The sequence below is a fragment of the Pseudomonas sp. NFACC13-1 genome (genome assembly GCF_900104425.1).
Classification (GTDB): Bacteria; Pseudomonadota; Gammaproteobacteria; order Pseudomonadales; family Pseudomonadaceae; genus Aquipseudomonas; species Aquipseudomonas fluorescens_AA.
In genome coordinates, this window is record NZ_FMXV01000002.1 from 1 (window position 1) to 56837 (window position 56837).

54 protein-coding genes (1 of these 54 running past the window's edge) are annotated in these 56837 nt (G+C 63.0%); 23 read left to right on the top strand and 31 right to left on the bottom strand.

Features of this window, described 5'->3' with window-relative positions; translation table 11 throughout:
* From BLQ55_RS02495 to BLQ55_RS02535, 9 genes are all read right to left on the bottom strand, one after another.
* On the bottom strand, window positions 1-243 hold a 243-nt coding region (locus BLQ55_RS02495), incomplete at its 3' end, for a helix-turn-helix domain-containing protein (protein WP_139271909.1).
* A gap of 277 nt (window positions 244-520) precedes the next feature.
* Window positions 521-1513, bottom strand: coding sequence for a GTP 3',8-cyclase MoaA (moaA, locus tag BLQ55_RS02500; RefSeq protein ID WP_092252137.1), 993 nt, complete (start codon window positions 1511-1513; stop codon window positions 521-523).
* A 25-nt stretch (window positions 1514-1538) separates the two neighbouring features.
* Window positions 1539-2492 carry a peptidylprolyl isomerase gene (locus tag BLQ55_RS02505; protein ID WP_092252139.1) on the bottom strand — a complete coding sequence of 318 codons (954 nt, stop codon included), beginning with the start codon at window positions 2490-2492 and terminating at the stop codon, window positions 1539-1541.
* A gap of 10 nt (window positions 2493-2502) precedes the next feature.
* Window positions 2503-3183 (bottom strand): respiratory nitrate reductase subunit gamma, encoded by a 681-nt coding sequence (narI, locus tag BLQ55_RS02510; RefSeq protein ID WP_092252141.1) that lies wholly within the window; start codon window positions 3181-3183, stop codon window positions 2503-2505.
* Entirely contained in the window at window positions 3176-3931 is a 756-nt protein-coding gene (gene narJ / locus BLQ55_RS02515) for a nitrate reductase molybdenum cofactor assembly chaperone (RefSeq protein WP_092252143.1), read from the bottom strand. Before narJ ends, narI begins: the two co-directional genes overlap by 8 nt.
* A gap of 2 nt (window positions 3932-3933) precedes the next feature.
* Window positions 3934-5472 carry a nitrate reductase subunit beta gene (gene narH / locus BLQ55_RS02520; protein WP_060742099.1) on the bottom strand — a complete coding sequence of 513 codons (1539 nt, stop codon included), beginning with the start codon at window positions 5470-5472 and terminating at the stop codon, window positions 3934-3936.
* Between the two features lies 1 nt (window position 5473).
* A complete protein-coding gene (locus BLQ55_RS02525) occupies window positions 5474-9247 on the bottom strand; it encodes a nitrate reductase subunit alpha (protein WP_092252145.1) in 3774 nt (1257 codons plus the stop codon).
* A 64-nt stretch (window positions 9248-9311) separates the two neighbouring features.
* On the bottom strand, window positions 9312-10709 hold the full coding sequence (locus BLQ55_RS02530) for a NarK family nitrate/nitrite MFS transporter (RefSeq protein WP_092252147.1): 1398 nt from the start codon (window positions 10707-10709) through the stop codon (window positions 9312-9314).
* Window positions 10687-11988 (bottom strand): MFS transporter, encoded by a 1302-nt coding sequence (locus tag BLQ55_RS02535; RefSeq protein WP_371128515.1) that lies wholly within the window; start codon window positions 11986-11988, stop codon window positions 10687-10689. Before BLQ55_RS02535 ends, BLQ55_RS02530 begins: the two co-directional genes overlap by 23 nt.
* A gap of 309 nt (window positions 11989-12297) precedes the next feature.
* Between BLQ55_RS02535 and BLQ55_RS02540 the strand changes: the two genes are divergently transcribed.
* The 3 genes from BLQ55_RS02540 (at window position 12298) to BLQ55_RS02550 (ending at window position 15634) form a co-directional block, all read left to right on the top strand.
* Complete coding sequence (locus tag BLQ55_RS02540; protein WP_092252151.1) at window positions 12298-14097, top strand: HAMP domain-containing protein; 1800 nt, start codon at window positions 12298-12300, stop codon at window positions 14095-14097.
* Entirely contained in the window at window positions 14094-14741 is a 648-nt protein-coding gene (gene narL, locus BLQ55_RS02545) for a two-component system response regulator NarL (protein ID WP_057451904.1), read from the top strand. The genes BLQ55_RS02540 and narL overlap by 4 nt, the downstream gene beginning before the upstream one ends.
* A 215-nt stretch (window positions 14742-14956) precedes the next feature.
* The gene (locus BLQ55_RS02550; RefSeq protein ID WP_092252153.1) at window positions 14957-15634 is read left to right on the top strand and encodes a Crp/Fnr family transcriptional regulator; all 678 of its coding nucleotides are present in this window, start codon (window positions 14957-14959) and stop codon (window positions 15632-15634) included.
* Window positions 15635-15798: 164 nt separating this feature from the next.
* On the opposite strand, the gene BLQ55_RS02555 is transcribed toward BLQ55_RS02550, so the two are convergent.
* The 8 genes from BLQ55_RS02555 to norR form a co-directional block, all read right to left on the bottom strand.
* Window positions 15799-16188, bottom strand: coding sequence for a putative zinc-binding protein (locus tag BLQ55_RS02555; RefSeq protein WP_092252155.1), 390 nt, complete (start codon window positions 16186-16188; stop codon window positions 15799-15801).
* A complete protein-coding gene (locus tag BLQ55_RS02560) occupies window positions 16188-16658 on the bottom strand; it encodes a ubiquinone anaerobic biosynthesis accessory factor UbiT (RefSeq protein ID WP_092252157.1) in 471 nt (156 codons plus the stop codon). Before BLQ55_RS02560 ends, BLQ55_RS02555 begins: the two co-directional genes overlap by 1 nt.
* Window positions 16652-17542, bottom strand: a complete 891-nt coding sequence (locus BLQ55_RS02565; protein WP_092252159.1) for a U32 family peptidase — start codon at window positions 17540-17542, stop codon at window positions 16652-16654. Before BLQ55_RS02565 ends, BLQ55_RS02560 begins: the two co-directional genes overlap by 7 nt.
* Before the next feature lie 10 nt (window positions 17543-17552).
* Window positions 17553-18548: a ubiquinone anaerobic biosynthesis protein UbiU gene (locus BLQ55_RS02570; protein WP_092252161.1), complete on the bottom strand. Its 996-nt coding sequence runs from the start codon at window positions 18546-18548 to the stop codon at window positions 17553-17555.
* An 81-nt stretch (window positions 18549-18629) separates the two neighbouring features.
* Entirely contained in the window at window positions 18630-19865 is a 1236-nt protein-coding gene (gene glp / locus BLQ55_RS02575; RefSeq protein ID WP_092252660.1) for a molybdopterin molybdotransferase MoeA, read from the bottom strand.
* Window positions 19862-20416 carry a molybdenum cofactor biosynthesis protein B gene (gene moaB, locus BLQ55_RS02580; RefSeq protein WP_092252163.1) on the bottom strand — a complete coding sequence of 185 codons (555 nt, stop codon included), beginning with the start codon at window positions 20414-20416 and terminating at the stop codon, window positions 19862-19864. The genes glp and moaB overlap by 4 nt, the downstream gene beginning before the upstream one ends.
* 222 nt (window positions 20417-20638) lie before the next feature.
* Window positions 20639-21286, bottom strand: a complete 648-nt coding sequence (pdxH, locus tag BLQ55_RS02585; protein ID WP_092252165.1) for a pyridoxamine 5'-phosphate oxidase — start codon at window positions 21284-21286, stop codon at window positions 20639-20641.
* A 206-nt stretch (window positions 21287-21492) separates the two neighbouring features.
* On the bottom strand, window positions 21493-23025 hold the full coding sequence (gene norR / locus BLQ55_RS02590; RefSeq protein ID WP_092252167.1) for a nitric oxide reductase transcriptional regulator NorR: 1533 nt from the start codon (window positions 23023-23025) through the stop codon (window positions 21493-21495).
* Between the two features lie 158 nt (window positions 23026-23183).
* On the opposite strand from norR, the gene ytfE reads away from it, so the two are divergent.
* Window positions 23184-23858, top strand: coding sequence for an iron-sulfur cluster repair protein YtfE (gene ytfE / locus BLQ55_RS02595; RefSeq protein WP_092252169.1), 675 nt, complete (start codon window positions 23184-23186; stop codon window positions 23856-23858).
* Window positions 23859-24036: 178 nt separating this feature from the next.
* Here ytfE and BLQ55_RS02600 read toward each other — a convergent pair whose 3' ends face one another.
* Both BLQ55_RS02600 and BLQ55_RS02605 read right to left on the bottom strand, forming a co-directional pair.
* Entirely contained in the window at window positions 24037-24477 is a 441-nt protein-coding gene (locus BLQ55_RS02600) for a hypothetical protein (RefSeq protein ID WP_092252171.1), read from the bottom strand.
* Window positions 24478-24499: 22 nt separating this feature from the next.
* Window positions 24500-25690 (bottom strand): NnrS family protein, encoded by a 1191-nt coding sequence (locus tag BLQ55_RS02605; protein ID WP_092252173.1) that lies wholly within the window; start codon window positions 25688-25690, stop codon window positions 24500-24502.
* Window positions 25691-26230: 540 nt separating this feature from the next.
* Here BLQ55_RS02605 and BLQ55_RS02615 point away from each other — a divergent pair.
* Window positions 26231-26914, top strand: coding sequence for a Crp/Fnr family transcriptional regulator (locus BLQ55_RS02615; protein WP_092252177.1), 684 nt, complete (start codon window positions 26231-26233; stop codon window positions 26912-26914).
* Window positions 26911-27111 carry a protein DnrP gene (locus BLQ55_RS02620; protein ID WP_092252179.1) on the top strand — a complete coding sequence of 67 codons (201 nt, stop codon included), beginning with the start codon at window positions 26911-26913 and terminating at the stop codon, window positions 27109-27111. The genes BLQ55_RS02615 and BLQ55_RS02620 overlap by 4 nt, the downstream gene beginning before the upstream one ends.
* Window positions 27112-27115: 4 nt before the next feature.
* Here BLQ55_RS02620 and BLQ55_RS02625 read toward each other — a convergent pair whose 3' ends face one another.
* From BLQ55_RS02625 to BLQ55_RS02650, 6 genes are all read right to left on the bottom strand, one after another.
* On the bottom strand, window positions 27116-28954 hold the full coding sequence (locus tag BLQ55_RS02625) for a nitric oxide reductase activation protein NorD (RefSeq protein WP_092252181.1): 1839 nt from the start codon (window positions 28952-28954) through the stop codon (window positions 27116-27118).
* Window positions 28955-29041: 87 nt separating this feature from the next.
* Window positions 29042-30469, bottom strand: coding sequence for a cbb3-type cytochrome c oxidase subunit I (locus BLQ55_RS02630; RefSeq protein ID WP_092252183.1), 1428 nt, complete (start codon window positions 30467-30469; stop codon window positions 29042-29044).
* A 3-nt stretch (window positions 30470-30472) separates the two neighbouring features.
* Complete coding sequence (locus BLQ55_RS02635) at window positions 30473-30913, bottom strand: c-type cytochrome (RefSeq protein ID WP_003202495.1); 441 nt, start codon at window positions 30911-30913, stop codon at window positions 30473-30475.
* 291 nt (window positions 30914-31204) lie between these two features.
* The gene (locus tag BLQ55_RS02640; RefSeq protein WP_092252185.1) at window positions 31205-31459 is read right to left on the bottom strand and encodes a cytochrome C oxidase subunit IV family protein; all 255 of its coding nucleotides are present in this window, start codon (window positions 31457-31459) and stop codon (window positions 31205-31207) included.
* Between the two features lie 12 nt (window positions 31460-31471).
* Window positions 31472-32056: a cytochrome c oxidase subunit 3 family protein gene (locus BLQ55_RS02645; RefSeq protein ID WP_092252187.1), complete on the bottom strand. Its 585-nt coding sequence runs from the start codon at window positions 32054-32056 to the stop codon at window positions 31472-31474.
* Window positions 32040-32843 carry a CbbQ/NirQ/NorQ/GpvN family protein gene (locus BLQ55_RS02650; RefSeq protein ID WP_092252662.1) on the bottom strand — a complete coding sequence of 268 codons (804 nt, stop codon included), beginning with the start codon at window positions 32841-32843 and terminating at the stop codon, window positions 32040-32042. The genes BLQ55_RS02645 and BLQ55_RS02650 overlap by 17 nt, the downstream gene beginning before the upstream one ends.
* A 310-nt stretch (window positions 32844-33153) precedes the next feature.
* Between BLQ55_RS02650 and nirS the strand changes: the two genes are divergently transcribed.
* The 11 genes from nirS to BLQ55_RS02705 all read left to right on the top strand — a co-directional run bounded on the left by nirS (window position 33154) and on the right by BLQ55_RS02705 (window position 42244).
* Window positions 33154-34722 (top strand): nitrite reductase, encoded by a 1569-nt coding sequence (nirS, locus tag BLQ55_RS02655; RefSeq protein WP_256326528.1) that lies wholly within the window; start codon window positions 33154-33156, stop codon window positions 34720-34722.
* A gap of 24 nt (window positions 34723-34746) precedes the next feature.
* Entirely contained in the window at window positions 34747-35058 is a 312-nt protein-coding gene (locus BLQ55_RS02660) for a c-type cytochrome (protein ID WP_092252191.1), read from the top strand.
* Window positions 35059-35245: 187 nt separating this feature from the next.
* Window positions 35246-35575, top strand: a complete 330-nt coding sequence (locus tag BLQ55_RS02665; protein ID WP_092252193.1) for a c-type cytochrome — start codon at window positions 35246-35248, stop codon at window positions 35573-35575.
* Window positions 35572-36750: a cytochrome D1 domain-containing protein gene (locus BLQ55_RS02670; protein ID WP_092252195.1), complete on the top strand. Its 1179-nt coding sequence runs from the start codon at window positions 35572-35574 to the stop codon at window positions 36748-36750. The genes BLQ55_RS02665 and BLQ55_RS02670 overlap by 4 nt, the downstream gene beginning before the upstream one ends.
* Before the next feature lie 2 nt (window positions 36751-36752).
* Window positions 36753-37211: an Lrp/AsnC family transcriptional regulator gene (locus tag BLQ55_RS02675; RefSeq protein ID WP_092252197.1), complete on the top strand. Its 459-nt coding sequence runs from the start codon at window positions 36753-36755 to the stop codon at window positions 37209-37211.
* Window positions 37208-37720 carry a siroheme decarboxylase subunit beta gene (locus BLQ55_RS02680; protein WP_092252199.1) on the top strand — a complete coding sequence of 171 codons (513 nt, stop codon included), beginning with the start codon at window positions 37208-37210 and terminating at the stop codon, window positions 37718-37720. Before BLQ55_RS02675 ends, BLQ55_RS02680 begins: the two co-directional genes overlap by 4 nt.
* Window positions 37713-38156 carry an Lrp/AsnC family transcriptional regulator gene (locus BLQ55_RS02685; RefSeq protein WP_092252201.1) on the top strand — a complete coding sequence of 148 codons (444 nt, stop codon included), beginning with the start codon at window positions 37713-37715 and terminating at the stop codon, window positions 38154-38156. The genes BLQ55_RS02680 and BLQ55_RS02685 overlap by 8 nt, the downstream gene beginning before the upstream one ends.
* Window positions 38131-38667: a siroheme decarboxylase subunit beta gene (locus BLQ55_RS02690; RefSeq protein ID WP_092252203.1), complete on the top strand. Its 537-nt coding sequence runs from the start codon at window positions 38131-38133 to the stop codon at window positions 38665-38667. Before BLQ55_RS02685 ends, BLQ55_RS02690 begins: the two co-directional genes overlap by 26 nt.
* Window positions 38668-38695: 28 nt before the next feature.
* Window positions 38696-39877: a heme d1 biosynthesis radical SAM protein NirJ gene (gene nirJ, locus BLQ55_RS02695; protein ID WP_092252205.1), complete on the top strand. Its 1182-nt coding sequence runs from the start codon at window positions 38696-38698 to the stop codon at window positions 39875-39877.
* 37 nt (window positions 39878-39914) lie between these two features.
* Window positions 39915-40757 (top strand): uroporphyrinogen-III C-methyltransferase, encoded by an 843-nt coding sequence (gene cobA / locus BLQ55_RS02700; protein WP_092252207.1) that lies wholly within the window; start codon window positions 39915-39917, stop codon window positions 40755-40757.
* Window positions 40754-42244, top strand: a complete 1491-nt coding sequence (locus BLQ55_RS02705; RefSeq protein WP_092252209.1) for a nitrite reductase — start codon at window positions 40754-40756, stop codon at window positions 42242-42244. Before cobA ends, BLQ55_RS02705 begins: the two co-directional genes overlap by 4 nt.
* A 254-nt stretch (window positions 42245-42498) precedes the next feature.
* On the opposite strand, the gene BLQ55_RS02710 is transcribed toward BLQ55_RS02705, so the two are convergent.
* From BLQ55_RS02710 to BLQ55_RS02720, 3 genes are all read right to left on the bottom strand, one after another.
* Window positions 42499-43683 carry a porin gene (locus BLQ55_RS02710; protein WP_092198455.1) on the bottom strand — a complete coding sequence of 395 codons (1185 nt, stop codon included), beginning with the start codon at window positions 43681-43683 and terminating at the stop codon, window positions 42499-42501.
* Between the two features lie 390 nt (window positions 43684-44073).
* Window positions 44074-45348 carry a glucarate dehydratase family protein gene (locus BLQ55_RS02715; RefSeq protein WP_092252211.1) on the bottom strand — a complete coding sequence of 425 codons (1275 nt, stop codon included), beginning with the start codon at window positions 45346-45348 and terminating at the stop codon, window positions 44074-44076.
* The gene (locus BLQ55_RS02720; RefSeq protein WP_256326511.1) at window positions 45345-46742 is read right to left on the bottom strand and encodes an MFS transporter; all 1398 of its coding nucleotides are present in this window, start codon (window positions 46740-46742) and stop codon (window positions 45345-45347) included. Before BLQ55_RS02720 ends, BLQ55_RS02715 begins: the two co-directional genes overlap by 4 nt.
* A gap of 108 nt (window positions 46743-46850) precedes the next feature.
* Between BLQ55_RS02720 and BLQ55_RS02725 the strand changes: the two genes are divergently transcribed.
* Both BLQ55_RS02725 and BLQ55_RS02730 read left to right on the top strand, forming a co-directional pair.
* Window positions 46851-47747, top strand: a complete 897-nt coding sequence (locus tag BLQ55_RS02725; protein ID WP_060742062.1) for a LysR family transcriptional regulator — start codon at window positions 46851-46853, stop codon at window positions 47745-47747.
* A 199-nt stretch (window positions 47748-47946) separates the two neighbouring features.
* Window positions 47947-48381, top strand: a complete 435-nt coding sequence (locus tag BLQ55_RS02730; RefSeq protein WP_092252215.1) for a nuclear transport factor 2 family protein — start codon at window positions 47947-47949, stop codon at window positions 48379-48381.
* 97 nt (window positions 48382-48478) lie between these two features.
* Here the strand turns inward: BLQ55_RS02730 and BLQ55_RS02735 are convergent, their stop codons facing one another.
* Window positions 48479-49402, bottom strand: a complete 924-nt coding sequence (locus BLQ55_RS02735; RefSeq protein ID WP_092252217.1) for a LysR family transcriptional regulator — start codon at window positions 49400-49402, stop codon at window positions 48479-48481.
* A 128-nt stretch (window positions 49403-49530) separates the two neighbouring features.
* On the opposite strand from BLQ55_RS02735, the gene BLQ55_RS02740 reads away from it, so the two are divergent.
* Together BLQ55_RS02740 and BLQ55_RS02745 are read left to right on the top strand one after the other, a co-directional pair.
* Complete coding sequence (locus tag BLQ55_RS02740) at window positions 49531-49737, top strand: tautomerase family protein (RefSeq protein ID WP_092252219.1); 207 nt, start codon at window positions 49531-49533, stop codon at window positions 49735-49737.
* 306 nt (window positions 49738-50043) lie between these two features.
* Window positions 50044-50778, top strand: a complete 735-nt coding sequence (locus tag BLQ55_RS02745) for an SDR family NAD(P)-dependent oxidoreductase (RefSeq protein ID WP_092252221.1) — start codon at window positions 50044-50046, stop codon at window positions 50776-50778.
* A gap of 387 nt (window positions 50779-51165) precedes the next feature.
* Here the strand turns inward: BLQ55_RS02745 and BLQ55_RS02750 are convergent, their stop codons facing one another.
* Together BLQ55_RS02750 and BLQ55_RS02755 are read right to left on the bottom strand one after the other, a co-directional pair.
* Window positions 51166-53307, bottom strand: a complete 2142-nt coding sequence (locus BLQ55_RS02750; protein ID WP_092252223.1) for a TonB-dependent siderophore receptor — start codon at window positions 53305-53307, stop codon at window positions 51166-51168.
* A gap of 259 nt (window positions 53308-53566) precedes the next feature.
* A complete protein-coding gene (locus tag BLQ55_RS02755) occupies window positions 53567-54958 on the bottom strand; it encodes an aminotransferase-like domain-containing protein (RefSeq protein WP_092252225.1) in 1392 nt (463 codons plus the stop codon).
* Between the two features lie 137 nt (window positions 54959-55095).
* On the opposite strand from BLQ55_RS02755, the gene BLQ55_RS02760 reads away from it, so the two are divergent.
* Window positions 55096-56262 (top strand): MFS transporter, encoded by a 1167-nt coding sequence (locus BLQ55_RS02760; protein WP_092252227.1) that lies wholly within the window; start codon window positions 55096-55098, stop codon window positions 56260-56262.
* 106 nt (window positions 56263-56368) lie between these two features.
* Window positions 56369-56837, top strand: partial view of a GntR family transcriptional regulator gene (locus BLQ55_RS02765; protein WP_060742054.1) — the 5' portion only. 203 nt of this gene lie beyond the right edge of the window; the window shows 469 of its 672 coding nt (coding positions 1-469); the start codon lies at window positions 56369-56371; its stop codon lies beyond the right edge, outside the window.

Sequence of the window (56837 nt, forward strand, 5' to 3'; positions counted from 1 at the left end):
ACGAAGCTCAATGATGGCCTGCCTCACAACCAGCGGTACCACATAGGTTTGGTTGTGCCGTCGGCGGCTACGTTCGTCGAGCCCACTGGGTCCCTCCAGCTCATAGCGCTCGACCCACTTGTAGCCAGTCTTTCGGCTGATCTGATAGTCCTGGCACAGCCGGCTAAAGCTGTGCTTTTCGGATAGATACTCAGCGATGAACATCACTTTGAGGTCCATAGGTTTCAGCTCTCTCCAGGGCATGGTCAGATCCTCGCGAAATCGACCCTGCCAGTTAAAAACTGTTACCTATGTGCGTGAACTGATTTGTAACCCATGTGGGTGAGTCATACCGGCAAAAGCGTTTTGCTTACTTTTGCGCTTCTCAAAAGTGAGCCGCCGTCAGGGCGGAACCCTAAGTGGCCGTTACCGCAGCAACGGATATGCCCCCAATCAACAAATCCCAGCGCTCAGAACAGTACGGGGCTGCTGCGCACCCCAGCGGGAGCAAGCTCCCTCACCACGGGGTCCGCGTCAGCCCTTAACCCCCACTCATATTCATGAACCGCACAATCTGCACCTCCCCACCAGGATTGAAATCATGGCGCAAAGGTTTCCCGCGCAACGCTTGGCGCACCGCCTGAACAACCGGCTGGTCATCCAACGGATAACGCCGCAGCAGACCACGCAAATCAAGAGAATCCTCCTGCCCCAAGCACAACAACAAGCGCCCCTCGACGGTCATGCGCACGCGGTTGCAACTGGCGCAGAAGTTGTGGGTATTGGGCGAAATGAAACCGATCCGGGTATCCGGATGACGCTCCAGGCGCACATAGCGCGCCGGCCCGCCGCTGCTCTCGGCGCTGTCGAGCAGGCGATGATGGCGAGCGATCTCGGCCCGGACCTCATCGCTGGAACAGAACGACTCGAGCCGGGAACGCCCGACCTCCCCCAACGGCATCTCCTCGATAAAGCTGATATCGATGCCTTGGTCGATGGCGTACTGCACCAGCGCCGGGACTTCATCGAAGTTGCGTCCCTTCATGACCACACAGTTGAGCTTGATCCGCTCGAACCCGGCGACCTTCGCCGCTTCAATCCCGGCCAGCACCTGGTCCAGGTTGCCGTTACGGGTGATCGCCCGAAAACGCTCAGCGTCGAGGGTGTCGAGGCTGATGTTCATGCGCTTGACTCCAGCCTCGACGAGCGGCTGGGCCAATCGCCCCAACTGCGAGCCGTTGCTGGTCATCACCAGCTCCCGCAGGCCGGGCAGCGCCGCGATGTCGCGACACAACCCGACGATGCCCGGGCGGATCAGCGGCTCGCCACCGGTCAGGCGGATTTTCCTCACCCCCAGGCCGACGAACAGCCGCGCCAGGCGCTGCAACTCTTCCAGGGTCAAGACTTGCTGACGCGGCAGGAAGGTCATGTTTTTCGCCATGCAATACACACAACGAAAATCACAACGATCGGTCACCGATATCCGCAAATAATCGATCTGGCGCCCAAATCCGTCCTGCAACACCGCATTCATGAAGATCTCCTGATTGAGCCCGTGCTCACTGCACCAGCGGCGAGTCGGCGCCCTGAAGATGAATGCCGCGAATATCCGCCGCACCGATCAGGGTTTGCAGGTACTGCACCAGCGCCTTTTGCCAAACGCCCTGCTGCAACTGCGTGCGAATCGCGGTCGCCACAGCCTCATACGGCAACGGCTGGCCATCGATGCGCTGGTCGATGCTGATCACATGCCAGCCGTAGCGACTTTCCAGCGGCTTGCCCGCCAGGCCCGCCGGCAGGGTGAACAATTGGCGCTCCAGTTCAGGCACGGTCTGGCCCTTGCTGATCTGCCCCAGCGAGCCGCCCTGGGCCTTGGATGGACACGCCGAATACTTCAGCGCCAACTCGGCGAAGCTGCCGGGAAACTGATCGAGCCGTTCCAGCAACAATTCAGCCTGGACATGGGCCAGGCTGCGGGCCTCGGCATCGTCCGGCGCACATTCGAGCAGGATGTGCCGCACCGCCAGCAACGGCGCGCTGTGAAAGCGCGCCCGGTTGCTTTCGTAGTAACGCAGGCAGGTGGCCTCGTCACACTGCGGCACCTGCACCTCGCGTTCGAGCAACAGCCGCGTGGCTGCCTCTTCTTCGTTTTCACCGGCACCGACCTGCAACGCCAGGCCCAGCTCGGCGATACGCTGCTGGAGCAATTGGCGAATCACCAGGGCCCGAGCGGCCTGGTACACCGCATCCTCGCGACTGTCAGCCGGATGATACTGCAGCTCCTGGGCCATCGCCTGCGGGGTGATCGACACCCCGTTGACGCTGATGATCGGCCACTCCTGCTCACTGCTGGCAATCAACTCTGGCGCTTGATCTTCCACCACCGGCCCGGCCTGGGCCGGCTCGAACTGCACCGCCCCTACGGGTTCCACATCGACCACCGGCGGCACTTTTGCCGAGGAACCGCAACCACCGCCACCGCTACCACCGCCACATCCGCATCCACTCGCCATGATCTTCTCCTCAGAACTTCTGCCGAACGATTTGATAACGACGTCCCAGGTACCAGACCGGCGCACTGACGATGTGCACCAGACGAGTGAACGGGAACAACACGAACAAGGTCAGGCCCAGCACCACATGGAGCTTGTAGACCAGGCCCACCGGCGCTATCGCGGTAGCGGCTTCCACCGGCCGCAACAGCACGGTGTTCTGGGCCCAGTCGGCCAGCATCACCATCACCGAGCCGTCCATGTGCGCGGTAGACGCCACGATGGTCATCAACCCCAGCACCAACTGCACCAGCAGTACCACCAGCACCAGAATGTCCGAGGGATTGGACGTGGCACGGACCCGTGGGTCGGTCAGGCGGCGGTTGAGCAGCATCACCAGGCCGATCAGGCCCAGCACGCCGAAGAACCCACCGGAGACCATCGCCAGCAACTGCTTGTTCTCAGTGCTCAGCACATGGTGGTAGATCGCCGCCGGCGTCAGCAGGCCGACGAAGTGCCCGGCCAGCACGAACAGCACACCGACGTGGAACAGGTTGCTCGCCACGCGCATGCCGCGATTGCTCAGCATCTGGCTGGAACCGGCCTTCCAGGTGTACTGGGACAGGTCGAACCGTGCCCAACTGCCGAGCAAACAAATCGCCAGGGCGACATAGGGGTAGACCCCGAACAACAACAGATCCCATTTAGACATTACCCACCTCCCCGGCCGGCGCTGCGGCCAACCCTTCATGCTGAAAATCCACCCAGTGCAACGGCACCGCGCTTTCGTCCCGCGCCTTGCCTGGCGCGCTGGGCAGTGAACTGCAACGATCCTGCTGTTCGGCCTTCATGAAATCCACCTGCTCTTCTTCCCAGATCTTGTCCAGGGCTTCGAGAGAGTCGTCCCGGGGCTCGGCCTTCACTTGTTCGCGCAACTCGGCCACCGCCACCTGGGGTTCGGCGCCGGCGATTTGCAGCAAGGCCCGGAAGCAACTGGCGTAGGCGCTTTCACGTTCGTCCAGGCGCGCCGCGAGCAAGGCCAGCAGGTGCGCCACATCGGCCAGGCCCTCGCGGGCCTCGAGGTCTTCGCGGGTGGAAAGAAACTCCAAGTACAGCGGGATGTAGTCAGGTAGTTCCTTGACGCCGATGGCGAAACCGGCCTCTTCGTACTGGGCCATCATGTCGACCATGGCCTGGCCACGGTCGCGGGATTCGCCATGGACATGTTCGAACAGCAGCAGCGACAGCGAACGACCGCGGCCGAACAGCGCACCGTAGTGCTCCTGGCCATCCATCAAGTCCTTGCCGCAGATCACCTCCAGCAATTCAAACAGCCCGGCGCGCTGGTTGGGGCTGATTTCCCGTGCCTGGAGAATCGCTTGTTCCAGCTCATCCCGACCGGCCACCAGGGTCTCGGTCGGGTAGTCGAGCAGCAACGAAATCACCTTGAGAATGCGCATGCTCATTCCTCCCACAACTGCACGGTTTTGATCACGTCACGGCGGTTGGCCTTCTTGCCACCGAACATGTTGGTGTCGGAGCTGCCACTGCAACCGCTGCCAAAGCTGAAGCCGCAACCGGAGCGCTCGGCGAACGCGTCGCTCATGGCGTCTTCGCGGTGGGCGCTTGGTACGACGAAGCGGTCTTCGTAGTTGGCGATAGCCAGGTAGCGATACATCTCTTCCACCTGGTTCACGCTCAAGCCGACGTCGGCCAGCACTTGCAGGTCCTGCACGCCGTCGACTTGCTCGGAACGCTTGTAGGCCCGCATCGCCAGCAGACGCTTGAGGGCGCGCTTGACCGGTTTTTCGTCGCCGGCGGTGAGCATGTTCGCCAGGTAACGCAGCGGAATGCGCAGGCTGTCGACATCCGGGATCACCCCGTTCATGCCCACGGTACCGGCGGCGGCAGCGTTCTGGATCGGCGACAGCGGCGGCACGTACCAGACCATTGGCAAGGTGCGGTATTCCGGGTGCAGCGGCAGCGCGAGTTTCCAATCCACGGCCATTTTGTAGACCGGCGAGCGTTGCGCCGAGTCGATCACCGACTGCGGCACGCCATCGGCCAAGGCCTGGCGAATCACCGCTGGGTCGTTGGGGTCGAGGAAAATCTCCAGTTGCTTCTCGTACAGATCCTTTTCATCAGCGGTGCTCGCCACTTCGCTGATACGGTCGGCGTCATACAGCAGCACGCCGAGATAACGGATGCGGCCGACGCAGGTTTCAGCGCAGACCGTCGGCATCCCCGCTTCGATGCGCGGGTAGCAGAAGATGCATTTTTCCGACTTGCCGCTTTTCCAGTTGAAGTAGATTTTCTTGTACGGGCAGCCGCTGATGCACATGCGCCAGCCACGGCATTTCTCCTGGTCGATCAGGACGATGCCGTCCTCTTCGCGCTTGTAGATCGCCCCGCTCGGGCACGATGCCGCGCACGCCGGGTTCAGGCAGTGCTCGCACAAGCGCGGCAGGTACATCATGAAGGTGTTTTCGTACTCGCCGTAGATGTCCGCCTGGATCTTGTCGAAGTTCTTGTCCTTGCGCCGCTTGGCGAATTCGGTACCGAGGATTTCCTCCCAGTTCGGGCCCCATTCGATTTTCTGCATGCGCTTGCCAGACACCAGCGAACGCGGCCGTGCGGTGGGTTGATGCTCGCCCAGTGGCGCGGTGTGCAGGTGCTGGTAGTCGAAGTCGAACGGTTCGTAGTAATCGTCCAGGCTGGGCAGGTCCGGGTTGGCGAAGATGTTCGCCAGCACGCGGAACTTGCCGCCGATGCGCGGGTTGATCGAACCGTCGGCGTTGCGGACCCAGCCGCCCTTCCACTTGTCCTGGTTTTCCCACTCCTTGGGGTAGCCGATGCCCGGCTTGGATTCGACGTTGTTGAACCAGGCGTATTCCATGCCTTCGCGGCTGGTCCAGACGTTCTTGCACGTGATCGAGCAGGTGTGGCAGCCGATGCATTTGTCCAGGTTCAGGACCATGCCGATTTGTGAGCGAATCTTCATCTCAGTTCTCCTCGATATCAGTCGGCAGTGGACGCGGCAGATCATCGCCACTGGAACCGTCGAGCCAATCGACCTTGGCCATCTTGCGCACCACGACGAACTCGTCGCGGTTGCAACCGACCGTGCCGTAATAGTTGAAACCGTAGGCCTGCTGGGCGTAGCCACCGATCATGTGGGTGGGCTTGAGCACCACACGGGTCACCGAGTTGTGATGGCCGCCTCGGGTCTTGGTGGTTTCGGAACCTGGCACGTTCACGATCCGTTCCTGGGCGTGATACATCATCACCATGCCCTCCTTGACCCGCTGGCTGACCACCGCCCGGGCCGTCAGCGCGCCGTTGGCGTTGAAACACTCGATCCAGTCGTTGTCCTCGATGCCGGCGCGCTTGGCGTCGATTTCCGAGAGCCAGACAATCGGCCCGCCACGGCTCAAGGTCAGCATCAGCAGGTTGTCGCTGTAGGTGCTGTGGATGCCCCACTTCTGGTGTGGGGTGATCCAATTCAGGACGATCTCGGTCTCGCCATTGCTGCGCTTGCCCTTCACGCCGGCGATGGTGCGGGTGTTGACCGGTGGCCGATAACTCATCAGTTGCTCACCAAACGCCTGCATCCATGGGTGGTCCTGGTAGAACTGCTGGCGACCGGTGATGGTGCGCCATGGAATCGATTCGTGGACGTTGGTGTAGCCGGCGTTGTAGCTCACGTGATCGTCTTCCAGGCCGGACCAGGTCGGGCTGGAAATGATCTTGCGCGGCTGGGCCTGGATGTCGCGGAAACGAATGGCCTCGTGCTCCTTGGAGACGGCCAGGTGGCTGTGGTCGATGCCGGTGAATTCCGACAGGGCCGCCCAGGCCTTCACCGCGACATGGCCGTTGGTTTCCGGCGCCAGGGACAGGATCACTTCGGCGGCGTCGATGGCGCTGTCGATTTTTGGCCGCCCTTGGCTGATGCCCGCTTCGACCTCCTTGTGGTTCAGTTCGCCGAGGAATTTCACTTCAGTCTCGGTGTTCCAGTTGATGCCCTTGCCGCCGTTGCCGAGTTTTTCCAGCATCGGCCCCAGGGAGGTGAACTGCTTGTAGATGTTCGGGTAGTCGCGCTCCACCACCTGCAGGTTCGGCGCGTTCTTGCCCGGCACCGGCGCCACACCGGCGCTTTTCCAGTCGGTGCCGCCAAAGGGTTGGGCCAGCTCGCCGACGCTGTCATGCATCAACGGCACGGTGACCAGGTCTTTCTCGACGCCCAGGTGGCCGACCGACATGGCGGAAAATGCCTTGGCGATGCCTTTGTAGATTTCCCAGTCCGAACGCGACTCCCAGGCCGGATCGATGGCGGCCGACAGTGGGTGGATGAACGGGTGCATGTCCGAGGTGTTCATGTCGTCTTTTTCGTACCAGGTGGCGGTCGGCAAGACGATGTCGGAATACACGCAGGTCGAGGACATGCGGAAGTCCAGGGTGGTCACCAGGTCGAGCTTGCCAATGGCGCCCTCGTCGACCCATTCGGCTTCGGTGGGCTTGCACCCGGTGCTATGGCCGATGTCTTCGTTCATCACGCCGTTCTTGGTGCCCAGCAGGTACTTGAGCATGTATTCGTGGCCCTTGCCCGAAGAGCCCAGCAGGTTGGAGCGCCAGATGAACATGTTGCGCGGGAAGTTCACCGGACTGTCAGGCTGTTCGCAGGCAAAACGCAGGGAACCGTCCTGCAACGACTTGACCACGTAGTCCTTGGGCTCCAGGCCCGCGGCGGCGGCATCGCGACAGATGCGCAGCGGGTTGGTGTTGAGTTGCGGCGCGCTCGGCAGCCAGCCGGCCCGTTCGGCGCGGATGTTGTAGTCCAGGGCGTGCTCGGGGAACTGCGATTTGTCGGCCAGGGGCGAGAGCACGTCGTGCATGCTCATCTTCTCGTGGCGCCATTGCGAGCTGTGGCCATAGAAGAAGCTGGTGCCGTTCATCTGCCGTGGCGGACGGTTCCAGTCCAGGCCGAAGGCCAGGGGCAGCCAGCCGCATTGCGGACGGAGTTTTTCCTGGCCGACATAGTGGGCCCAGCCGCCGCCGGTCTGGCCGACGCAACCGCAGAGCATGAGCATGTTGATCAGCCCGCGGTAGTTCATGTCCATGTGATACCAGTGGTTCATCGCCGCACCGACGATGATCATCGAGCGTCCACGGGTCTTGTCGGCGTTGTCGGCGAACTCGCGGGCGATCTGGATCGCCTTCTCGCGGCTCACACCAGTGATCTGCTCCTGCCAGGCCGGGGTGCCGGGCACCGAAGCGTCGTCATAGTCCTTGGCAACGTTGGCGCCGCCCAGGCCACGGTCGATGGCCAGGTTGGCCGCCGACAGGTCGAACACGGTGGCGACTTTCGCCACGCTGCCGTCGGCCAGCACCACGCTGTGCACCGGCACCCGCCGGAACTGCACCGCGTCACCGGCCACATGCTGGAAGTACTCCTGGGCTTCGCCGGCGAAGTACGGGAACGCCACCTCGGCGACGTCGCCGCCGATCAGGCTCAGCTTGAGGTCGATCTCACGCCCCTCGCCGCCTTCACGGGAGAGGATGTTCCACTTGCCCTTCTCGCCCCAGCGATAGCCGATGGAGCCTTGGGGCGAGACCAGTTCGCCACTGGCATCCAGGGCGATGGTTTTCCATTCCGGGTTGTTCTCCTGGCCGAGGTTGTCGGTCAAGTCACTGGCCCGCAGGAAACGGTCTGGCTGGTAACCCGCGCCCGGCGCCGCGCCAAGCATCGGCTTGAGCATCACCAGCACCGGCAGGTCGGTGTAGCGCTTGGCGTACTCGGTGAAATAGGCGCTGGGCTTGTCCAGGTGGAATTCTTTGAAGATCACATGGTTGAAGGCCTGGGCCAGCGCGGCGTCGGTGCCCTGCTTGGGGTTGAGCCACAGGTCGGTGAGCTTGGCGACTTCCGAGTAGTCCGGGGTGATCGCCACGGTCTTGGTGCCCTTGTAGCGCACCTCGGTGAAGAAGTGGGCGTCGGGAGTACGGGTCTGCGGGACGTTGGAGCCCCAGGCAATGATGTAGTTGGAGTTGTACCAGTCGGCCGATTCCGGCACGTCGGTCTGCTCGCCCCACACCATTGGCGAAGCGGGCGGCAGGTCGCAATACCAGTCGTAGAAGCTCAGGCACACGCCACCGATCAGCGACAGGTAACGCGAGCCGGCGGCATAGCTGACCATCGACATGGCCGGGATCGGCGAGAAACCCACCACCCGGTCCGGGCCGTGCGTCTTGACGGTGTAGACGTTGGCGGCGGCGATGATCTCGTTGACTTCTTCCCAGTTGGAACGGATGAAGCCGCCCATGCCGCGCTTGCTCTTGTACGAGTCGGCCTTGGCCTTGTTCTCGACGATGCTGGCCCACGCTTCGACAGGCTGCAGGCTCTGCCGGGCTTCGCGCCACAGCTTGAGCAACGGCTTGCGGATCTTCGGGTACTTGAGCCGGTTGGCGCTGTAGATGTACCAGCTGTAGCTCGCGCCACGCGGGCAGCCGCGGGGTTCGTGGTTGGGCAGGTCATTGCGGGTGCGCGGGTAGTCGGTCTGCTGGGTTTCCCAGGTGATCAGGCCGTTCTTGACGTAGATTTTCCACGAGCACGAACCGGTGCAGTTCACCCCATGGGTGGAGCGCACGATCTTGTCGTACTGCCAGCGCGAACGGTAGACGTTTTCCCAGTCGCGGGACTCCTTGCGGGTCTCGCCATGGCCGTCTGAAAACTCGCCTTGCTTGCGGTTGAAGAACCGCAGTTGATCCAGTAAATGACTCACAGTGTCTTCCTCTCAGGCTTGCTCCGCGGGGTCTGCGCCCCGCCCACGCAGGTTTAGGTTCGGCTTAGCAAGGTGTCGCGGCGCCCTTGCGGGCATACCACCACCAGGTCACCACGATGCAGCTCAGGTAGAAGCCGACGAACATGTAGAAGGCCATCTCCGGGCCGCCGGTCAGGGCCATCGAAGAACCAAATGACTTGGGAATGAAGAACGCACCGAAGGCGCCCATGGCCGAACTGAAACCCAGCACCGCGGCTGATTCCTTGCCGGCGTTCTTGATCGCTTGCTCGCGCACCTCGGGCTTTTTCCCCAGGGCGGCTTTTTCATGCAGGGTGCGGAAGATCACCGGGATCATGCGGAATGTGGAACCGTTGCCCACGCCGGTGGTGATGAACAGCAACATGAACATGCCCAGGAAGCCGTAGAAGTTGCCGCCCTGGCCACCTTGTGGCAGGAAGTGCAAGACGCCGAACACCATCACGATCATCAACACGAAATTCCACAGGGTGACCTTCGCACCGCCGAGCTTGTCCGCCAGCCAACCGCCCAGCGGCCGCACCAGCGCGCCCACCAGCGGGCCAAGGAAGGCGAATTTCAGGGCGATGACGTCCGGGAACGAGGTCTTGATCAGCAGCGGGAACGCGGCGGAGAAACCAATGAACGAGCCGAAGGTCGCCAGGTACAACCAGCACATCAGCCAGTTGTGCTTGCGCTTGAAGATCACCGCCTGCTCGCTGAACGATGCGCGGGCGCTGGACAAATCGTTCATGCCGAACCAGGCAATCAAGGTGACGGCGAGGATGAACGGCACCCAGATGAAACCGGCGTTCTGCAGCCACAGCGAGCTGCCATCGGCCAGCACCTGAGGCTGGCCGCCCATGAAACCGAACACACCGAAGGAGATCACCAGGGGCACGCTGAACTGCATCACCGACACGCCCAGGTTACCCAGCCCGGCGTTCAGGCCCAGGGCGGTACCCTGTTGGGACTTGGGGTAGAAGAAGCTGATGTTGGACATGCTCGAGGCGAAGTTGCCGCCACCAAAACCGCAGAGCAGCGCGATCAGCACGAACACGCTGTAGGGCGTGGCCGGGTTCTGCACCGCGAAGCCCATCCACAGCGCTGGCAGCAGCAGCGACGCGGTGCTCAGGGCCGTCCAGCGACGGCCACCGAAGATCGGCACCATGAACGAATAGAAGATGCGCAAGGTCGCGCCCGACAACCCCGGCAACGCCGCCAGCCAGAACAACTGGTCAGTGGTGAAACTGAAGCCAATGGCGTTGAGGCGCACAATCACCGTGCTCCAGACCATCCAGACCGCGAAGGCCAAGAGCAGCGCAGGAATCGAGATCCACAGGTTGCGCCGGGCGGTCAGCTTGCCGCTACTGCCCCAGAAAGCAGGGTCTTCCGGACGCCAGTCATGAATGACCGGGCCTTTTTCAGGCGTTTGCAGAACGGACATGTTCTTCTCCTTGGGCAATGCTGGAAAACGGGGATTGGCTGGCCGGCGACTGTTTACCCAGCAGCGGGCGCTTGCGCATTTCGCTGAAGTACATCCAGGTCAGGGAGACCCAGACCACGCCGTACATCAACATGAAGCAGGACGAGCGCACGCCGGTGAGGTCCACCAGGGCGCCGAACATGATCGGCAGCACGAACCCGCCCAAGCCGCCGGCCAGGCCGACGATGCCGGACACTGCGCCCATGTTTTTCGGGTAATCATTGGCGATGTACTTGAAGACCGAGGCCTTGCCGAACGCGAAGGCGATGCCCATCACGAACAGCAGCACGGTGAACAGCGTGGCGTTGAGGCCGATATGGAAGTCGACGATGCCGTTGACGGTTTGCACTTGCAGTTGGGTCTGGGGGTAGGACAGCAGGAACAGGCAGATCCAGCTCACCCACAACACCCACCAGGTCACGCTCTGGGCGCCCCAGCGGTCGGACATCCAGCCACCGACGGCCCGCAGCACGCCGCCAGGCAGGGAGAAACAGGCCGCCAACAGCGCTGCGCTTTGCAGGCTGAAGCCGTATTCCTGCACGTAGTATTTGGTCATCCACAAGGCCAGGGCCACGTAGCCGCCGAACACGATCGAGTAGTACTGGCAGTAGCGCCACACGGCCGGCTCTTTCAGGGTTTTCAACTGCTCGCGCAAGGTGGCGCCGCCGGTGCCGCTGTGTTCCTTTTTCTCGCTGGTGAGAAACCAGAACAGCAGCGCGGTGATGAACAGGATGGCGCTGAACACCTTGGGCACCAGGTGCCAGGAGCCGAACGCGATCAGGGCCGGGGCGAGGAACTTGGTCACCGCCGCACCAGCGTTGCCGGCACCGAAGACGCCCATGGCGAAGCCCTGGTTCTGCTTGTCGAACCACTTGGCGACGTAGGCGATGCCCACCGAGAACGAGCCGCCGGCCAGGCCGACGAACAGGCCCAGCACCAGGAATTGCCAGAAGGCCGTGGCGAGGGTGATCAGGTACAGCGGCAACACACAGGCCAGCATCAGCAGAAAGAACACGATCCGTCCGCCAAAACGGTCGGTCAAAAGCCCCAGGGGCAAGCGCACCAGCGAACCGGTCAGCACCGGCGTAGCGGCCAGCAGGCCGAATTGGGTTTCGTTGAGGGCCAGCAGTTCCTTGATCGGAACGCCGAGCACGGCAAACATCATCCAGACCATGAAGCACACGGTGAAGGCCAGGGTACTCATCCCTAGTACCAGCCCTTGTTGCACTTGCGCTCGCATCACGATGCACTCCGTCAGTTCGATTGAGCGCAGCCTAGTGACAGGGCCCCGCAAAAACTTGACCTGGGTCAACGTGCCTCGGGGCGGTACAGGCCTATGCTTGGCCCGTCTACCTCCAAGGAGGTAGACCTGGATATCGATGAACCCCTTTGTTTATCAATATCTTGATCCAGTTGGCCGAGGCCTTTATGGAAACGGAACGGCCAGCAACTCTTTAGAGGTAGTGCGCCCAGGATCGGCTGCTACACCCCCAGGTCCAGGGCGCCCCCCTATGTTCGGTTCACCGTTTTGCCTCCCAGGCCCGCGTCGATGATGGGTTGGTTGCGCAGTTCCCTGCCCGCTCGCGCCGGGCTGGCAGTGATCCTGATCGCCATCCTGGCTCTGGCCAGCTCCTTGAGCGCCGGGTTGATCGCCTGGTTCAGCCAGGGCGACGCCGCGGCCATCAACACCGCCGGTTCCGTGCGCATGGAGACCTACCACCTGAGTTGGAAACTGGCGGCAGGGGCCACCGACGACATCCCGGCGATCATCGACAGCCTGCAACAACGCCTCGACAGCCCGGCCCTGCGCGCCGTGCTGGAAGATGGGCCGGAAACCTCCCTGCACAAAAGCTATCGCGACCTCATCCAGCGCTGGAACCAGACCTTGCGCCCGGCCATCGAGCGCGGCGATTCGGCGTTTTTCCAAAGCAGCGCCTCTTCTTTCGTTGAGCAACTGGACCAGTTCGTCACCCTGCTGCAACGCCAGAGCGAACACAAACAAGGCTGGCAACAGACGATCCAAGGCATGGCGCTGTTCAGCACCATGATCATCCTGCTGATCGGCCTGTATGAATTGCAGTACGGCGTGGTCACGCCCTTGCAGGAACTGGTGGACGCCACCCAGCGCTTTCGCCGTGGCGAATTCCAGGTGCGGGTCAACCATCAGTCCGAGGATGAGCTGGGGCAGTTGGCGACCAGTTTCAACACCATGGCCGAGACCATCGAGCAATCCCACCGCACCCTGGAAAACCAGGTCCAGCAAAAGACCCTGAACCTGCAACAGGCCAACGCCGCCCTCGAACTGCTGTACCAGAGCAGTCGCAGCCTGGCGACGCGACAGGCCAATGCCGAAGGCCTGGATGAGTTGATCCGGCGCTTCCAGCAGCGCTTGCCGGGGCTACGCCTGACGCTGTGCCTGCAAGGGCAATTGCAGGCCCCGGCCAGGCACCTGCTAGCCCTCCATGGCGCCGCCAGCCGCCAGGTCTGCGCCAGCAGCGATTGCGCCGGTTGCCACCGGCATAACGCCGCCCGCCCGCAGGCCTTCAGCATCAGTAACCAAGGCACCGAACTGGGTGAACTCAAGGCGCATTTCGTCGACGGTCACGCGGCACAACCCTGGGAAACCGAGTTGATCCAGGCCCTGGCCAACCTGATCGGCACGTCGCTGTCCCTCAAGCGCCAGCGCGAACAGGACCATCGCCTGCTGCTGCTCGACGAACGCACGATCATTGCCCGCGAGCTGCACGACTCCCTGGCCCAGGCCTTGTCGTACATGAAGCTGCAAGTCAGCCGCATGCAGACCCTGATGCGCCGGGGCGAACCGGTGCAAACCCTGGAGACCGTCACCGGCGAGCTGCGCGAGGGGCTGAACAATGCCTATCGGCAACTGCGTGAGCTGCTCACCACCTTCCGCCTGCAAATCCACGACGACGGCCTGGTCGAGGAACTCAAGGACACCGCCGAAGAGTTCTCCAACCGCGGGGACTTCCAGGTGCACCTGTTCGTCGACACCCTGGCCTTCGAGCTGTCGGCCAGCGAGCAGATCCACATCCTGCAGATCACCCGCGAAGCCCTGTCCAACTGCCTGCGCCACGCCCATGCCGAGAACGCCTGGCTCGAATTGCGCCAGGAAGGCGAGACCGTACGCCTGTCGATCGAAGACGATGGCCGGGGCTTCAGTGGCGAGGTCGACCAGCGCGAACACCATGGCCTGAACATCATGAACGAGCGGGCCCGCAGCCTGCACGGCCAACTGCAGATTCACTCCCGTACACCCCAGGGCACCCGTATCCAGGTGCATTTCCAACCGGAATTCCTGGGCCAACCCACCGAAGGCATCGCAACATGAACGCCCCCCTGCGTCACACCCTGCTACTGGTCGACGATCACCCGATGATGCGTCGCGGGATCCGCCAGATGCTTGAGCTCGAAGACGACTTGCAGATCGTTGGCGAAGCCAGCCACGGCGAAGAAGCCCTGAGCCTGATCGAACCGCTCAAGCCCGACCTGGTGTTGCTGGACAACAACATGCCGCAGATGAACGGCATCGAGACCCTGCGCCGGCTGCGCGCCATGCACTACACCGGCAAGGTGCTGTTGTTCACCGTGTCCGATGCCGAGGACGACATCCGCGATGCCCTGCGCCTGGACGCCAACGGCTACCTGCTCAAGGATATGGAGCCGGAACTGCTGATCCAGTACATCCGCGACGCCCTCAACGGTGCCCTGGTGATCAGTCCCGGGCTGACCCGCGTCATGGCCCAGGCCCTGCGCTCGCCGCCGCGCCAGGCCGATGTGGAACTGACCGAACGCGAACGCCAGGTGCTCAAGACCATCGCCGGCGGCTACAGCAACAAGGTCATCGGCCACAAGCTGGGCATCACCGAAGGCACGGTCAAGGTCCATGTGAAGAACCTGCTGCACAAGCTCGGCCTGCGCTCGCGGGTGGAGGCGGCGGTGTGGGCGATGGAACATTTGCGCGGGGCGGGCTAGCCCAGCCAACACATACCCCTGTGGGAGCGAGCTTGCTCGCGATAGCGGTGGGTCAGCCTGCGGCGATGTCGGCTGTGCAGCCGTCATCGCGAGCAAGCTCGCTCCCACAGGGTTTGTGCCTTGATGGAGAGGCCCTCCCTCTTCCGAGGTAAGCCTGCGGAGGCATAGGCCGGCGGCGACTTGGGCCCTACCATGACGGCACGCGGAGGTACGCCATGCTGACCCACCCTTCCATCGTTTTACTGTTGCGTCGTCATCACCTGTTCAGCCAGTTGCCGGAGCGGGTCTTTGAGGATGTCTGCAACCTGGCCGTGCTCAAGCGCCTGGGTTGCAACAGCACGCTCATGCACCAGGGCGACCCGGCCAAGCGGTTTTTCTTGCTGGTCAGTGGCCAGATCAAGCTGTTCCGGGTCACCGGCGAGGGCCAGGAGAACCTGGTGGAAATCATCCAGCCCGGGCAGACCTTCGCCGAGGCCCTGCTGTTCAGCCAGGCCCGTTGCTACCCGGTCAGTGCATCGGCGATCAAGGACAGCGTGCTGGTGAGTATCGAAGGCACCCATTACCGCAAGGTCCTGGAAGACCAGCCCAAGGTCTGCCTGGCGATTCTGGCGAGCATGAGCATCCACCTGCACCAGCGTCTCAAGGACATCGATAACCTGACCCTGGCCAGCGCCAGTCGGCGGGTCATCAACTTTTTGCTCCAGGAGCGCGATCCACGGGACGGCCAGGTGGTCCTGCAGGTTTCCAAACGCCTGGTGGCCTCCAAGCTGGGGATCCAGCCGGAAACCTTTTCGCGGATTCTTCATCGTCTGGTGGACGGCGGCCTGATCGCCATGGAGCGGCGCAACATTCGCATCCTGGCCGAAGAGGAGCTGGAGGCTTACCAGCAGTAGGAGCTGTCGAGTGTAACGAGGCTGCGATCTTTCCCCAGACACTTGAGTCTCAAGCAAAAGATCGCCCCCCCTTCAACTGCCTGATACACCGCGGGCTCAGGCTTTGGGGCTGCTTCGCAGCCCAACGGGGATAAATCCCCTCGCCACAGGGGTGTGTGGGCCCTTTACTCGCCATTCGGCCTATCGATTTCATCAACCCCTATCATCGCTATCAACCGCTCAAACAGCGCATCGCCCTCCTCTTGCGTGCAATCGACCCCAAAACGCTTGCGCCAGCCCAACTGACTCAAAATCACATGCACATCCGCCTCCAGGTCATGCTGCTGCAAACACGCCTGCACGCACTGTAACGGGCAACCGTCCAGGGCAATGATCCGTCGCCCCAATCGTGCCTTGTTGACCAGTGGCGCCACATGCCCACCCACGCCAACGATGCAGGACATTTCGGCCAGGCCGGCGCGGTCCAGGCGCAGGGCGACGGTGTTGGCCAGTTGCGCCACGTTGGAACAACCGGAACAGGAGTACACCAAGGGCAATACGCTTGGGGCTTTCATCACACCGCTGCCAACCCCTTGCCCGCCCGTTCCAGATTGCGCCATAACCACGGTGGCAATACGTCCGGGTCGAGGCTGTCGATCAGGTTTTTCAAAGCCAGCCCCAGTTCGGTGTCGCCCTCGATCACCAACCGCCGCCGGAAGAACAGCGTATCGGGGTCCTCCTGACGACTGGCCAGCAACAGAAACTCACGCCAGTTGCCACTGATGGTGACCTGGGCCTCGGCGCGCTCGGCGATGCGCAATCCATCCCGCGCCAGGGTCAGGTACCAGCACAACTTCAAGTCGGGCACCCGCAGGCACAACCAGCGCCCACGCAGCACATCGAACCCGCCATCGCGCAGCGGCTCGGCCAGGCAGCGATTGAGCGCCTGCTGCAACGCCAGGCGCTGCACCACGAACGGCACCTTGCCCATCAGGGGCAGCAAGCGATCAGCGCCCTTGAGCACCCACTTCTTCGGACTCAACACAGGCCTGCCTCCTCTACCTTCAACATGCCGGCATGGCCGTGCCAGTAACCGTTGCACCCGTCGACGAACAGCGGCGGTGCCTCGCCCTGGCGAACCTTGTCGAAGGCCGTGACCACCTCGGCCATGCCCTGGGCGCGCGGGCTCAACCGCAGCAGGTCGGCGCCGCAGGCCAGCAGCGCGTGGTAATCGGCCAGCAGGTTGGTCACCTCGCCGGACATCGTCTGGATGCCGTTGAGGGTGAACAACTGTTGGCCTTCCTGACTGCTCAACGCCAGGCCGTCGGGGTAGTTGATGCAACAGAACTGACAGTCGTCCTTGGGTCGGTTTTCGGCCCGGGCGGTAAAGCAGCGCGCCGAGTACGCCAAGGGCAGATGACCATAGGAAAAAATCTCCACATCAGGCACCTCGCGGTCCATCTCCCGCACCTGCTCCAGCACGTCGCCGATCAGCGCCGCCGAGCACTCCACGGGCGGCACCCAGCGGATCATGCCACTGTCGAGCAATTGCCCCAGGGCATGACCGTTGTACAGGTTCAGCGCCGGGCCGCCCACGAAGGGCAGCTTGCGTTCGGCCAGGAACTGCACCGCGCCCATGTCGTTGGCTTCCACCAACAATTGGCCGTTGTCACACAGGCGTCGCAGCGAAGACAGCTCCGAGGCCGCTTCGATCAGCGTCAAGCTCGACAACACGATCTGCGCCTGGCTACACGCTTGCAGCTCGCGCCCCAGGCCCAGCCATTGATCCAGGGAAAACGCCCGGCGCTTCGAGCATACGGTTTCCCCCAGGTAAATCACGTCCAGCGGCAAGGCCGACATCTCGGCATAGAAATTCCCCAGTTGCACTTTGTCCCAGTAAAACAGGACCGGTCCCAGGCTGAGTTTCATCTGGCCTCCTTCATTGCCATGATCGATGGTAGGCACCCAGGGTGGTCTGGCTGCCTTCGGACAGACCGGCCAGCACCTGGCGCCATTCTTCCCGCACTCGGAACCGTTGCGGCGCGGCCCGGTGGGCGTCCAGCGCGGCGCGCCAGACCCGGGTCACTTGTTCAACGTAGGCCGGGCTGCGTTGACGGCCTTCGATCTTCACCGCCTCAACGCCGATGGCCGTCAGTTCCGGCAGCAGGTCGAGGGTATCGAGGCTGGTGGGTTCTTCCAGTGCATGGAAGCGCTTGCCACCCACCAGGAAGCGGCCCTTGCACAGGGTCGGGTAACCGGCCGGTTCTTCGGGGGTGTAGCGGTCGATCAGCACCTCGCTCAAGCGGGCGCTGAGGCCTTGGGCGTCCTCGCTCCAGCGTACCGCCTTGGCGGGCGAGCAGACGCCGCACAGGTTCGGCGATTCGCCGGTGATGTAGGAAGACAAGTGGCAACGGCCCTCGGCCATGATGCACAGGCTGCCGAAACCGAAGACTTCGATAGGTACCGGGCTGCCCGCTGCCACCTGCCGCACCTGGGCCAGGGACAGTACCCGCGGCAGCACCGCGCGACGGATGTCATAGCGCTGGGCGTAAAAAGCCAGGGCCGCGGCGTGGGTCGCCGAGCCTTGTACCGACAGGTGCAGCGCCAGTTTCGGATGGCGCTCGCTGGCGTAGCCGAGCACGCCGGGGTCGGCGGCGATCAGGGCGTCCACGCCGAAATCGGCGGCACGGTCCACGGCCCGTTGCCAGCGCTCCCAGCCCTTGGGTTGCGGGTAAGTATTGACCGCCACGTACAGTTTGCGTTGGTGCTGACGGATATGCGCGACTGCGGCGTCGAACTGTTTGTCGTCCATGTTCAGCCCGGCGAAGTGCCGGGCATTGGTGTCATCGCGAAAGCCGACATAGACGGCATCGGCGCCTTGGCGCACCGCCGCTTTGAGGGCAGGCAGATTCCCTGCCGGGCAAACCAGTTGCATGGGGCATCCTCGTGAAAAAACTAAGGCCGCCGCCAGTCTAGCCAGCCCTCGGCCGGCGACCTTGACGGCAATCAATTGCCGTCAATGCATCAGGTCAGTGAATGGCAGGTACAGCACCTGGTCGTGCTTGTGCAACTGCGCCTCGCACTCCACCACCGCCAACCCATCGGCCCAGCACGCGGCCGTCAGCATCGCCGAACTTTGCTGCGGGTGCAGCGTCACGCACAGGTGGCCGCTGGCATCCGCCACCAACCTGGCGCGCAAATACTGTCGACGCCGGTTGCGCTTGAGCCAGTCGAACCCCGCCGGCAGTTGCAACGGCACCGGCAGGACATCACCCATGCCCTGGGCCCGAAACAGGAACGGCCGTACGACGATCAGCGCGGTAATCAACGCCGCCGACGGATTGCCCGGCAGCCCGAGCCAAGGCTTGCCTTCCACATCGCCAAAGGCCAGGGGCTTGCCCGGCTGGATCGCCAGGCGCCAGAGGTCGATGCTGCCCAAGGCTTCGATGGCTTGCTTGAGGTGGTCCTCTTCCCCCACCGAAACACCGCCCGATGTGATCAGCACATCGCATTCGGCCGCGGCCAGGCGCAACGCTTGCCGACTGGCCAATAACTGGTCGGGCATGACCCCGAAGTCATGCACCTCGACGCCCCAGCCGCGCAACAGCGCGGCGAGGCTATGGCGATTGCTGTTGTAGATCTGCCCCGGTGCCAGTGGCTCGCCCGGCTCGCGCAGCTCGTCGCCGCTGCTGAGCAAGCCCACTTGCAAGGGGCGATAGACGTCCACCTGAGGGACTCCGGCACCGGCGAGCAAACCCAACTCCTGGGCGCGCAGGCGCGTGCCGGCTTCAAGCAGCCGGTCTCCTCGACGCAGTTCCTCACCTTCCTTGCGCACATGGTCACCACTATTGACCGACGGCAACCAGACCCACTCGCCATCGACCTGGCAGCGCTCCTGTGGCACCACCGTGTCGGCCCCCGGTGGCAGCGGCGCACCGGTAAAAATCCGCACGACCTGCCCGGCCTGCAACGGTTCGCCCGGCTCGTCACCGGCAGCGATGCGCCCGGCCAACGCCAGGTAGCCGCCGCCAACCGGCAGGTCAGCGGCCCGCAGGGCATAGCCGTCCATCGCGCTGTTGTCCCAGGCCGGCAGATTCATCGGACACAGGATATCGGCGGCCAACACACGCGCCAGGGCCTGGTCCAGGCCGACCCGTTGCACAGGCGGTGGTGGCGGTGCCTGGTCGAGCAAATGCCGGATCGCCTCATCCACCGGCATCAGCACGCCGCTGTCGCACACCCGGCCGCTCACGAGCGCGTCTCGCATGCGGCAAGGGCGATGCCGTCCTGGGGCTTGAGGTGCGGAGTGAAATTGCACGGGCCAGTGCGGCTGTCCAGTTGCCCGACCAGGATCTTTTCCCAACCGGTCCGGCAAGCCCCCGGCGAACCGGGCAAGCAGCACACCAGCACGCCGTTGCTCATGCCCGCCAATGCCCGCGATTGCAGAGTGGACACGCCGATCTGCGCCAGCGACACCTGGCGGAACAACTCGCCGAACCCGTCCACCTGCTTGTCCAGCAACGGCGCCACGGCCTGGGGGGTGTTGTCGCTCGGGGTGAAACCGGTGCCGCCGGTCATCAACACCACCTGCACCTTGGGGTCGGCGATCCAATGGGAGACCTGGGCGCGAATCTGGTAGATATCGTCCTTCACCAGCCCACGGTCGATGAGCACATGCCCAGCCGTCTGCAACAGGTCCGCCAGGGTCTGGCCCGAGGTGTCGGTGTCGAAGGTTCGCGTATCGCTAATGGTGAGGACCGCGATGTTCAGCGGTTGAAAGAGGCGTTGCGTCAGATGGGCCATGATCAGCCGTCCTGTCAGAAAAGATGGCCCAGCCTGAACCGCAAACGTTGCCGGGCCTATTCCTCCTTGGAGGTACCTCCCTCGGCAACCCATGCAGGAACGATCCCATCCCCCGTAGGAGCTGTCGAGTGCAGCGAGGCTGCGATCTTTCCCGGGCCACTTGAGTCTCAAGCGAAAGATCAAAAGATCGCAGCCTTCGGCAGCTCCTACAGAGGCATCCATTCAGGGCGCCAGGCGGCTGCGTCGCCATGTGCCCTCTTGCAGGCGGTAGTCGAGGCGATCGTGCAAGCGGTCGGCGCGGCCCTGCCAGAACTCCAACCGCTCGGGCCGCAGGCAATAACCACCCCAATGGCCGGGGCGCGTCACGGGCTGATCGGCGAAGCGTCGTTCAGTCTGTGCCAGCAAGATTTCCAACGCGGCCCGATCGGCCAATGGGCGACTTTGTGGCGACGCCCAGGCACCCAGGCGACTGCCTGCGGAACGGGACTCGAAATAGGCATCCGACAGCGCCGGATCGAGTTTGTGGACAGCCCCTTCGATGCGTACTTGCCGCTCCAGCCCCGGCCAGAAAAACGTCATGGCCGCCCGGGGATTCGTCGCCAGGTCCTGTCCCTTGGCGCTTTCGTAGTTGCCGAAAAACGAAAAGCCCTGGGCGTCGAAACCCTTGAGCAGCAACACCCGACAGTGCGGCCAGCCCTGCTCGTCCACCGTCGCCAGCGCCATGCTGTTGGCTTCCACCGGTGGGCTTTCGGTCTCGCGCGCTTGTTGCATCCAGAGCCCGAACAGGGCCATGGGGTCGTCCGGTGCCTGGGTTTCATCCAGGCCGTCGAGGGTGTACTGGCGGCGCATGTTGGCCAGGGAAAGGGGCATGAGGGTGATCTCCACTGTGGGTGTGAGCCAGTGTGGATTCTGCGGTGGTGGCGGGCCTTGATCGTTGTCAATGCCGGTTCTTGTGGTGAGTTGAAGGGCGCTATCGCGAGCAAGCTCGCTCCTACAAGTGATCTGCTGTGTTCACAAGATTCCTGTGGGAGCGAGCTTGCTCGCGATAAAGGCAACGCGGTCCAACAGCTCAACGGCTACTTGAGCCCCAACCGCCGCGCCAGCTTATGCAAGTTGCTCGGATCCACCTCCAACAGCCGCGCCGCCCCCGCCCAGTTCTGCCCGCAACGCTCCAGGGCGTTGAGGATCGCCTGTCGCTGGCAACCATCGACCGCTTCGCTCAGCGGCTGGATCGGTGCATCGAGCGCCTCCAGGGGTGCCTCCAGCAGTGCATGGACCGTGGCGGTGTTGGCGTTGACATCCAAGTCCAGCACCTGCGGCTCCAGGGTCATGATCAGGCTGCGACTGGCGCCCCGGCTGAGTTGCTTCAATGCGGCGCGACTGATCACGTGTTCCAATTCCCGCACATTACCCGGCCAGCTGTACGCCAATAGTGCCTGTTCGGCCGCCGGTGACAGGCGCAAGCCGCGCAGGCCCAGTCGCGTGCGGTTCAGTTCGAGAAAGTGCCCGGCCAACATCAACACATCGTGGCCGCGCTCGCGCAACGGCGGGATCGGCACCGGGTAGACCGAAAGCCGGTGGTAAAGGTCGGCGCGAAACAGCCCGTCGCGGATGCTGTCGGGCAAGTGCCGGTTGGTGGCGGCGATGATCCGCACATCGACGTGCAGCGGCTTGTCCGCCCCCAGGCGCTGGATCTCGCCGTTCTGAAGGGTGCGTAGCAACTTGGCCTGTACGCTCAGCGGCAACTCGCCGACTTCGTCGAGAAAAAGGGTGCCGCCGTTGGCCGCATCGAAACGCCCGGCGCGATCGGTGGTCGCCCCGGAGAACGCACCTTTGACGTGGCCGAACAATTCGCTTTCGGCCAGGGACTCGGGCAACGCCGCGCAGTTGACCTGGACCAGCGGCTTGTGACCACGCCGGGACAGGCGATGCAGGCGGCGGGCGAACAGCTCCTTGCCCACACCGGTTTCCCCCAGCAACAGCACCGGCAGTTCGGAGTCGGCCAGCACATCCAGCTCGTTGAGCAGTTGCTGCAAACCTTCACTGCGGCCAAGGATCTCGCCCTCCTCGGCTGGCAGGCGCAGGTCCGCCTGGTCGCTGCGCGATGCCCGCAAGCTACGGTTTTCCTGTTCAAGTCGAGTGACCCGCACCGCCGCCTCGATCTGCAAGGTACAGCGCTTGAGTTCCTCCCGTGCTCGGCTGTCGAAGGTGCCGGCGTGCAACGCATCCAGGGTGATCGCGCCCCACAGCCGGCCTTCCACATACAGGCTTACGCCCATGCAGTCATGCACCGGCAGCGGTTCACCAACGTGGTTGTCGAGCAAGCCGTCATAAGGATCGGGCAAGCGACTGTCCGGTTCGAACCAGGTCGGTTCGCGCGAGGCCATGATCGCCGCCAGGCGCGGGTGCTGGGCAATCACGAAGCGACGGCCCAGCGCCTCATGGACCAGGCCCACGGTGGCCACGGGCCTGAGGCTGTCATCGTCCAGGCGCAGCAAACCCACGGCGCCACTGTTGAAGTATTCGCGCAAGGTCTGCACCAGGCGCTGCAATCGCACCGCATTGGGCAGCTCGACGATCAGGTCGGCGGCCAGGCTTTCACGCAGCATGGTTGTGATGACCCTCCAGGGTTCGTTTGACCCTTCGCAGTCAGGGTGACAATCACCCTGGAAAAAATTATTCGTTTATTTTCAGCCAGTTAAATCTGGCACGCCGGCTGCAAAGCCCACTCGTCTGTCCCTTCCGGGATTCAACCCAAGGAAACATGATGAGCCTCGAATTGCTGGACCAAAGCCTCGGCCAACTGGCCTGCGACATTCCCGGTGCCACCCGTACCTTCCATCATTACAACCTCGACTTCTGTTGCGGCGGGCAAAAATCCCTGCGCGAAGCCGCCCTGGTTAAAGGCCTGAACCCGCTGCTGATCGCCGATGCCCTGCGCACCCTGCAAGCCGCCGGCGAACTGGGCCATGACTGGCGCGACGAACCCCAGGCGCTCTTGATCGCCCACATCCTGGAACGCTACCACGCGCGCCATCGCGAACAGTTGCCGGAACTGATCCGCCTGGCCCGGCGCGTCGAGCAGGTCCATGGTGCGCGGTCCAGTTGCCCCAATGGCCTGGCCGATCACTTGCAGGACATGTATCAGGAACTCGAAGGCCACATGCTCAAGGAAGAACAGGTGCTGTTCCCGATGCTGCAACAGGGCTTGGGCGAACGGGCCTCGGCGCCAATCCAGGTGCTGCGCTACGAACACGATCAGCACGGTGAAGCCCTGGAGACCATGCTCGCCCTGACCGACCAGATCACCCCGCCTGCCGACGCCTGCAACACCTGGCGCGCCCTGTATCGTGGGCTGGCGGAGTTTCGCGACGACCTGATGCAGCACATCCACCTGGAAAACAATATGTTGTTCGTCAATGCGATGAAGCCCACTCGCTAACCCTCAAACACCGCATTTCCCCTGTGGGAGCGAGCTTGCTCGCGATAGCGGTGGGTCAGACAACTCAATATTGACTGATCCGGCGCCATCGCGAGCAAGCTCGCTCCCACAAGGGATTGATGGTGTTCGACCTATTTTGCAAAGCCCTTGGATCAAATGCCGGCTCTTACCCTCCAGCTCAAAACTGCCAAAAGAACATCGCCTTGGCCAGCACCACGATCAACACCATGTGCCCCAGGATACTGCGGCGCAACCAGCAGGCTCGGTTCGGCGTCAGGCGACCGTTCTTGAGCCAGTACGCCAGCCACAAATAGTGACCGATGATGCTCAGCGCCAGCAGGATCTTCAGGCTCAGCAGCAGACCGAAGCTGTTGCTCAGCGGCTGGCTCAATGCACCGCGATGCTGCCAGGCCAGGGCCATGCCGGCGCCGTACAGCAACAGCACCACGCCGTGCAGGACGTGCCGCGAGCGCTTGGCGATGGCCTGGTCGGCGGCATCCTTGACACCTTGGGCCAGAGGCCGGCGGGCGGCATGCCAGATGAAAACCTCGAAAAACAACGTGCCAATGAAAGCAATGGCCGCCAGCAGGTGCGTGACCAGCAAGACCCCGTACATCATCGATCCCCTCCGCCCCATCGACTCATCCCGGATGCCCATCCACCCGGGCCTTCAGCAGCATCGGCCCGTAGCGCCAGGCGTATAGAACGAACGCCAAGGTCCAGCACAGCCCCGCGAGCCACAGCCCGGCCAACGGCAACAGCAGCACCAATAGCACCCGGCTCAGGCACGCCAGGTTCAGCAGGATGAACGCCAGGGTCATGCCCGCCGGTGGCTCCAGGGCTCGCCCGGTATGGCCCAGGCTGACGCGAGCAATCATCGCCAGGATCAACCCGGCCATGGCGCCGATGGTCAGGCCGTGCACCGCCAGGCTCGGGTTCACCGGCACGCCGAAGTGCCACAGCGCCATGCCCAGGCAGGCCACCGCCAACCAAGCGTAGGCCAGGTGCAACGACCACAGCAGCGGCACCCGCCACAACTCCCGATCATGCCAACGCACCAGTCGGATCCCATGCCCCACCGCCAATGCGGCGAACAACAGGCCGACCCAGGCGCTGGCCACCAGTGCCGGGCCGAAGGCATACAACAACGCCACCAGCGCCGACCCCGCCAGCAACAGGCGATCGAGCCACGGCCAAGGAGCCACTCCCTCGACCCGACCGAGGCCTCGCTGGGTAAAGAATGGAATCACCCGCCCGCCGATCAACCCCATCATCGCCGCCACCAACCACAGGCCGGTGAGCACGCTCTGGCGCTGCAAGCCCTCGTTATGCTGCACCAGGCCGTACACGGATAATCCATCAGCGGCAGCCAACAGCAGCAATACCAGGACAATCGGGTAGTTGCGCTTCTGCCGCACACGCCACAACGTCACCCCCATCAACGCGGCGACCGCCAGGGCAAATCCCAGCTCCAGCAGCGTCAGCAACGGCCAGGGTGCATCGACCAGCCAGGCCAGCCGCGCGCCCAGCCACAGCGCCGCCAGCGTGGCCAGGCGCTTGCCGCTGAGCCCAGGGGTGCCGGTCCAGGTTTGCACCGCCGTCAGCAGGAACCCGGCGATGATCGCCAGGCCGAAACCGAACAGCAGTTCATGGCGGTGCCAGGCCAACCAACCGCCGGCTGGCTGCCAGGCCGACAAGCGCCCGGTAAACGCGGCGAGCCAAAAGGGAATGGCCAGCAGCGCCAGCACGCAACCGGCCAGAAAGAACGGCCGAAACGCCAGGCGCCACAGCGGCGCGATGGCCATGGCCTTGCGACGGTCAAGCACTTGCATACACCACTCCTTTACCTCGCTGAAGCGTCAGCGAGGTACGACAAACCAGGGTTCGAATGATCGGCTATCGAGGCTGGCAGGCCTTGTCTCAGATCAAGCCAACCAGGTGCCTCGGCCAGACACTTGCAAGGGGCTTGCCGTTGTGGGAGCCGAGCCTGCTCGCGATGCGCGCTATCGCGGTCCTGCTGTAGACCGTGGCGCCTTCATCGCGAGCAAGCTCGGCTCCCACAAAAGCTCGCTCCCACAAGGACTGCAGCTGAATGGGGTATTTATGACCCTTTCGTGGTTGTTTTAACCCTGTTGCGCCAGGGTCATTTCTACCCTCTCCAGCCCCAACGCCCCACCAATCAAAGCCTCCAGCCCTGGCCCGGCTCTTGCTCAGCCACGGCATCACCTTTCTCGTCGGGGCCATCCATGAAATCCGTCGTTCTGCCGCTTACCTGGTTCGTCATGCTCTCCTGCGTCGTGGCGCTTGCCAGCGGCCTGTCCCTGAGCCTGGTCTGACTCCGCCCCTCTTTAGCCACCACAAGGATCCATGCCATGGTGCTCCACCGTGTCCATCACCAGATTCTGCGCAGCCATCATCTGTTCGAGCCTTTGAACGAAGAACAGCTCGACGAATTGATGAGCAACAGCCAACTACTGAGCATCGACAAGGGCGACCCGTTGTTCCGTCAGGGAGAGCCGGCGCAGGCCTTTTACTTCGTGATTAGTGGGGCGGTGAAAATCTACCGGCTGACCCCGGACGGCCAGGAAAAAGTCTTCGAGGTCATCGGCGAGCGCCAGACCTTCGCCGAGGCGATGATGCTGATGGACACGCCCAACTACGTAGCGTCCGCCGAAGCCGTGGGCCCGACCCAGCTGTATCGGCTGTCCAACGCCACCTACACGCGGCTGCTACAAAGCAACAGCCGGCTGACCTTCGCCCTGCTCGGCAAGCTCTGCGTACGCCTGCACCAGCGGGTCAACGAGATCGAAACCCTGTCGCTGAAAAACGCCACTCACCGCGTGGTGCGCTACCTGCTGGCGCAACTGGTGCGCCTGCAAACCGTGGACAGTCAGTTCGAACTGCCGATGGCCAAGCAATTGATCGCCGGGCACTTGTCGATTCAGCCGGAAACCTTTTCGCGGATCATCCGGCGCCTGATCGATGAAAAAATCATCACCCAGGACGGTCGCCAGATCGCCATTCTCGATCGCCTGCGGCTGGAGCAATTCGAATGAGCGCGCAGCCCACTTGCCTGTATTGCCAACAGGCCAACCCCGTCGATACCACCGAATGCCACCAGTGCGGCATGCCCTTGCCGGCGGAGGCGGCAAGGGCCGACGAGCGCCGGCTACGGCGCTTCGGTTGGTTCTGTGGCGGGCTGACGATCTTCTGCATCGTCATGTTCTTCTGGCTGCCTCGCAGCATCGTCTGAACCCTCAATCCTGAGTCAATTGCCGGTACAACTGCGGTAGACGCAGCGGCAATTGCTCGGGCTGGCGAATCAAGGTGTAGCCGTTGGCCCCGAACATGTACGGCAGGTAATCCCCCGCTTCGCGGTCGATGGTGATGCAGAACGGAGTCACCCCTTGGCGCCGCGCCTCGAGCACCGCCTGGCGGGTGTCTTCCACGCCGTAGCGTCCCTCGTAGAGGTCCAGGTCATTGGGCTTGCCGTCACTGAGCAGCAACAACAATTTGCTCCGGCGTTTGCAGCCCGCCAACCGTTGCGTGGACTGGCGAATCGCCGCGCCCATGCGCGTGTAGTAACCAGGCTTGAGGCCCTGGATGCGCCCGCGGGTGTGATCGTCGTAACGCTGGTTGAAAGCCTTGAGTTCATGCATGCGCACCTGCTGGCGGCGCAGGGAAGAGAACCCGCACAAAGCGAAATCATCTCCCAGCACCGACAGGGTTTCGCCGAACAGCAACAGGCTGTCGCGGATCACATCGATCACCCGGTGCTCGTCATTGAGGTGAGCATCGGTGGACATCGACAGGTCGGCCAGCAGCAGGCAGGCCAGGTCACGGCGGGTCTGGCGCTGGTCCATGAACAGTCCGCGTTCGCTGCACTGGCCGTGCTGGCGCTCGACATGAAAATCCAGCCAGGCTTGCAGGTCCAACTCCGAACCTTGGGTTTGCTGGCGCAACCACTGGCGATCGTTGCGCAAGTGTTCGAACTGGCGACGCAGGCGCCGGGCCGAGCTTCGCAAGCGCGCGGGCAATGGCTGGGGTTGGCAATCGCGGGAGGTAAAGGTTTGCAGGCTGACGAAGTCGTTCTGCAGGCGTTGCTTGCGATAATCCCACTCCGGCAACAGGATGCCCGCGCCCAACGGGATGTCGTCCACATCGGCCGGGGGCAGGTCCAGGTGCAGTTTCAAGCCACCGCTCTTGCGTATGCGGGTGCGTGACAAGGTTAACTGATCCAGGTCCTCGGCGATGCGCGCGGCGTCCAGGTCTTCGCTGTCATCGGCCCAGCGATCCAGATCCACGTGTTCGGTCCAACTGAACAGGTTTTCCAGACGCACGATCAGCAGCCCACCGTCACGGGTGGTGTCATCGATTCGCTCGGCGCGCTTGCGCCCACCCTGCTGTTCACCGGGCGGCGTCGCCAGGTATTGCTCGGAGTCTTCGAGATTGGCCGCCTGGGGATTGGCCAGGTGTTGGGGTGGGTAGAGCCACAGCGGCAACGGCCAGGCGGCCCGCTCGCTGCGGGGAAAATGTTCGACACTGCCCGGTTCGCGCAAGGCTTGGCACAACGCCCGTTCCAGGGCAGCTTCGACCGGGTTGAGCGTGGCGGGATCGGGGCGCAGGGACAGGTGCGCGTCCACCAGCCGCCGATAGCGAGGGCGCAGCGCCGGGTAGCGCTTCAGTACCGCCAAGGTCCAGCGCTGATTGTCTCGCCCCCAGTGCCTCATCGGCCCCGACTGCGCGGCCAGCAACGCCACCCAGCGGTACAGCTCTTGGTTGAGCACGATGTCGGGAAACGCTGCCAGGCTCGCCGGCAGACGCAGGTTGTCGCCGTCGCAGCAGGCCAGGGGCACTTGCTTGCAGGTGCCGGCGATCTGCTGCAACAGGTTGCGACGCAGCAGCAGGTCGCGGTCGCTGACCGCTTCTACCCCCAGGTGAGGCGCACCGCCGGTGGCCCGGAACAGCACCTGGAGGGCGCGTTGCCGGGGCACCAGTTCGACCCGTGCTTCAGGAAAATCGGCACTGGCCCGACGGGTAATGAAACGGTGCCAGACACTGCCGACCCATTCTTCCAGTTCGAGGGTGAATGCCATGGTTGTTCTCCTATCGACCCGAACCCATTGTGGCGAGGGGATTTATCCCCTCGCCACAAATGAGTTCGGCTTAGTCGTTGTGACGACTCATGACGGCACCACCGCCGCCGGTGCCCGCAGGGCCGCACGCCTACGTTGACGGAAGCTGAACAGGTAGCAGAGCAACCCGGCCAGGAACCCGACGCCGCTGACCAGTCGCGCCCAGAACAGCGGCTTCAAATGATCCACCGTCGCCATGAACGGCAAGGCACTGCCATCCGTCATCCACCGCTGCAACCACACCTGGACCACACCGGCAGCGGTGAGGAACAAGGTGATCATCACCATCGACAGGGTCATCAACCAGAAGCCCCAGATCTCCAGGCGCTGGGCGCGCTCGTCCGAGGCTTCACCCAAGCCGCGCAAGCGTGGCATGGCGTAGCTGATCAGCGTCATCACGATCATCGCGTAAGCACCGTAGAAAGCCAGGTGGCCGTGGGCCGCGGTCAGTTGCGAACCGTGGGTGTAGTAGTTGACCGGTGCCAAGGTGTGCAGGAACCCCCAGACACCCGCGCCGAAAAACGCGGTGACCGTAGTGCCCTTGGCCCACAACGTGGCGGCGCGGTTCGGATGCTGCCGACGACGGTTTTTCACCATGCTGAAGGCGAAGACCACCATCGCCAGGAAAGGCAGCGGTTCCATCGCCGAGAAGATCGAGCCGACCCACAACCAGACCTCGGGCGCGCCGATCCAGAAGAAGTGGTGGCCGGTGCCGATGATCCCGGTGATCAATGCCATGGCGATAATCACGTAGAGCCATTTCTCCACCACTTCCCGGTCCACGCCGGTGATCTTGATCAGGACGAAGGCGAGCATCGAACCCATGATCAGTTCCCAGACGCCTTCCACCCAGAGGTGCACCACCCACCACCAGTAGAACTTGTCGCGCGCGAGGTTTTCCGGGTTGTAGAAGGAGAACAGGAAGAACACCGCCAGGCCGATCAACCCGGTCATCATCACCATGCTGACCGTGGTCTTGCGACCTTTGAGCAAGGTCATGCCGATGTTGTAGAGGAACCCCAGGCATACCACGACGATGCCCATCTTGGTGAGGGTCGGCTGCTCCAGGAATTCCCGGCCCATGGTCGGTAGCAGGTCGTTGCCGGTGAATTTCGCCAGCGTGGCATAAGGCACCGAGAGGTAACCCAGGATCGTCGCCACGCCTGCGGCGGCGAATACCCAGAACAACACGAGCGCCAGTTTCGGGCTGTGCAGTTCTCGGTCGGCCTCCTCCGGTATCAGGTAATACGCCGCGCCCATGAAGCCGAACAGCAGCCAGACGATCAGCAGGTTGGTGTGGACCATACGGGCCACGTTGAAGGGGATCAGCGGGAACAGGAAGTCGCCGACCACGTATTGCAGGCCCATGATCAAACCGAACAGCACCTGCCCGAGGAACAGCATCAGGGCAAACACGAAATAGGGTTTGGCGACAGCCTGCGAGGCGAATTTCAGATGCGGATTAGCCATGCTCATCTCTCAGCCCTCCTTGTTTGGCGGCCAGCCATTGGTATTGATTTTCGAGCTCCACTTGAGGAACTCGGCGATGTCGTCGACCTCCTGCTCGCTCAGGTTGAATTGCGGCATGGCCCGACGTCCCGGAACGTTCAGCGGCTGCATTTTCATCCACGCCTGCAGGAACGGCTTGAAGGCCTCATCGCCACCGCGCCGGTTCACGACGTTGCCCAGCTCCGGCGCAAAATACGCGCCCTCGCCCAACAGCGTATGGCAGCCGATGCAGTTGTTGCGCTCCCAGACGCCCTTGCCGCGTATCACCGACTCCGTCAATTGCGCCTGGTTGCTGCGTTCGGGAAAGGTCTGTTCCGTGTGGTAGGTCAGGGCCAGGAATATCAGGAAGAAGAAGATGCTTCCCCCGAAATAAATATTCCTGGCCATGCCTTTGGTGAAGGTATCTGACATGGTCACTTCCTCATTGCTTGGCGTGACCATTTTAGGAAGCGAGGGGACTGAAACCGCTTGATGGCGATCAAGAATCTCCGATGGTTTTGGTAGGTTGTTCCAACACAACCCGAAAGGCAGATGAGCTTTTGTGGCAGGGGATTATTGTGTGGCGAGAGGATTTATCCCCGCTGGGGCGCGAAGCGGCCCCGACATCCTGTCTGATACGCCGCAGTAGCCGATACATGTGGGGCTGCTTCGCAGCCCAGCGGGGATAAATCCCCTCGCCACAGGGGTTCTGTGTTCACAGGTTCAGGCGGGTGTGATGACGACCCCTATTACACTCGCCAACAGCACCGCCCAGCTCAATGTCAACCCGCGCCACAGGCGCGGCGCATGGCGCAGTTCCATGAAGCCGTCGGCGATCAGCCAGGCCTTGGTCACCGCGACCGCCAGGATGGCGATGGACACCAGCCCGCTGGCGGCGACCTGGCCCAGGGCGACGGTGCCGGTGCTGAGCACGGCCAGCGCCATCCAGCAGGTGATCAAGACACGGGAAACCGACATGAGCACCTCCGCTCAACCGAGAATGTAGACAACCGGGAACAGCAATACCCAGACCAGATCGACCATGTGCCAATACAGCACGCCGGACTCCAACCCGCTGTGTTCCTGCGCACCGTAGCGCCGACGCCGGCAACTCTCGGCCAGCCAGGCGAGGATCACCATGCCCAGCAGCACATGGAGAAAATGAAACGCAGTGAGGATCCAGTACAAGGTGAAGAACGTGTCGCGCTCCATCCCCAAGCCGTTCGCCAGCAGATGGGCATACTCCGTGAGCTTGATCGCCACATAACCGCAGGCGAGCAACAACGCCCCACACAACAACAGCGCGGCGCGACGCGGCCGGTCCCGCCTGACTTGCTCCTGGGCCAGGGCGGCAAACAGGCCAGCGGTGAGCAGGCTGAGGGTCATCGCCAGGCCCGTGGAGCGGTCCAGCAGCTGCCGGCCCTCGCTGAACATCTGCGGGTGCAACGCCTGGGCGACGGTGAATGCCAGGATCAACAGCGCGAACACCGACAGCTCGGCGAGGATGAAAAACCACATCGCCAGATCCCCGGGCAACCGCCGGGGCACGCCAGCGTTTTCAGCCGAAGTGGACATCGACCACATCCATCAACGCAGCAACAGTCTGCGAATCGTCACTCAATGGCTCGGCCAGGCAGGCCAGGCAGGCTTGGCGCGGGTCCATGCCGGAGCCGATCATGCGCGCAGCGAAAATCAACAGGCGCGTTGAGGCGACTTCCTCCAGGTCATGCTGATCGAGCCGGCGCAGCGCCTGCCCCAGCCGTACCACCTGGGCCGCCAGGGCCAGCTCGACGCCCGCTTCGCGGGCGACGATGCGCTCTTCATCGGCCACCGCCGGATAGCCAAAGCGCATCGCCACGAAACGCTGGCGCGTGCTGGGCTTCATGCCCTTGAGCAGGTTCTGGTAACCGGGGTTGTACGACACCACCAGCATGAAGGACGGCGGTGCCTGCAGCACTTCGCCGGTGCGCTCCAGGTACAGCTGCCGGCGATCATCGGCCAGCGGGTGCAGCACCACCGCCGTGTCCTGGCGCGCTTCGACCACCTCATCCAGATAGCAGATGCCGCCCTCACGCACCGCCCGGGTCAAGGGGCCGTCCTGCCACCAGGTGCCCTGGGCGCCGATCAGGTGACGGCCCACCAGGTCAGCCGCGCTCAAGTCATCGTGGCAAGCGACGGTGTACAGCGGCAGTTTCAGGCGGTGAGCCATGTGCTGGACGAAGCGGGTCTTGCCGCAGCCGGTGGGGCCTTTGATCAACACCGGCATGCCGTGATGCCAGGCCTGTTCGAACAGCGCCTGCTCGTTGTCCTGGGGTTGATAAAAGGGTTCGTCGGGGTGCTGCAGAGTGTGGATAGCGTTCATGGCGAGGGCCTGATCAGACAACACGATTGCCGGCCACGCTACGGCCCCCTGCGACAACCTGGCAAGGCCTGCGGCCAGCAAACTTGATCGCCGTCAAGCGGCTCACCACCGCCCTGGGCATAGCCTTGCATCGCACCAAGAACCTGCGCGCCGAACGTCAACTACAGCGCAGCGCGGGTCACGCCTGAGGAGAAATGGAATGCTGATCAGCCACAAAAAAAAGTGGGCTTTGAGGGTGACGGCGCTGTGTACAGCGCTGGTTGTTCCCTACGCTTTCGCCGACCAACCCACCACGCCTGAACCGCCCCGCATGGTCAAGACCGAAGGCGCGCCGGACCTGAGCCAGGCCAACTTCGACTCGGCCAAGGAAATCTATTTCCAGCGCTGCGCCGGCTGCCATGGGGTCTTGCGCAAAGGCGCCACCGGCAAACCGCTGACGCCCGACATCACCCAGTCCCGCGGCCAGGCCTACCTGGAGGCGCTGATCACCTACGGCTCGGCCGCCGGCATGCCGAACTGGGGCACCTCCAACGCCCTGACCAAAGACCAGATCACGGTGATGGCCAAGTTCATCCAGCACACCCCGCCGACACCGCCGGAATGGGGCATGGCCGAAACCCTCAAGACCTGGAAGGTTCTGGTCAAACCCGAGGACCGTCCGACCCGGCAGCTCAACAACCTCAATCTGCAAAACCTGTTTTCAGTCACCCTGCGCGACGATGGCAAGATCGCCTTGATCGACGGCGATACCAAGAAGATCGTCAAGCTGATCGACACCGGTTATGCGGTGCACATCTCGCGTATCTCCGCATCGGGGCGCTACCTGCTGGTGATCGGCCGGGACGCCAAGATCGACATGATCGACCTGTGGCCGAAAGAGCCGACCAAGGTGGCGGAAATCAAGGTAGGCATCGAAGCCCGCTCGGTGGAGACCTCCAAGTTCAAGGGTTACGAGGACAAATACACCATCGCCGGTTCCTACTGGCCGCCGCAGTTCACCATCATGGACGGCGAGACCCTGGAGCCCAAGCAGATCGTCTCGACCCGGGGCATGACCGTCGACACCCAGCAATACCATCCCGAACCACGGGTCGCAGCCATCATCGCCTCCCACGAATGGCCGGAGTTCATCGTCAACGTCAAGGAAACCGGCAAGGTGATGCTGGTCAACTACCAAGACATCAAGAACCTCACCATCACCAGCATCGACGCCGCGCCGTTCCTCCATGACGGCGGTTGGGACAGCAGCCACCGCTACTTCATGACGGCCGCCAACAACTCCAACAAGGTCGCGGTGATCGACTCCAAGGAACGCAAGCTCACCGCCCTGGTGGATGTCGGCAAGACCCCGCACCCGGGGCGCGGCGCCAACTTCAACCATCCACTCTACGGACCGGTCTGGGCCACCAGCCACCTGGGCGATGCCGGGGTTTCCATGATCGGCACCGACCCGATCAAACATCCGCAATACGCCTGGAAGCAGGTCGGTTCGCTCCAGGGCCAGGGTGGCGGCTCGCTGTTCATCAAGACCCACCCGGCGTCGCGCCACCTGTATGTCGACACCACCCTCAGCCCGGACGCCAAGCTCAGCCAGTCGGTGGCGGTGTTCAACATCGACAAGCTCGACGCCGGCTACACCGTGCTGCCGATCGCCGAATACGCCGGCATCGAGAAAGGCGCGCTGCGCGTGGTGCAACCGGAATACAACAAGGCCGGCGACGAGGTCTGGTTCTCGGTCTGGAGTGGTCAGGAAGACGAGTCGGCGCTGGTGGTGATCGACGACAAGACCCTCAAGGTCAAGAACGTGATCAAGGACAAGCGCCTGATCACCCCGACCGGGAAATTCAACGTCTACAACACCCAACACGACATCTATTGAGCCCCATCAATAAGAGGAAAAACCATGAAGCCTATTCTGATTGCCCTGGCCCTGGCTGCCGCCGCGAGCGTACAACCGGCGCTGGCACAAGACGGCCCGACGCTGTTCAAGAGCAAGCCCTGCGCCGCCTGTCATTCCATCGACACCAAGGTGGTGGGCCCGGCGCTCAAGGACGTGGCGGCGAAAAACGCCGGCGTCGCCGGGGCCCAGGACGTGCTCGCCAAGCACATCAAGGAAGGCACGCAAGGCAACTGGGGACCGATGCCGATGCCGGCCAACCCCGTGACGGAAGAGGAAGCCAAGATCCTCGCGGCATGGGTGCTGAGCCTTAAATAATCCTCAGTGAGAGAAACCTCTGTGGCGAGGGGATTTATCCCCGCTGGGCTGCGAAGCAGCCCCCAACAGAGCAGCACCAAATCTGCCTGACACACCGCGATGTCAGGCTTTAGGGCTGCTTCGCAGCCCAACGGGGATAAATCCCCTCGCCACAGGACCGCGCACGACTTTGGTTCAGGAGGACGTCATGGAACGACACAGTGCTACAACCCTGGCGACCGCCCTGCTCTTGGTTTTTTCCTCCAGCGTGCTGGCCTCTCCCGACAGCCAGCGCCAGGCCCAACTGCAACACCTGTTGGACCAGGACTGTGGCGCCTGCCACGGCCTGTATCTGACCGGCGGCCTCGGTCCGCCCCTGACCCACGAGGCCCTGGCCGGAAAATCCCGCGACGGTCTCATCGCCACCGTCACCCTCGGACGGCCCGGCAGCGCCATGCCCGGTTGGGCAGCGTTGCTTGCGCCCGACGACATTCGCTGGCTGGTGGACCGGCTCCTTCAAGGAAAACCCGCCTCATGATCCGTTCCTTTCTGTCCTCCACGGCCATCGCCCTGCTGCTCTGCGGCTGCGCCCAGACACCGTTGCGCGGCACCGGCGATTTGGGCGTGGTGGTGGAGCGCGCCAGCGGCAGCCTGCAAATCATCGAAAGCGACACCCGCACCGCCCTGGGCCGCGTCGAAGGCCTGGGCGATTTGTCTCACGCCTCGGTGGTGTTCTCCCGCGACCAGCGCTACGCCTATGTCTTCGGCCGTGATGGCGGCCTGAGCAAGGTCGACCTGCTGAGTGCGCGTGTCGAACGCCGGATCATCCAGGGCGGCAACAGCATCGGCGGCGCGATCAGCCAGGACGGCAAGCTGATCGCCGTTTCCAACTACGAGCCCGGCGGCGTCAAGGTGTTCGATGCCCTGACCCTGGAACAGGTCGCGGACATCCCGGCCACGCCGTTGCCCGGTGGCGAGAAGCGCTCACGGGTGGTTGGCTTGGTGGATGCACCGGGACAACGCTTCGTGTTCAGCCTGTTCGACACCGGCGAAATCTGGACCGCCGATTTCAGCCTGGGCCTCACCCCGCGCATCGAACGTTTCACCGCCATTGGCCAACAACCCTACGACGCCCTGATCACCCCGGACGGGCGTTATTACATGGCTGGACTGTTCGGTGAAGACGGCATGGCCCAACTCGATCTCTGGCACCCGGAGCGCGGGGTGAAACGGGTACTGGGGCATTACGGGCGCGGCCAGGAGCGGCTCCCGGTGTACAAGATGCCGCACCTGGAAGGCTGGGCCATCGCCGATCAGCAAGCCTTCGTGCCCGCCGTCGGGCATCACCAGGTGTTGGTGATGAACGCCCAGGATTGGCAACAGACCGACGCCATCGCCGTGGCCGGTCAGCCAGTGTTCGTCACGGCGCGTCCGGATGGCCGGCAGTTGTGGGTCAACTTCGCCTACCCGGACAACGACCGCGTCCAGGTCATCGACACCCAGACCCACGCCATCATCGCCGACCTACGACCCGGTCCGGCGGTGCTGCACATGGAGTTCACCGCCCGGGGCGACCAGCTGTGGCTGTCCGCCCGGGATGGCGGTCAGGTGCAGGTCTGGGACCCTTATCGCCTCGAACGCCTGGGCAGCTTGCCGGCCCTGAGCCCCAGCGGCATTTTCTTCAGCAGCCGCGCGCACAAGCCGGGGTACTGACCATGACACTCAACTCACTGGCCCGGCGCCTGATCGATCGATTCCAGCATGGCCTGCCGTTATGCGCCAAGCCCTATCAAGCCATGGCCGAGACCTTGGGCTGCAGCGAAGCCCAGGTCATCGACTGCCTGCACCACCTGCAAGTGGACGGGACCTTATCGCGCGTCGGCCCGGTGTTCGAACACACCCGGGCCGGGGCCAGCACCCTCGCTGCCCTGGCCGTGCCCGAAGACCGCTTGCACCAGGTGGCGGCACGCGTCAGCCAATACCCTGAAGTCAATCACAACTATGCCCGGGAGCATCGCTACAACCTCTGGTTCGTACTGACCGGCCCCAACCGGGCCCACCTGGACAACATCCTCCAGGAACTGGAACACGACACCGGTCTCACGCCACTGGACCTGCCCATGCTCACTGCCTACCGCATCGACCTGGGCTTTGCCCTGGAGACCACCCCATGAAAAACGCCCTGAGCGAGCAACAGTCACTGGCGCTGCGCCGTCTGCTGGAAACCGGCCTGCCCCTGACATCGCGGCCCTTCCAGGCCCTGGCCGAGCAGATCGAGGCCAGCGAGCCCCAGGTGCTCGAGCAGGTGCAGCGCTGGCACGAACAGGGCCTGTTCCGGCGCGTCGGCCTGGTAGTCAACCATCGCGCCCTGGGGTTTGCCGCCAACGCCATGCTGGTGCTGGACGTGCCGGACGCCCTGGTCGATGAAGTCGGTCGGCGCCTCGGCCAAGCCCCCGGCATCAGCCTTTGCTACCAGCGCCCGCGGCGCCTGCCCCAGTGGCAATACAACCTGTTCTGCATGATCCACGGTCGCCAGCGTGACCGCGTCGAAGCCCAGGTCCAGGCGCTGCTGGAAGAACACTTGCTGCACGACCTGCCCCATCAATTGCTGTTCAGCACGCACCTGTTCAAGCAATGCGGCGCACGTTACGCCGCACCGCTCGGAGCCCGTATCAATGGATGACCTCGATCGCCGCCTGATCAATCGCCTGCAACTGGGCCTACCGCTGGTCCGCCATCCTTGGCAAGCCCTGGCCCAGGAACTGGACAGCAGCAGCACTGAATTGCTCGACCGCCTGCACGAACTGCTCAACGACGGCGTACTCACCCGCTTCGGCCCGATGTTCGACATCGACCGCCTCGGTGGCGCGTTCACCCTGGCAGCGTTGGCGGTGCCCGAGCCGCGCTTCGAGGCCATCGCCGAGCTGCTCGCCGACATGCCCGAAGTGGCCCACAACTACCGCCGCGAGCACACGTGGAACATGTGGTTCGTGCTCGCCTGCCCCAGCGAACAGGCGATCGACGACACCCTGCGGCGCATCGAACACCTGACCGGCCTGGTGCCACTGAACCTGCCCAAAGAGGAGACCTACCATGTCGGCCTGTATTTCCCCATCTGAGGCTTCGTGGCAAACGCCACCACAGCTGGATGAAACGCCCTTGGCGTTGCGCCTGGTGGAACTGACCCAGGCTGGCCTGCCCTTGCTCGAAGACCCCTGGGCCTGGCTGGCCGAGCAGCTGGGCTTGAGCGTGGAATCCACCCTCGACCTGCTCAAGCGCCTGCAGGTCGAAGGAGCAATCCGGCGCATCGCCGCCGTGCCCAATCACTACCGCCTGGGTTATCGCCACAACGGCATGACGGTCTGGGACGTGGCCGACGCCGACATGTCGCGCCTCGGCGCGCTGCTGGGGACGCAGCCCTTCGTCAGCCACTGCTACCGGCGGCCGCGCCGGCCCGGCTGGCGCTACAACCTGTTCGCCATGGTCCACGGCCGCAGCCGCGAAGAAATCGACAGCTACCGCGAACACCTGCGCTACCTGCTGGGGAACGCCTGCGCCGCCGACGACATGCTGGTGAGCAGCCGCATCCTGAAAAAAACCGGCCTGCGCCTGTCACCCGCCTCGCGCTGAACCCGCACGCAGACTGAAGGAGCGCCTTATGTTGAGGATCAGCCATTACCTGCGAGCCCTGGCCGGGCAATGCCCCGCCCCACGCATCACGCCACCGGGCAAGCACCGCCCGCCGGTGGTGATCTGGAACCTGCTCAGGCGTTGCAACCTGACCTGCAAGCACTGCTATGCGACGTCGGCCGACAGCGTGTTTCGCGACGAACTCGACACCGTGGCGGCGCTCAAGGTCATCGATGACTTGCAGGACGCCGGGGTACGCGTGCTGATCCTGTCCGGCGGCGAACCGCTGCTGCGCGACGACCTGTTCCAACTCACTGCCTATGCCCGCAGCAAGGGCTTTTTCCTGGCCCTGTCCACCAACGGCACACTGATCGACGCCACCAATATCCAACAGATTGCCGCGGCGAACTTCGATTACGTCGGCATCAGCATCGACGGTCTGGAAGCGACCCATGATGAGTTCCGCCAACTCAAGGGCAGCTTCGCCAGCTCCATGGCGGCCATACGGCTCTGCCGCGAGCAAGGCATCCGAGTCGGATTGCGCACCACCCTTACCCAGCACAACCACGCCCAGTTGCCGCGCTTGCTGGACTTGATGGATGAGTACGACGTGCAGAAATTCTATCTGTCGCATCTGAACTACAGCGGCCGGGGCAAGCGCAGTCGCAAGCTCGATGCCCACCAGCAGATGAGTCGCGAGGCCATGACCCTGATCTTCGAGCGAGCCTGGCACGACATCGAACTGGGCCGCGACAGTGACTTCGTCAGCGGCAACAACGACGCCGATGCGATCCTGTTGCTGCAATGGGTATCCCGGCGCATGCCCCGGCACTACGCCGCACTGGAGCAGATGCTGCGGGCCTGGGGCGGCAATGCGTCGGGCAGCGGCATCGCCAATATCGACAATACCGGCGAGGTCCATCCCGACACGTACTGGTGGCAGCACTCGGTGGGCAACGTGCGCCAGACACCGTTCAAGACCCTCTGGTCAGACCGCCCCGATACCCTGCTGCTGAAGCTGCGCGAACATCCACGGGCCGTGGGCGGCCGTTGTGGACAATGCCGCTGGCTGGACATCTGCAACGGCAATACCCGCACCCGCGCCTGGGCCGACGGCGACCTGTGGGGCCAGGACCCCGGCTGCCACCTCAGCGATGACGAAATCGGCCTGCACGCGATTCCCAGCGTTGCGATGCCCTGCACCCGATAACCCAACGGCGAACCTGATGACGAACCAAGGAAGTCCCATGCCTGCCTCCATCGTTTTGCCCGCTGCCCTGCAATCGCCCTTCAGACCGGGTGAAGTCGCCCTGGTCGGCGCCGGCCCCGGTGACCCGGGCCTGCTGACCTTGCGCGCCTGGAGCCTGTTGATGCAGGCCGACGCAATGGTCTACGACCGCTTGATCAGCCCGCAACTGCTCAACCTGATCCCCCTGCCCTGCGCCCGGCACTACGTCGGCAAGGCCGCCGGTTGCCACAGCCTGCCCCAGGCACAGATCAACGAACTGCTGGCCGACCTGGCCGACCAGGGCCAACGGGTGGTGCGGCTCAAGGGTGGTGATCCGTTCATCTTTGGGCGCGGTGCCGAGGAGCTGGAGTATCTACTGGCCCGGGGTATCGATTGCCAGGTCGTACCCGGCATCACCGCCGCGGCCGGTTGCAGCACCTATGCCGGCATTCCCCTGACCCATCGCGACCTGGTCAATTCCTGTCGCTTCATCACCGGTCACCTGCAACGCGAAGGCGACTTGAACCTGCCCTGGCAAAGCCTGGCGGATGACAGCCAGACCCTGGTGTTCTACATGGGCTTGTCGAACCTCGGCACCATCGCCACGCGGTTGATCGCGGCGGGCCTGGCGGCCGACACGCCGGCGGCCTTGATCAGCAACGGCACGCGACCCGACCAGCAGGTCCTGCGTGGCACCCTCCAGCAATTGCCGGAGATGGCCCTGACCTGCGCCGAAGGCCTGCCGACCTTGACGGTGATCGGCAAGGTGGTCGGCTTGTTTGCCCATCAACTGCTGGAGCATCCGGCGCGCCTGCACCCGGCCACACCGTTCCAGCCCGGTATCGCGAAGGTGGCATCATGAACCTCGGCTGGCTTGCCCCGTTGCTGTGGGTCGGTGCCGTCCACGCTGCCCCGGAACCGGACCTGGCATTGGCCGAACGCAACTACCAGCAACACTGCCAGCAATGCCACGGGGTCAATCGCATCGGCGCTGCCGGGCCGGCGCTGTTGCCCCAGAGCCTGAGCCGGATCAAGCCCGACGAGATTCGCCAGGTAATCCAGCATGGACGTCCGGCCAGCCAGATGGCGGCATTCGGCGCGGTGCTGGAGCCCGCGCAGATCGATGGCCTGACCCACTATCTCCAACGTCCGCCTGCCGTCGAACCGACCTGGAGCGAGGACGACACTCGCCACAGCCATCGCCTGCTGGCGGATGTCGCGACCCTGCCCGACAAACCCCAGCACCACGCCGATCCGCTGAACCTGTTCGTGGTGGTGGAGGCTGGCGACCATCACGTCGATATCGTCGACGGGGATCGCTTCGAGGTCCTGGCCCGCTTCGCCTCACACTTCGCGCTACATGGCGGACCAAAATTTTCGCCGGACGGACGCTTCGTCTATTTCGCCTCCCGGGACGGCTGGATCAGTCTGTATGACTTGCACAACCTCACGCTCATCGCCGAGGTGCGAGCCGGGCTCAATACCCGCAACCTGGCGGTGAGCAAGGACGGGCGCTGGGTGCTGGTGGGCAACACCCTGCCGGGGAACGTGGTGGTGCTGGATGCCCGCGACCTGTCGCTGGTCAAGACGGTTGCAACGGTGGGGCTGGGCGGCCAGGCCTCCCGGGTCAGTGCGGTGTATACCGCGCCGCCGCGCAACAGCTTCATCGTGGCCTTGAAGGACGTGAAAGAGGTCTGGGAGCTGTCCACCGGGCCGAACCCGGACTTCGTGCCCAGGCGGATCGAGGCCGAGGACTACCTCGACGACTTTTCCTTCTCGCCCGATTACCGGCAGTTGCTCGCCACCTCGCGCAAGGCCCAGGGCGGCCAGGTGATCGACCTCGACACAGGGCGGATCGTCACCGACATCGCACTGCCGGGCATGCCACACTTGGGCTCGGGGACCTATTGGAAACGCAATGGTCACTGGGTGTTCGCCACGCCCAACATCAGCAAGGGGCTGATCTCCGTGATCGACTTCGACACCTGGAAAGTCATCAAGCAGATCCCCACCCTGGGGCCGGGTTTCTTCCTGCGCAGCCATGCCAACGCTCGCTACGCCTGGACCGATGTGTTCTTCGGCCCCGACAACGACGCCATCCACCTGATCGACAAACAGACCCTGGAAATCGCCCACACCCTGCGGCCGATGCCTGGCAAGACCGCCGCCCACGTCGAGTTCACCCGCGACGGGCGCTACTTGCTGCTGAGTATCTGGGACACCGATGGCGCGCTGATCGTCTACGACAGCAACACCCTGGAGGAAATCAAGCGCCTGCCCATGAACAAGCCTTCGGGCAAGTACAACGTCGGTAACAAGATCGAGTTCGCCGAGGGGACATCCCACTGAAAAAAAAGGGGGCTGATGCGCAGCCCCCAATATCAATCGACCCGAGGCACCGGGCCTCAGGGCTGCTACGCAGCCCAGCGGGAGCAAGCTCCCTCGCCACAAAAGCGATCGGAGGGGTACATCAGTGAAACATCCTGTGGGAGCGAGCTTGCTCGCGATAACGGCGGGGCAATCAACATCCATGCCGGCGGACTTGACCCCATCGCGAGCAAGCTCGCTCCCGCAGGGTTATGTGCGCAGCCTGGGGGTCACCCTCACCAGGTAAGCACCGCACCTACTGCAAAGGTGTCGGTGTCTTCGTTCTGGGCACTGGTGTCGTGGCCGTTGATTTCGAACTGGTTGTACTCGGCCACAAGCTTGAGGTTGTCGTTGATGTCGTGGAACAGCGCGATGCCCCGGGTTTCGTAGTCGGCGCCACTGCCTACCACGCCGTTGCCGTCGTCATCGGTCTTGCCATAGGACAGCGCCAGGCGGTTCTTGCCCAGCTTGTACGAGCCCTGCAACAGGTAGCCCTTGCTGTCGACATTGCGCAGGGTGGCTTCACCGGCGTTGTTGGTGAAGAACGGGTTGATGCCCTTGGCCTGGAACCCCGAACCGGTGAGCGACAACCCACCCATCTTGGCCTGCACGCCATACCCCAGACCTTTGGAAGTCACCGACTCGACGGTGGAATCGGTGTTGTCCGAGGTCTGGTAGCTGCCATTGAGCCAGCTGTAGATCTTCGCCCCGCCCAGGTCGAACTGGTAGGTGATCTCGCTCTCGGTGCGCGGGTTTTCCTGATAGGCCTTGCCGGTAGCGCTGTTGTCGTTGGTGTCCACCGGATCCATGATCCCGACCGCCACCCGCAGCCCGTCCATCACCGGCGTGCGGTAGGTGATCTGCGAGGTCGGGAACGGATACGGATAACCGCTGCCGATGTTGCCGAACGAGACGCCACCACCGTCCACCAGCCCCAGGGAGTCGCTGACCTGACCATAACCGGCCAGCAGTTCGTCCAGCAGGATGTTGGAGCGGGCAAACAGGCCGAAGTCCTTGCCGATCAGCACTTCGCCCCACTCCGGATTGGCCACGGTGCCGTAGAACTGGCGCACGTCGATGGCGGTGTCGGTGCCATTGGTTTCACTGTCGTTGATGGTCACCCAGAACGAAGCCCGGGCGCCGAGCTTGAGGTCATCGACCTGCTTGCCCATGTTGAAGCCCAGGTAGTTGGGCAAAAAGCCCATCTTGACCCGCGCCTGCCGACGGTCGTACTGATCACCCGCGCGGTCCACGTCGCTGTTGACGTAAAAGGCGTTGATGTAGCCATCGGTGGAAAAGGTGGTCTGGTCCTTGTCGTACAGCATGATTTCAGCGTTGGCCCAAGACGTCAGGCCCAGACTGGAAAGGCCGGCGATGACCGCAGGCAAAAAACGCAGGCAGGTATTCTTATTGTTGTGCATGGCGCGCTCCGCAACAGGGGACGGGATGTCGGAGGCGATTATCGAAAGGCGCCAGGGCGCGTCATACGCTGCCTTGGAGGCAATTGGCGAATGCTTTGGCAGCGCCGGCCCGGCGCGGCAGTTTGGGTGTAAGACGGCGAGGACGAGGGGCGCGACAGCTTGGGTGTAAGACTGCCTTGCCGACGGCTGCGATACTTTGGGTGTGGGCCGGTTGTCCTGCTTATTGTGGGAGCGAGCTTGCTCGCGATGGCGGCGAGTCATTCAACAATGCGGTTGGCTGACACAGCGCTATCGCGAGCAAGCTCGCTCCCACAGGTTTGCACTGTGTTGCTGTTGTGGCGAGGGAGCTTGCTCCCGCTGGCCGGCGCAGCAGGCCCCCTCGCTATCAGCTCAGAACCTCGGCTTGACGGTCTTCCACTCCGGCCGGTAGCGCTGCATCTGCCGCACATCGTCGCGCTGGCGGATGCCGCAACTGAGGAACTGATCATGCAGCTTGCCCAATTGATCCCGGTCCAATTCCAAGCCAAGGCCCGGCGCCCGGGTGATCTTCACGCAGCCGTCGACAATCGGCAGTTTGCCGCCCTTGATCACTTCTTCATCCGGCTCCTGCCACGGGTAATGGGTATCGCAGGCGTAGTCCAGGTTCGGCACCGCGGCCGCCACGTGGGCCATGGCCATGAGGCTGATGCCCAGGTGCGAGTTCGAATGCATCGATACGCCCAGGCCGAAGGTGCTGCACATTTTCGCCAGGGCCTGGGTGTCTCGCAGACCACCCCAGTAATGGTGGTCGGCCAAGACGATCTGCACGCTGTCCAGGGCCACGCTGCGGCGGAACTCATCGAAATCGGTGACCACCATATTGGTCGCCAGCGGCAGCCCCGTGCGTTTGTGCAGTTCGGCCATGCCTTCGAGCCCTGGCGTCGGGTCTTCGTAATACTGCAGGTCATCCCCCAGCAACTCAGCCATGCGAATCGAAGTTTCCAGGGACCAGTTGGCATTGGGATCGATGCGCAACGGGTAGCCGGGAAAGGCCTGTTTCAGCGCCTTGATGCAGGCGACTTCATGTTCCGGATCGAGGGCGCCGGCCTTGAGCTTGATGCTCTTGAAGCCATAGTCCTGGATCATCCGCCGGGCCTGGGCGACGATCTGCCGTTCGTTGAGCGCCTCGCCCCAACTGTCGGGCGGGTACGGCGAATCGATGTGCTCGGCGTATTTGAAAAACAGGTAGGCACTGAACGGGATCTCGTCGCGAATCGCGCCGCCCAGCAGGTCCACCAGCGGCACGTTCAGGGAGTGGGCCTGCAAATCCAGACAGGCCACTTCGAACGCCGAGTAGGCATTGCTCACCGCCTTGCTCGCATGGGAGCCCGGTGCCAGTTCGGCACCGGCAACGCTGGCCGGTTTCTGCGCGGCGACGGTCGCCTGGACGATGGCCCGCAACTGATTGAGGTTGAACGGGTCCAGGCCGATCAACTGGCTCTGCAACTGCTGCTGGATCGCCAGGGCCGGTGCATCGCCGTAGCTCTCCCCCAGGCCGATGTAACCGTTGTCGCTCTCGATCTCGATGATCGAGCGCAACGCGAACGGTTCATGGATACCGCTGGCGTTGAGCAAGGGTGGATCGCGAAAAGCGATGGGTGTCACGGTGACGCGTTTGATCTTCATACAGCGGCTCCCGATGGGCCAGGGTTCAAGGCTTGGTTTTTTTCCGGCTGATTGGCTTCGGCAACGGTTTCGGGCCGGCCGGACAGTGAGTTCGGGGTATCGCGCTTCGGCGTGGTGCGGGCGAAAAAGATCACCACGGCGGCGACGAGCGAGGTGGCGGCCAACCCATACAGGCCACCCTCGATGGAGCCGGTGGTCTGCTCCAGGAAACCGAAAGCCGTGGGCGCGACGAAGCCGCCGAGGTTGCCGATGGAGTTGATCAGGGCGATCACCGCCGCCGCGATGCGCGCATCCAGGTAACCCTGGGGGATCGGCCAGAACAACGCCGACGCCGCCTTGAAACCAATCGCTGCGAAACAGATCGCCACGAAGGCGAAGATCGGCCCGCCGGTGGTGGACATGAACATGCCGAATGCGGCGACCACCAGCGTCACCGCGACCCACGCCTGCTGGAATTTCCATTTGCCGGCCAGGGCCGCGAAGCCGTACATCGCGACGATGGAAATGATCCATGGAATGGAGTTGAGCAAGCCGACCTGGAAGTCCCCCAGGTTGCCCATTTTCTTGATCATGCTCGGTAGCCAGAACGTGGCGCCGTAGATGGTCAGGGCGATGGAAAAGTAGATGAAACAGAACAACGCGATCTGTCGGTCGGCCAGCAACTTGAACATCGACGGCTTGATCACTTGCGCCGCTTCCCGGGCCCGCTGCTCTTCGGCGATGGCGGCGATCAATACGGCTTTCTCTTCAGCCGTCAGCCATTTGGCCTGGCTCGGGTGCGATTGCAGCCAGAACCAGACAAACCCGCACAGCACGATGGAGGCGAAACCTTCGATCAGGAACATCCACTGCCAGCCATGCAGGCCCATCCCGCTGATGTGCAGCAAGGCGCCAGACACCGGGCCGGAAATCACCGAGGCGATGGCCGAGCCGCTGAGGAAGATCGCCATCGCCTTGCCGCGCTCGTTGGCGGGCAGCCATTGGGTGAAGTAGTAGATGATGCCGGGAAAGAAGCCCGCCTCCGCCGCGCCGAGAATGAAGCGCAGCACATAGAAGCTGGTTTCACCTTGCACAAAGGCCATGGCCATCGCCGCCGCGCCCCAGGTGAACATGATGCGCGTCAGCCAGGCCCGCGCGCCGTAGCGTTGCAGCAGCATGTTGGACGGGACTTCGAACAGCGCGTAGCCGACGAAGAACAACCCGGCGCCCAGCCCATAGGCGGCAGCGCCGATGCCCAGGTCGGTTTCCATATGGCTGCGCACGAAGCCGATGTTGACCCGGTCGATGTAGTTGACGATGAACATCACCACCACCAACGGCAGTACATGACGTTTGACCTTGGCCGCCGCGAGCGCCAGGGTGCTGTCATGGGTGGAGTCCGTTACGTTATTCAAGGGGTGCCTCCCGATCATTGTTTTTGTGGGGAACGGGACGATGATGGACGCGGTGGATTGTTCCCGTCTAATCTAACTTGGCACTTGATTGATACCTGGATTGAATCAATGTTTGAACTGGCCCAGTTGCGCTGCTTCACCACCGTGGCGACCGAACTCAACTTCCGTCGCGCCGCCGAACGCCTGAACATGACCCAGCCACCGCTGAGCCGGCAGATCCAATTGCTGGAACATCACCTGGGCGTCGAACTGTTCACCCGCAGCACCCGCAGCGTGGCACTCACCGCCGCCGGCCGGGCGTTTTTCATCGAAGCGCAGAACCTGTTGGAACAGGCGCAACAAGCCGCCGTGGCGGCCCGGCGTTTCGCCCAGGGCGACATCGGTTCGGTGACCATCAGCTTCGTCGGCAGCGCGGTGTACGAGTTCTTGCCCAAGGTGATCGCCGAGGCCCGGCTGAAACAGCCCCAGGTCAAGATCGTCCTCGCTGAGATGAACACCTACCAGCAGCACGAAGCCTTGCGGGCACGGCGCATCGACCTGGGGATCGTTCGCTCGCCGCTGCTGGAAACCGGCTATGCCACTGAATGCCTGGTGCGCGAACCCTTCGTGCTGGCGGTCCCGGCCGGGCATCCCCTGGCGACTGCCGACACGGTGAGCGTCCAGGACCTGGACGCCCAGCCGTTCCTCATGTACTCCCACTCCGCCTACCCGCCCTTCAACGAACTGCTCACCGGCATGCTCCGCTCGGCCCGGGTCGCGCCGCAATTCGTGCAATGGCTGGGGTCGTCGCTGACGATCCTGGCCCTGGTCAACGCCGGCATGGGCCTGGCCCTGGTCCCGCGTTGCGCTACCAGCGTGGTGTTCAAGCAGGTGGTGTTCCGCGAGATCGACCTGGGTGAAGGGGTGCAGAGCGAATTGCACCTGGTGTGGCGCGAGGACAACGACAACCCGGCGTTCACCATGTTGCTGGAGGGGATTAGGGGAGCGGTTCGCGAAGGGTTGTGAATGCGCCATCACGGCTAAAGCGTCTCTTGTGGCGAGGGAGCTTGCTCCCTCGCCACAGGGGGCGCGGTCCCCACTGATTTGACTCCTTCAGAAATTAACCGGCGCATCGGCTATTCCCGGCTTCCTCTCCAAGTTGTACGATGACAGACGAGCATGTGACGCTCGTCCTTCTCCGAAACAACAAAAACAAGGAATCCCCATGAAGAAGACCATACTCACCATCAGCTTCCTGTGCCTGTTCAGCGGTTACGCAGCGGCCGCCACTTCATCCGCCGAGCAGGAAGTGGCCCAGGCCGTCGACCACCTGACCCAGGCCATGCTGCATAAAGACATCCCGCAACTCCAGGCACTGGCCGCCGAAAACCTGACCTACGGGCACTCCAGCGGCAACATCCAGGATAAGAAAGCCTTCATCGCCGACATCGAAACGGGCAAGAGCGCGTTCAAGACCCTGGAAATGCAAAACCAGAAGATCACCTTGTCCGGGGACACTGCGCTAGTGCGCAATCACTTCTCGGCACAGGCGCTCAAAGGCACTGAGGTGGTACCGACGGAAATCGAGAACTTCCAGATCTGGCAGAAGCAGAAGAATGGCAAGTGGCTGCTAATCGGCCGTCAGGCGTTTCGGTTCTGATGGAGAAATTTTCTGCGCAAAGCGTCCTGTCAACTTGAAGACGCTGTGATTCATTGTGTCGAGGGGATTTATCCCCTCGCCACAGATCACAATCACCTCAATCCGCAGCCCACTGTTCGCGGTGCTGCAACAGGAAATCCACAAATGCCCGCACCCGTTGCGGCACATACCGGCCATGGGGATACAGCAAGGTAAACGGACGCGAGCGCCCCGCAAAAGGCGCAAGTACCGCCACCAATTGCCCATTGGCCAGCTCCTGCTCCACGATGAACTTGTAGGTCTGGAACAAGCCGGCGCCATGTTTGGCCAGCGTCACGCCGCCGAGCACGTCGTCCGAACAGCAATACCCTCCTTCGCCGAATATCTCCTTTTCCTTGCCCTCGACATTGAACAACCAGGAAATCCGTCGCCCGCTGCTGGGCAATTCGAACTGGATGCACTCGTGGTCGTCCAGGTCTTCAAGAACCTGCGGCGTGCCGGCCTTGCGCAGGTAATCCGGAGACGCGACCACCACCAGTTTCGCGTCTTCCAGCAGCCGGGCGATCATCGACGAATCCGGCTGGGCCCGCACCCGGATGGCGAGGTCATAACCTTCAGCGACGAAATCGATATTTCGATTGCTCAGGTGCAGGTCCACGCTGACTTGCGGGTACAGCGCCCGAAAGGCCGGCAGCAACGGCAGGATCCGATGATGCCCGTAGGTGGTGGGCAGGCTGATGCGCAGTTGCCCGGATGGCACCGATTGGGCGCCCATCATTTCCTGTTGCGCCTCGACCAGTTGCGTCAGCGCTTGCCGGCATTGTTCGAAATAGGTCTTGCCGGCTTCGGTCAGGCGGATGCTGCGGGTAGTGCGTACGAAAAGCCGTGAGCCCAGGCGCTCTTCCAGGCGAAAGATCGAGCGGCTCACCGCCGCCGGGGTAACCCCCGCCAACTGCGCCGCGGCCGTGAAACTGCCCGCCTCCGCCGCGAGGCAGAACAGTTCTATGCTGCCCAACTGCAGGTCTTCGAAATGCCGCTTCATGATTCGTTACACCGCGTATCAACTGAAGTTTTCAAAGGCCTGTTTATCAGCCCGTGGCGTATAAATACAGTGGCCTTGCAACATGCGGGCGTTGTCCTGCGTTCATTTCCCATCAGTTGGAGTGCAACATGCCTTTCGTCAACGTACGAATTACCCGAGATGGCGTCACCCGTGAACAGAAAGCCCAGGTGATTGCCGAAATCACCGAAACCCTCCAGCGCGTGCTGGGCAAGGCCCCTCACTTGACCCATATCGTGATCGAGGAAGTGGATACGGATAACTGGGGTTATGCGGGGATGACGACCACTGAGTATCGAAGTCTTCCCAAGGAGTAGCGCTCCACCCTTGCGAGCCCGGTCCGACTGACCGGGCTTTTTTCTGCCGCCAACCCGACAACATTGTGGGAGCGAGCTTGCTCGCGATGGCGGCGTGTCAGTCAACATCACTCCCGACCGACCTGACGCCATCGCGAGCAAGCTCGCTCCCACAGGGGGGGACGTGTTGCCCTTTTCATTGATTACATGACGTATCAACTCAAGTACCAGAAGCCTTATTTATCAAATCCTGAGGCATCAATACCCTGAGCTCAACCACCGCCATACAGGCGCATCGGTTCCATTCAATGTGATCAGGAGTCAATCATGAGCCTCAATAAAACCGTCATCATCACCGGCGCTTCCAGCGGGATCGGCCTGGGTTTGGTCAAGGCGTTCCTGGCCCGGGGGTATAACGTGGTGGGCAATGCCCGCTCCCCGTCCGGACTGGATGCTGCCGCCGCCCAGCTCGGTCACCCGGCCGGTTTCATGGGTGTGGCCGGCGACATCGCCGACCCGGCCACTTCAACCGCCCTCATCGCCCAAGCTGTCGGGGCATTTGGCGCCGTTGACGGGCTGGTGAACAACGCCGGTTTCTTCCTGCCGAAACCCTTCGTCGAATACAGCCCCCAGGACCTGGACGCGCTGCTGGACACCAACCTCAAGGGCCTCGTCTACGCCAGCCAGGCCGCTGCCGCGCACATGATCGGCCGCCAGCGCGGCTTCATCATCAACATTTCAGCCGCCGTGGCCCTGCAGCCGAACATCCAGGTCCCGGCTGCGCTGCCCGTGTTGATCAAGGGCGGCGTCAACCAGATGACCCGCGCCCTGGCCCTGGAAATGTCGCCCCACAACATCAAGGTCAACGCGGTCGCCCCCGGCATCATCGACACGCCCATGCACGACCCGGCGCACCGCGACTTCCTCGACAACCTGGCCCCGGCCGGTCGCGTGGGCACCATCGAGGAAATTGCCGAGGCCGTGTTGTACCTGGCGGGCGCTGATTTCACGACGGGCGCGATACTGCCGGTGGACGGTGGGATGAGCACCGGCAAGTGGTAGGAAAAACTGTGGGAGCGAGCCAGCTCGCGATGACGTCAACACATCCCACATTGCTGCAAACTGATCCTCCGCTATCGCGAGCAAGCTCGCTCCCACAGAGGGTGGGTGGTGACTGCGAAGTCTGTGAACGCCCGGCAAAACTGTGGGAGCGAGCTTGCTCGCGATGACGTCAACACATCCCACATCGCTGCAAACTGATCCTCCGCTATCGCGAGCAAGCTCGCTCCCACAGAGGGTGGGTGGTGACTGCGAAGTCTGTGAACGCCCGGCAAAACTGTGGGAGCGAGCTTGCTCGCGATGGCGGTGTGTCAGTCAACGTCAATCCCGACTGACCCGACGCCATCGCGAGCAAGCTCGCTCCCACCTGGACTGCGACTGCGCGCGACTTCAAAGGGTGTAGGAAATCCCGGCCTGTACCGTCCGCGGTGCACCTGGGTAGGCGTAGACGTTCCCGAAAGCGCCTTCTTCGTAGTCGGCATCAAACAGGTTCTTCAGGTCCAGGTTGAGGCGGATCCGTTCGTTGACCTTGTAGTAGCCGAGCAGGTCCACCACCGTGTAGCTGTCCATGGAGAATGCATTCGCCGCAGTCTGGCCGGCCCGTTCATCCACATGCTTGGCGCCCAGCCCCAGGCCCAGCCCTTTGAGGCCGCCCTCCTGGAACTCATAGACGTTCAACAGGCTGAAGGTGTTCTTGGGCACGTTGAGCAAGCGGGTGCCGGACGGGATATTGATGTCCTTGGTCACTTCGGCATCCACATAGGCGTAACCACCGATCACGCGCCATTGCGGTGTCAGGTTGCCCGCCACGTTCAGGTCAAAGCCACGGCTGCGCACTTCGCCGGCGGCCACGCTGAAGGTGGAATCCACCGGGTCGGTGGTGAGTACGTTGCGTTTTTCGATCTGGTACACCGCCGCATCGACGCTCAACTGACGATCCAAGGCTTCCCACTTGATCCCCATCTCATAGGACTTGCCCTCTTCCGGCTTGAACCCGCCACCTGCGCGACTGGCACCGTTGTTGGGCTTGAACGAGCGTGCGGTATTGGCATAGACCGCCACGGTGTCGGTCAGGTCGTAGATCATACCCAGGCGCGGGGTGACGGCGCTGTCGGTGACGTCCCAGTTGCGACTACCAGGCGGGTTCTGGGGGACGAAACTCTCATACTGATGCTCGAATCGCTCAAACCGCGCCCCCGCCAGCAACTTCAAACGCTCCGTCAGCGCCACCTGATCCTGGACGAACACGCCAAACGTCTTGAGGTTCTCCTGGTCATCGGTGGGCGTGCGCGTCAATGCCGGGCGTGGCTGGCCATACACCGGGTCGAAGATATCGATCGGGTAGGCAGCGGTGCCCGCGGCGGAACGCTGGATGATGGACTGGTAGTCGTAGTCTTCATACTCGACGCCCGTCAACAACGTGTGCTCGAACCCGCCCGTGGAAAAATGCCCGGTGAGGTTGAGTTGGGTGTCCCGGTCGGTCCACTCCAATTTGCGGTAGTTGAAGTTGCGCCCCAGGGTGCGGCCATCGGCGGCGATACCGTTGCCTTCGATGGCATTGCCCTGCAAAGTGCCGTCGAGCCACTGGGTACCGCCAGCCAGGGTCCAGTCGTCGTTGAGCATGTGCTCGAAACGCACCTGCAGCATGTTGTTGTCGTTGTGCAGCTTGCCGGCATCCTTCTCGCCGAAGAAGGTATCGCGCGAGGCAGTGCCGCGCTGGCCGGCGTAATGGGTCAGCCCACGATCCAGCGGCGCATTGTTGCGCATGAAATCACCTTCGAAAATCAGGCGCGTGGTGTCGTTGACCTGCCAGGAGACCACCGGCGCGACGCCGTAGCGCTCGGTCTCGACGTGGTCGCGGAATGTATCGCCGCCCTCGCCGATCACGTTCAGGCGATAAGCCAGGCGCCCTTCTTCGTCCAATGGGCCGGACGCATCCAGCGTACCGCGACGCATCCCCTGGTCGCTGACCTGGCTGCCCAGGGTCACCGTGCGCTCGGCCAACGGCTGCTTGGACACCACATTGAAGGTACCGCCCGGATCGCCACGGCCATAGAGCATGGTGGCCGGGCCGCGCAGGACCTCCAGCCGCTCGATGGTGTTGGCGTCCGGCATGTTCGGGTAGCCACGGTTGATCGGGAAACCGTTGCGGTAGAACTCCCCGGTGGTGAAACCGCGCACAGTAAAGGTGGTCAGGCCCTGGCCGCCAAAATTGTTCGCCCGTCCCACGCCGCCGGCGTAATCGAGGGCATCCTGCAAGCGTGTGGCGCTCAGGTCTTCGACCACATCGCGGGACACGACGGAAATGGATTGCGGGGTTTCATGGATCGCCGTGTCGGTACGGGTGGCACTGGCCGAACGGGTGGCGTGATAGCCCTTCACCGGTCCCTGTGCCGATTCATAGTCGGCATTACCGACGATATCCGTGGCTTGCAACTCAAGGGAAGCCGGCTTGGCAGGGACCGGCTGTTCGGCCCAGGTGGAAACGGAGTAAGCCTGGAGCACACACAGTGAAACGAGAATCCGACGCATCGATGCACAATCCTAATGGAAAAAAGCCTCCACATCGGGAGGCTGACAAGAATGTGTCGCGAAAGATACAGCAACTCATTGCTATTTGATATTTATTCCCATTAACGCTGATATTTTTTGTGACTGATCAGTCCGTCATCGCGAGCAAGCTCGGTCCCACAGGGATCTTCGGTGGCTACAAGCCTTGTGATTGGTCCCTGCTCTCCCCCTGTGGGAGCAAAGCTTGCTCGCGATGGCGCCAGAACAATCTCCCCATGCCCTACTGGCTCGCCCCAATCGATTCCTGCACCACCCGCTGGAAAAACGTCTGCGCACGATGATCCTGGGTATAGGCCACGTTCAACCGCAACCAATCGCACGCCTCCCCCTGGGGCAGGAACGTCGAGCCCTGGGACAGTTGGATCTGCAACTCCCGGGCGATCTGCTGCACCCGTTGCGGCGCCAGGCACCGAGGCCTGGCCCAGACGAACATCCCCCCCATCGGCTCGGCAAACACCTCCCAGTGGGCCGGGTCCAGTTGGCGCAGCGTACTTGCCATCTGCTTGTTCAGGCGCTGGCGCAAGCGCTGGATCAGCTTGCGATAAGCACCGTTGGCCAGCAACGTCGCTACCACGTTTTCCGCCAGCAGCGAACAACCGATGCCGGTGATCATCTTGACTTCGGCCAGGCGCCGGATGATGTCGGGCTGGGCGACGACATAACCGATGCGCAGCGAACTGGACAAGGTCTTGGAAAAACTCGCCAGGTAGATCACCCGGTCCAGGGCATCCAGGGAGGCCAGGCGGGACGTCGGGCCATTCTGGAAATCGGCGTAGATGTCGTCCTCGATGAGGCGAAAGTCATGGGCCGTCGCCAGTTGCAGCAGACGATAGGCCACGCTCGGCGCCAGGCTGGTGCCGGTGGGGTTCTGGTACATGCTGTTGATGAAGAAATACGAGGGTTTGTGCTCCCCGAGAAGCTGTTCCAGGCGGGCGATATCCGGGCCTTGGGCGGTTCTCGGCACCGCCACGGTCTTGACCCCCTGCAGCCTCAGCAGATTGAACAGGTTGTAGTAGCCGGGGCTTTCCACCAGCACCAGGTCGCCGGGCTTGAGCAGGGTTCGCACCAACAGATCGAGGCCCTGGCTGGCGCCTTGGGTGGTGATGATCTGTGCCGGGTCGACGTGAATGTCGATCAGGCCCAGGCGTTTTTGAAGGTGCAGGCGCAGATGAGGCGAGCCCAACGGGGTGCTGTAGTTGAACAATGCGTGGTTGTCGCTGCGCACCACCTGGCGGATCGCCTGGCCCAGGTCGGTGTCGTCGCGCCAGGCGTCGGGCAGCCAGCCGCAACCGAGCTTGAGCTGCGTCGACTCATTGTCGAACAACCGCCACGAGGGGTTATCCGTTTCAGCTATCGGCTCCACTGGCCGGGCCAATTGCTGCGCGACAAAAAAGCCCGCGCCATGCCGAGACTCCAGCACCCCGCTGGCAACCAGTTGATCATAGGCCTTGATCACGCTCGACAGGCTCAGGCCATTTTCCCGGGCCAGTTGGCGAATGGACGGCATTCGCGCTCCAGGGCGAATGCCATGGACGTTGATCCAGCCCGTGAGGTGCGTCACGAGCTGCCGGATCATGGGCTCGGCAGTGTTGCGATCAATCTTCAGGTCCACGGCGGGCACTCTTGGCCAAGTGTTCTCGATTTTCTAGAAAACAGTTAAACACAAATGGCCGGCGTCTGTTCCTTGTTTGCGTTGTGCCCGGCGGTGATAGTCCCCGGGACTTCATGCGCACCCTTTAAGGAACACTCTTGAACCCACAGCATCGACATGCCTGGGGGCTGGCTTTCGGCCTCTGCCTGATCACCCTCGCGGTCAACCTGCAGGCGCCGCTGTACACCACCTACGCGCAGTTGTCCGGCTCCGGGGCCGGGGCCACGGCGGTGGCGTTTTCCGGTTATGTGCTGGGGGTGTTGCCGGTCCTGCTGGCGTTCGGTGGACTGGCCGACCGGGTGGGCCGCAAGCCGTTGATCCTGGTCGCGCTCGGGCTGTCGATGCTGGCGACGCTGGTGACGTTGCTCTGGCCGAACCTGGTGGCACTGGGCGTGGCGCGCTTGATGATGGGGGTCGGCACGGGGCTGGCCTCGGCCACGTCGACCGCCTATATGACAGAGCTCATGGCAACCCGCGATACCCGCTCGCCGGCCAACCGAGTCACCGCCAGCACCTCCCTGGGCTTTGGCCTGGGGGCCGCGTTGACCAGTCTGTTCCTGTTCGTTCATCCCAGCGCCACGCCCGGCAGCTTCTGGTTGCAACTGCTGTTGGCCGCCCTGGCGATTGTCGTGGTCTGGCGGCTACCGGACCCGGCGTTGAAAATCACAGACGCGCCGCTGCTGCGCCTGCCTTTGTTTCCCGCCGGCAGCCTGCCCTACAGCTTTTCCATGCTGTTGGCCTGGGCGACTTCGGGCCTGGTCATCGCCATATTGCCGTCGGTGCTGGCAACCCACGGTTTGCAGCGTTGGTCGGGCCTGTCGACCTTCACGGTCATCAGTTGCGGCCTGCTCTTCCAGCCTTGGGTGTGGCGCATGTCGCCGGCCAGGGCCACGGGCTTGGGGCTGTTGATCCTGCCGCTGAGCTATGCGTTGCTGGCCTGGGGTGCCAGTGTCGGTTCCCTGCCCGCCGTACTGCTTGGCGCACTGGGCGCCAGCAGTGCGTGCTATGGCTTCCTGTACCTGGGCGGGTTGTCAGCCGTCACCGCCATGGCCGGCGTGGAGAAGGCGCGGGTCAGCGCGGGGTTCTTCCTGTTCGCCTATGTGGGCTTCAGCATCCCGGTCGTGGTGACCGGGTTGTTGGCGGACGGCTTCGGCGCCAACGTGGCGTTGATACTGTTTGGCGTAGCGTTGAGCGCCGGAGCGTGCATCACCGGGCTGATCATCGTTCGGGCGCAGGCCCGCGTGACCAGTTTCTCCCATGGATAAACACAGAAACCTGTGAATTGGGGTCGGCTTAGCAGCTCATAGCCCCAACGACCGTCCCGGCAAAGTCGTATACCATATCCCCACCTAAGCCGAACGACCCGCCGCCGTGACTTTATCCAAGTTCAACCTGCCTGACCTGGGCAACACCCCTTCCACCTCGGAAATCATCACCCGTCATCTGCGCGACGCCATCGTGGCTGGGCATTTTGCCGAGGACGAGCCGATTCGCCAGGATGACATCGCCCGCCAGTTCAACGTCAGCAAGATTCCCGTGCGCGAGGCCCTCAAGCGCCTGGAGGCCGAAGGCCTGGTGATGTTCCAGCGCAATCGCGGGGCGATGGTGACGCGCATTTCCGAGGCGGAGCTGGCGCAGATGTTCGAGGTGCGCATGCTCTTGGAAGACAAAGTGCTGCGCCTGGCGATTCCCAACATGACCGAAGACACCTTCGCCCGCGCCGAAAGCATCTGCCGGGAGTTCGTCGGTGAAGACGACGTCGGGCGTTGGGCCGAACTGAACTGGCAACTGCACGCCTGTCTCTACGAACCGGCCCAACGGCCGTTCATGGTGAGCCTGA

Excerpts from the sequence above, each read along its gene's own strand:
- moaA (WP_092252137.1), bottom strand. The coding sequence starts at position 1,513 with ATGAATGCGGTGTTGCAGGACGGATTTGGGCGCCAGATCGATTATTTG.
- BLQ55_RS02505 (WP_092252139.1), bottom strand. The coding sequence starts at position 2,492 with ATGGCGAGTGGATGCGGATGTGGCGGTGGTAGCGGTGGCGGTGGTTGC.
- narI (WP_092252141.1), bottom strand. The coding sequence starts at position 3,183 with ATGTCTAAATGGGATCTGTTGTTGTTCGGGGTCTACCCCTATGTCGCC.
- narJ (WP_092252143.1), bottom strand. The coding sequence starts at position 3,931 with ATGCGCATTCTCAAGGTGATTTCGTTGCTGCTCGACTACCCGACCGAG.
- narH (WP_060742099.1), bottom strand. The coding sequence starts at position 5,472 with ATGAAGATTCGCTCACAAATCGGCATGGTCCTGAACCTGGACAAATGC.
- BLQ55_RS02530 (WP_092252147.1), bottom strand. The coding sequence starts at position 10,709 with ATGTCCGTTCTGCAAACGCCTGAAAAAGGCCCGGTCATTCATGACTGG.
- BLQ55_RS02535 (WP_371128515.1), bottom strand. The coding sequence starts at position 11,988 with ATGCGAGCGCAAGTGCAACAAGGGCTGGTACTAGGGATGAGTACCCTG.
- BLQ55_RS02540 (WP_092252151.1), top strand. The coding sequence starts at position 12,298 with ATGATGGGTTGGTTGCGCAGTTCCCTGCCCGCTCGCGCCGGGCTGGCA.
- narL (WP_057451904.1), top strand. The coding sequence starts at position 14,094 with ATGAACGCCCCCCTGCGTCACACCCTGCTACTGGTCGACGATCACCCG.
- BLQ55_RS02550 (WP_092252153.1), top strand. The coding sequence starts at position 14,957 with ATGCTGACCCACCCTTCCATCGTTTTACTGTTGCGTCGTCATCACCTG.
- BLQ55_RS02555 (WP_092252155.1), bottom strand. The coding sequence starts at position 16,188 with ATGAAAGCCCCAAGCGTATTGCCCTTGGTGTACTCCTGTTCCGGTTGT.
- BLQ55_RS02565 (WP_092252159.1), bottom strand. The coding sequence starts at position 17,542 with ATGAAACTCAGCCTGGGACCGGTCCTGTTTTACTGGGACAAAGTGCAA.
- BLQ55_RS02570 (WP_092252161.1), bottom strand. The coding sequence starts at position 18,548 with ATGCAACTGGTTTGCCCGGCAGGGAATCTGCCTGCCCTCAAAGCGGCG.
- moaB (WP_092252163.1), bottom strand. The coding sequence starts at position 20,416 with ATGGCCCATCTGACGCAACGCCTCTTTCAACCGCTGAACATCGCGGTC.
- pdxH (WP_092252165.1), bottom strand. The coding sequence starts at position 21,286 with ATGCCCCTTTCCCTGGCCAACATGCGCCGCCAGTACACCCTCGACGGC.
- norR (WP_092252167.1), bottom strand. The coding sequence starts at position 23,025 with ATGCTGCGTGAAAGCCTGGCCGCCGACCTGATCGTCGAGCTGCCCAAT.
- ytfE (WP_092252169.1), top strand. The coding sequence starts at position 23,184 with ATGAGCCTCGAATTGCTGGACCAAAGCCTCGGCCAACTGGCCTGCGAC.
- BLQ55_RS02600 (WP_092252171.1), bottom strand. The coding sequence starts at position 24,477 with ATGATGTACGGGGTCTTGCTGGTCACGCACCTGCTGGCGGCCATTGCT.
- BLQ55_RS02605 (WP_092252173.1), bottom strand. The coding sequence starts at position 25,690 with ATGCAAGTGCTTGACCGTCGCAAGGCCATGGCCATCGCGCCGCTGTGG.
- BLQ55_RS02615 (WP_092252177.1), top strand. The coding sequence starts at position 26,231 with ATGGTGCTCCACCGTGTCCATCACCAGATTCTGCGCAGCCATCATCTG.
- BLQ55_RS02620 (WP_092252179.1), top strand. The coding sequence starts at position 26,911 with ATGAGCGCGCAGCCCACTTGCCTGTATTGCCAACAGGCCAACCCCGTC.
- BLQ55_RS02625 (WP_092252181.1), bottom strand. The coding sequence starts at position 28,954 with ATGGCATTCACCCTCGAACTGGAAGAATGGGTCGGCAGTGTCTGGCAC.
- BLQ55_RS02630 (WP_092252183.1), bottom strand. The coding sequence starts at position 30,469 with ATGAGCATGGCTAATCCGCATCTGAAATTCGCCTCGCAGGCTGTCGCC.
- BLQ55_RS02635 (WP_003202495.1), bottom strand. The coding sequence starts at position 30,913 with ATGTCAGATACCTTCACCAAAGGCATGGCCAGGAATATTTATTTCGGG.
- BLQ55_RS02640 (WP_092252185.1), bottom strand. The coding sequence starts at position 31,459 with ATGTCGGTTTCCCGTGTCTTGATCACCTGCTGGATGGCGCTGGCCGTG.
- BLQ55_RS02645 (WP_092252187.1), bottom strand. The coding sequence starts at position 32,056 with ATGTCCACTTCGGCTGAAAACGCTGGCGTGCCCCGGCGGTTGCCCGGG.
- BLQ55_RS02650 (WP_092252662.1), bottom strand. The coding sequence starts at position 32,843 with ATGAACGCTATCCACACTCTGCAGCACCCCGACGAACCCTTTTATCAA.
- nirS (WP_256326528.1), top strand. The coding sequence starts at position 33,154 with ATGGTCAAGACCGAAGGCGCGCCGGACCTGAGCCAGGCCAACTTCGAC.
- BLQ55_RS02660 (WP_092252191.1), top strand. The coding sequence starts at position 34,747 with ATGAAGCCTATTCTGATTGCCCTGGCCCTGGCTGCCGCCGCGAGCGTA.
- BLQ55_RS02665 (WP_092252193.1), top strand. The coding sequence starts at position 35,246 with ATGGAACGACACAGTGCTACAACCCTGGCGACCGCCCTGCTCTTGGTT.
- BLQ55_RS02670 (WP_092252195.1), top strand. The coding sequence starts at position 35,572 with ATGATCCGTTCCTTTCTGTCCTCCACGGCCATCGCCCTGCTGCTCTGC.
- BLQ55_RS02675 (WP_092252197.1), top strand. The coding sequence starts at position 36,753 with ATGACACTCAACTCACTGGCCCGGCGCCTGATCGATCGATTCCAGCAT.
- BLQ55_RS02680 (WP_092252199.1), top strand. The coding sequence starts at position 37,208 with ATGAAAAACGCCCTGAGCGAGCAACAGTCACTGGCGCTGCGCCGTCTG.
- BLQ55_RS02685 (WP_092252201.1), top strand. The coding sequence starts at position 37,713 with ATGGATGACCTCGATCGCCGCCTGATCAATCGCCTGCAACTGGGCCTA.
- BLQ55_RS02690 (WP_092252203.1), top strand. The coding sequence starts at position 38,131 with ATGTCGGCCTGTATTTCCCCATCTGAGGCTTCGTGGCAAACGCCACCA.
- nirJ (WP_092252205.1), top strand. The coding sequence starts at position 38,696 with ATGTTGAGGATCAGCCATTACCTGCGAGCCCTGGCCGGGCAATGCCCC.
- cobA (WP_092252207.1), top strand. The coding sequence starts at position 39,915 with ATGCCTGCCTCCATCGTTTTGCCCGCTGCCCTGCAATCGCCCTTCAGA.
- BLQ55_RS02705 (WP_092252209.1), top strand. The coding sequence starts at position 40,754 with ATGAACCTCGGCTGGCTTGCCCCGTTGCTGTGGGTCGGTGCCGTCCAC.
- BLQ55_RS02710 (WP_092198455.1), bottom strand. The coding sequence starts at position 43,683 with ATGCACAACAATAAGAATACCTGCCTGCGTTTTTTGCCTGCGGTCATC.
- BLQ55_RS02715 (WP_092252211.1), bottom strand. The coding sequence starts at position 45,348 with ATGAAGATCAAACGCGTCACCGTGACACCCATCGCTTTTCGCGATCCA.
- BLQ55_RS02725 (WP_060742062.1), top strand. The coding sequence starts at position 46,851 with ATGTTTGAACTGGCCCAGTTGCGCTGCTTCACCACCGTGGCGACCGAA.
- BLQ55_RS02730 (WP_092252215.1), top strand. The coding sequence starts at position 47,947 with ATGAAGAAGACCATACTCACCATCAGCTTCCTGTGCCTGTTCAGCGGT.
- BLQ55_RS02735 (WP_092252217.1), bottom strand. The coding sequence starts at position 49,402 with ATGAAGCGGCATTTCGAAGACCTGCAGTTGGGCAGCATAGAACTGTTC.
- BLQ55_RS02740 (WP_092252219.1), top strand. The coding sequence starts at position 49,531 with ATGCCTTTCGTCAACGTACGAATTACCCGAGATGGCGTCACCCGTGAA.
- BLQ55_RS02745 (WP_092252221.1), top strand. The coding sequence starts at position 50,044 with ATGAGCCTCAATAAAACCGTCATCATCACCGGCGCTTCCAGCGGGATC.
- BLQ55_RS02750 (WP_092252223.1), bottom strand. The coding sequence starts at position 53,307 with ATGCGTCGGATTCTCGTTTCACTGTGTGTGCTCCAGGCTTACTCCGTT.